At 63.9% G+C, this 55,233-nt stretch carries 56 protein-coding genes and 1 tRNA gene; 27 read left to right on the top strand and 30 right to left on the bottom strand.

Annotated features, from left to right (window positions below; genetic code table 11):
- Window positions 1–367 precede the first annotated feature (367 nt).
- From AC0L28_RS31960 to AC0L28_RS31950, 3 genes are all read right to left on the bottom strand, one after another.
- The gene (locus AC0L28_RS31960; protein WP_473482367.1) at window positions 368–985 is read right to left on the bottom strand and encodes a transglutaminase-like cysteine peptidase; all 618 of its coding nucleotides are present in this window, start codon (window positions 983–985) and stop codon (window positions 368–370) included.
- Between the two features lie 161 nt (window positions 986–1,146).
- Window positions 1,147–2,424 (bottom strand): polyhydroxyalkanoate depolymerase, encoded by a 1,278-nt coding sequence (locus AC0L28_RS31955; RefSeq protein ID WP_027153617.1) that lies wholly within the window; start codon window positions 2,422–2,424, stop codon window positions 1,147–1,149.
- 300 nt (window positions 2,425–2,724) lie between these two features.
- Window positions 2,725–3,084, bottom strand: a complete 360-nt coding sequence (locus AC0L28_RS31950; RefSeq protein WP_023802673.1) for a septal ring lytic transglycosylase RlpA family protein — start codon at window positions 3,082–3,084, stop codon at window positions 2,725–2,727.
- A 305-nt stretch (window positions 3,085–3,389) separates the two neighbouring features.
- Here AC0L28_RS31950 and AC0L28_RS31945 point away from each other — a divergent pair, with 305 nt between their 5' ends.
- The 10 genes from AC0L28_RS31945 to AC0L28_RS31900 all read left to right on the top strand — a co-directional run bounded on the left by AC0L28_RS31945 (window position 3,390) and on the right by AC0L28_RS31900 (window position 14,562).
- Window positions 3,390–3,575: a hypothetical protein gene (locus AC0L28_RS31945; RefSeq protein ID WP_023802672.1), complete on the top strand. Its 186-nt coding sequence runs from the start codon at window positions 3,390–3,392 to the stop codon at window positions 3,573–3,575.
- A gap of 453 nt (window positions 3,576–4,028) precedes the next feature.
- Window positions 4,029–4,481, top strand: coding sequence for an RrF2 family transcriptional regulator (locus AC0L28_RS31940; RefSeq protein WP_027153615.1), 453 nt, complete (start codon window positions 4,029–4,031; stop codon window positions 4,479–4,481).
- A gap of 37 nt (window positions 4,482–4,518) precedes the next feature.
- Window positions 4,519–5,868: an FAD/NAD(P)-binding protein gene (locus AC0L28_RS31935; protein ID WP_473482365.1), complete on the top strand. Its 1,350-nt coding sequence runs from the start codon at window positions 4,519–4,521 to the stop codon at window positions 5,866–5,868.
- 190 nt (window positions 5,869–6,058) lie between these two features.
- Window positions 6,059–7,486 (top strand): pyridoxal-phosphate dependent enzyme, encoded by a 1,428-nt coding sequence (locus tag AC0L28_RS31930; RefSeq protein WP_287292374.1) that lies wholly within the window; start codon window positions 6,059–6,061, stop codon window positions 7,484–7,486.
- A complete protein-coding gene (locus tag AC0L28_RS31925) occupies window positions 7,483–8,664 on the top strand; it encodes a cystathionine gamma-synthase (RefSeq protein WP_473482363.1) in 1,182 nt (393 codons plus the stop codon). The genes AC0L28_RS31930 and AC0L28_RS31925 overlap by 4 nt, the downstream gene beginning before the upstream one ends.
- Before the next feature lie 129 nt (window positions 8,665–8,793).
- A complete protein-coding gene (locus AC0L28_RS31920; RefSeq protein ID WP_023802667.1) occupies window positions 8,794–8,982 on the top strand; it encodes a DUF1059 domain-containing protein in 189 nt (62 codons plus the stop codon).
- A 197-nt stretch (window positions 8,983–9,179) separates the two neighbouring features.
- On the top strand, window positions 9,180–10,157 hold the full coding sequence (locus tag AC0L28_RS31915) for a GlxA family transcriptional regulator (RefSeq protein WP_027153611.1): 978 nt from the start codon (window positions 9,180–9,182) through the stop codon (window positions 10,155–10,157).
- A gap of 303 nt (window positions 10,158–10,460) precedes the next feature.
- A complete protein-coding gene (locus tag AC0L28_RS31910; protein ID WP_473482360.1) occupies window positions 10,461–11,765 on the top strand; it encodes a M24 family metallopeptidase in 1,305 nt (434 codons plus the stop codon).
- A gap of 85 nt (window positions 11,766–11,850) precedes the next feature.
- Window positions 11,851–12,531, top strand: a complete 681-nt coding sequence (locus AC0L28_RS31905) for an isochorismatase family protein (protein ID WP_473482358.1) — start codon at window positions 11,851–11,853, stop codon at window positions 12,529–12,531.
- A 390-nt stretch (window positions 12,532–12,921) separates the two neighbouring features.
- Window positions 12,922–14,562, top strand: coding sequence for an ABC transporter substrate-binding protein (locus AC0L28_RS31900; protein ID WP_473482355.1), 1,641 nt, complete (start codon window positions 12,922–12,924; stop codon window positions 14,560–14,562).
- A gap of 284 nt (window positions 14,563–14,846) precedes the next feature.
- Here the strand turns inward: AC0L28_RS31900 and AC0L28_RS31895 are convergent, their stop codons facing one another.
- Both AC0L28_RS31895 and AC0L28_RS31890 read right to left on the bottom strand, forming a co-directional pair.
- On the bottom strand, window positions 14,847–16,343 hold the full coding sequence (locus AC0L28_RS31895) for a pyridoxal phosphate-dependent decarboxylase family protein (protein ID WP_473482353.1): 1,497 nt from the start codon (window positions 16,341–16,343) through the stop codon (window positions 14,847–14,849).
- A 22-nt stretch (window positions 16,344–16,365) separates the two neighbouring features.
- Window positions 16,366–17,454, bottom strand: a complete 1,089-nt coding sequence (locus tag AC0L28_RS31890) for a PLP-dependent cysteine synthase family protein (RefSeq protein ID WP_419695286.1) — start codon at window positions 17,452–17,454, stop codon at window positions 16,366–16,368.
- A gap of 244 nt (window positions 17,455–17,698) precedes the next feature.
- Between AC0L28_RS31890 and AC0L28_RS31885 the strand changes: the two genes are divergently transcribed.
- Window positions 17,699–19,741, top strand: a complete 2,043-nt coding sequence (locus AC0L28_RS31885; RefSeq protein ID WP_473482351.1) for a BTAD domain-containing putative transcriptional regulator — start codon at window positions 17,699–17,701, stop codon at window positions 19,739–19,741.
- Between the two features lie 178 nt (window positions 19,742–19,919).
- Here the strand turns inward: AC0L28_RS31885 and AC0L28_RS31880 are convergent, their stop codons facing one another.
- The 13 genes from AC0L28_RS31880 to AC0L28_RS31820 form a co-directional block, all read right to left on the bottom strand.
- Window positions 19,920–20,159 carry a hypothetical protein gene (locus tag AC0L28_RS31880; protein ID WP_023803696.1) on the bottom strand — a complete coding sequence of 80 codons (240 nt, stop codon included), beginning with the start codon at window positions 20,157–20,159 and terminating at the stop codon, window positions 19,920–19,922.
- A 241-nt stretch (window positions 20,160–20,400) separates the two neighbouring features.
- Window positions 20,401–20,811, bottom strand: coding sequence for a hypothetical protein (locus AC0L28_RS31875; RefSeq protein WP_473482350.1), 411 nt, complete (start codon window positions 20,809–20,811; stop codon window positions 20,401–20,403).
- A complete protein-coding gene (locus AC0L28_RS31870) occupies window positions 20,804–21,496 on the bottom strand; it encodes a L,D-transpeptidase (RefSeq protein WP_287065731.1) in 693 nt (230 codons plus the stop codon). The genes AC0L28_RS31875 and AC0L28_RS31870 overlap by 8 nt, the downstream gene beginning before the upstream one ends.
- A complete protein-coding gene (locus AC0L28_RS31865) occupies window positions 21,493–22,425 on the bottom strand; it encodes an ABC transporter substrate-binding protein (protein ID WP_287221593.1) in 933 nt (310 codons plus the stop codon). Before AC0L28_RS31865 ends, AC0L28_RS31870 begins: the two co-directional genes overlap by 4 nt.
- 405 nt (window positions 22,426–22,830) lie before the next feature.
- Window positions 22,831–22,915 (bottom strand) — tRNA-Leu (locus AC0L28_RS31860).
- Between the two features lie 68 nt (window positions 22,916–22,983).
- The gene (locus AC0L28_RS31855; RefSeq protein ID WP_023803692.1) at window positions 22,984–23,604 is read right to left on the bottom strand and encodes a 2,3-bisphosphoglycerate-dependent phosphoglycerate mutase; all 621 of its coding nucleotides are present in this window, start codon (window positions 23,602–23,604) and stop codon (window positions 22,984–22,986) included.
- Window positions 23,605–23,637: 33 nt separating this feature from the next.
- Entirely contained in the window at window positions 23,638–24,480 is an 843-nt protein-coding gene (dapB, locus tag AC0L28_RS31850) for a 4-hydroxy-tetrahydrodipicolinate reductase (RefSeq protein ID WP_473482348.1), read from the bottom strand.
- Window positions 24,477–26,330: an ABC transporter ATP-binding protein gene (locus AC0L28_RS31845; RefSeq protein ID WP_473482346.1), complete on the bottom strand. Its 1,854-nt coding sequence runs from the start codon at window positions 26,328–26,330 to the stop codon at window positions 24,477–24,479. Before AC0L28_RS31845 ends, dapB begins: the two co-directional genes overlap by 4 nt.
- A 114-nt stretch (window positions 26,331–26,444) precedes the next feature.
- On the bottom strand, window positions 26,445–27,461 hold the full coding sequence (locus AC0L28_RS31840; protein ID WP_287225135.1) for a glucokinase: 1,017 nt from the start codon (window positions 27,459–27,461) through the stop codon (window positions 26,445–26,447).
- Window positions 27,462–27,799: 338 nt separating this feature from the next.
- A complete protein-coding gene (mepA, locus tag AC0L28_RS31835) occupies window positions 27,800–28,984 on the bottom strand; it encodes a penicillin-insensitive murein endopeptidase (protein WP_473482344.1) in 1,185 nt (394 codons plus the stop codon).
- Between the two features lie 59 nt (window positions 28,985–29,043).
- A complete protein-coding gene (locus tag AC0L28_RS31830) occupies window positions 29,044–29,946 on the bottom strand; it encodes an SDR family oxidoreductase (RefSeq protein WP_473482342.1) in 903 nt (300 codons plus the stop codon).
- Window positions 29,943–31,103 (bottom strand): tRNA epoxyqueuosine(34) reductase QueG, encoded by a 1,161-nt coding sequence (queG, locus tag AC0L28_RS31825; RefSeq protein WP_473482340.1) that lies wholly within the window; start codon window positions 31,101–31,103, stop codon window positions 29,943–29,945. The genes AC0L28_RS31830 and queG overlap by 4 nt, the downstream gene beginning before the upstream one ends.
- Window positions 31,084–31,776, bottom strand: a complete 693-nt coding sequence (locus AC0L28_RS31820) for a glutathione S-transferase family protein (protein ID WP_128169289.1) — start codon at window positions 31,774–31,776, stop codon at window positions 31,084–31,086. The genes queG and AC0L28_RS31820 overlap by 20 nt, the downstream gene beginning before the upstream one ends.
- A 181-nt stretch (window positions 31,777–31,957) precedes the next feature.
- Between AC0L28_RS31820 and AC0L28_RS31815 the strand changes: the two genes are divergently transcribed.
- Window positions 31,958–32,764 (top strand): undecaprenyl-diphosphate phosphatase, encoded by an 807-nt coding sequence (locus AC0L28_RS31815; RefSeq protein ID WP_023803684.1) that lies wholly within the window; start codon window positions 31,958–31,960, stop codon window positions 32,762–32,764.
- A 241-nt stretch (window positions 32,765–33,005) separates the two neighbouring features.
- On the opposite strand, the gene AC0L28_RS31810 is transcribed toward AC0L28_RS31815, so the two are convergent.
- The gene (locus AC0L28_RS31810; protein ID WP_473482337.1) at window positions 33,006–33,383 is read right to left on the bottom strand and encodes a YraN family protein; all 378 of its coding nucleotides are present in this window, start codon (window positions 33,381–33,383) and stop codon (window positions 33,006–33,008) included.
- A complete protein-coding gene (gene rsmI / locus AC0L28_RS31805; protein WP_473482336.1) occupies window positions 33,376–34,287 on the bottom strand; it encodes a 16S rRNA (cytidine(1402)-2'-O)-methyltransferase in 912 nt (303 codons plus the stop codon). Before rsmI ends, AC0L28_RS31810 begins: the two co-directional genes overlap by 8 nt.
- A gap of 166 nt (window positions 34,288–34,453) precedes the next feature.
- Between rsmI and AC0L28_RS31800 the strand changes: the two genes are divergently transcribed.
- The 3 genes from AC0L28_RS31800 (at window position 34,454) to AC0L28_RS31790 (ending at window position 35,965) form a co-directional block, all read left to right on the top strand.
- Window positions 34,454–34,651 (top strand): hypothetical protein, encoded by a 198-nt coding sequence (locus AC0L28_RS31800; RefSeq protein WP_473482335.1) that lies wholly within the window; start codon window positions 34,454–34,456, stop codon window positions 34,649–34,651.
- 7 nt (window positions 34,652–34,658) lie between these two features.
- Complete coding sequence (locus tag AC0L28_RS31795; protein WP_473482334.1) at window positions 34,659–34,847, top strand: hypothetical protein; 189 nt, start codon at window positions 34,659–34,661, stop codon at window positions 34,845–34,847.
- A 212-nt stretch (window positions 34,848–35,059) separates the two neighbouring features.
- Window positions 35,060–35,965 (top strand): FHA domain-containing protein, encoded by a 906-nt coding sequence (locus tag AC0L28_RS31790; protein WP_473482332.1) that lies wholly within the window; start codon window positions 35,060–35,062, stop codon window positions 35,963–35,965.
- A 113-nt stretch (window positions 35,966–36,078) separates the two neighbouring features.
- Here the strand turns inward: AC0L28_RS31790 and AC0L28_RS31785 are convergent, their stop codons facing one another.
- The 5 genes from AC0L28_RS31785 to rph form a co-directional block, all read right to left on the bottom strand.
- Window positions 36,079–37,485, bottom strand: coding sequence for a caspase family protein (locus AC0L28_RS31785; RefSeq protein WP_473482330.1), 1,407 nt, complete (start codon window positions 37,483–37,485; stop codon window positions 36,079–36,081).
- A 193-nt stretch (window positions 37,486–37,678) separates the two neighbouring features.
- Window positions 37,679–38,842, bottom strand: a complete 1,164-nt coding sequence (gene hemW / locus AC0L28_RS31780; protein ID WP_287055311.1) for a radical SAM family heme chaperone HemW — start codon at window positions 38,840–38,842, stop codon at window positions 37,679–37,681.
- On the bottom strand, window positions 38,839–39,501 hold the full coding sequence (gene rdgB, locus AC0L28_RS31775; protein WP_473482328.1) for an RdgB/HAM1 family non-canonical purine NTP pyrophosphatase: 663 nt from the start codon (window positions 39,499–39,501) through the stop codon (window positions 38,839–38,841). The genes hemW and rdgB overlap by 4 nt, the downstream gene beginning before the upstream one ends.
- Window positions 39,501–39,911 (bottom strand): VOC family protein, encoded by a 411-nt coding sequence (locus AC0L28_RS31770; RefSeq protein ID WP_236370925.1) that lies wholly within the window; start codon window positions 39,909–39,911, stop codon window positions 39,501–39,503. Before AC0L28_RS31770 ends, rdgB begins: the two co-directional genes overlap by 1 nt.
- Before the next feature lie 7 nt (window positions 39,912–39,918).
- Complete coding sequence (gene rph, locus AC0L28_RS31765) at window positions 39,919–40,635, bottom strand: ribonuclease PH (RefSeq protein WP_023803674.1); 717 nt, start codon at window positions 40,633–40,635, stop codon at window positions 39,919–39,921.
- Between the two features lie 135 nt (window positions 40,636–40,770).
- On the opposite strand from rph, the gene hrcA reads away from it, so the two are divergent.
- From hrcA to cysK, 3 genes are all read left to right on the top strand, one after another.
- On the top strand, window positions 40,771–41,886 hold the full coding sequence (hrcA, locus tag AC0L28_RS31760; protein ID WP_027155899.1) for a heat-inducible transcriptional repressor HrcA: 1,116 nt from the start codon (window positions 40,771–40,773) through the stop codon (window positions 41,884–41,886).
- A gap of 81 nt (window positions 41,887–41,967) precedes the next feature.
- Window positions 41,968–42,165 (top strand): hypothetical protein, encoded by a 198-nt coding sequence (locus AC0L28_RS31755; protein ID WP_023803672.1) that lies wholly within the window; start codon window positions 41,968–41,970, stop codon window positions 42,163–42,165.
- A 304-nt stretch (window positions 42,166–42,469) separates the two neighbouring features.
- Window positions 42,470–43,450 carry a cysteine synthase A gene (cysK, locus tag AC0L28_RS31750; RefSeq protein WP_023803671.1) on the top strand — a complete coding sequence of 327 codons (981 nt, stop codon included), beginning with the start codon at window positions 42,470–42,472 and terminating at the stop codon, window positions 43,448–43,450.
- A 343-nt stretch (window positions 43,451–43,793) separates the two neighbouring features.
- On the opposite strand, the gene AC0L28_RS31745 is transcribed toward cysK, so the two are convergent.
- Window positions 43,794–45,044, bottom strand: a complete 1,251-nt coding sequence (locus AC0L28_RS31745; RefSeq protein ID WP_128169298.1) for an RNA polymerase sigma factor — start codon at window positions 45,042–45,044, stop codon at window positions 43,794–43,796.
- Complete coding sequence (locus tag AC0L28_RS31740) at window positions 45,044–45,397, bottom strand: YciI family protein (protein WP_027155901.1); 354 nt, start codon at window positions 45,395–45,397, stop codon at window positions 45,044–45,046. The genes AC0L28_RS31745 and AC0L28_RS31740 overlap by 1 nt, the downstream gene beginning before the upstream one ends.
- A 243-nt stretch (window positions 45,398–45,640) precedes the next feature.
- Here AC0L28_RS31740 and AC0L28_RS31735 point away from each other — a divergent pair, with 243 nt between their 5' ends.
- From AC0L28_RS31735 to AC0L28_RS31725, 3 genes are all read left to right on the top strand, one after another.
- Window positions 45,641–46,600 carry a TAXI family TRAP transporter solute-binding subunit gene (locus AC0L28_RS31735; RefSeq protein ID WP_128169299.1) on the top strand — a complete coding sequence of 320 codons (960 nt, stop codon included), beginning with the start codon at window positions 45,641–45,643 and terminating at the stop codon, window positions 46,598–46,600.
- 162 nt (window positions 46,601–46,762) lie between these two features.
- Window positions 46,763–48,865 (top strand): TRAP transporter permease, encoded by a 2,103-nt coding sequence (locus AC0L28_RS31730; RefSeq protein WP_473482323.1) that lies wholly within the window; start codon window positions 46,763–46,765, stop codon window positions 48,863–48,865.
- Complete coding sequence (locus tag AC0L28_RS31725; RefSeq protein WP_031255764.1) at window positions 48,862–49,224, top strand: DUF1850 domain-containing protein; 363 nt, start codon at window positions 48,862–48,864, stop codon at window positions 49,222–49,224. Before AC0L28_RS31730 ends, AC0L28_RS31725 begins: the two co-directional genes overlap by 4 nt.
- A gap of 113 nt (window positions 49,225–49,337) precedes the next feature.
- On the opposite strand, the gene AC0L28_RS31720 is transcribed toward AC0L28_RS31725, so the two are convergent.
- Complete coding sequence (locus AC0L28_RS31720; protein WP_128173936.1) at window positions 49,338–50,333, bottom strand: nucleoside recognition domain-containing protein; 996 nt, start codon at window positions 50,331–50,333, stop codon at window positions 49,338–49,340.
- A 119-nt stretch (window positions 50,334–50,452) separates the two neighbouring features.
- Between AC0L28_RS31720 and AC0L28_RS31715 the strand changes: the two genes are divergently transcribed.
- Window positions 50,453–50,905, top strand: coding sequence for an Lrp/AsnC family transcriptional regulator (locus AC0L28_RS31715; RefSeq protein ID WP_287237775.1), 453 nt, complete (start codon window positions 50,453–50,455; stop codon window positions 50,903–50,905).
- Window positions 50,906–51,199: 294 nt separating this feature from the next.
- Here the strand turns inward: AC0L28_RS31715 and AC0L28_RS31710 are convergent, their stop codons facing one another.
- On the bottom strand, window positions 51,200–51,346 hold the full coding sequence (locus AC0L28_RS31710; protein ID WP_023801394.1) for a hypothetical protein: 147 nt from the start codon (window positions 51,344–51,346) through the stop codon (window positions 51,200–51,202).
- A 420-nt stretch (window positions 51,347–51,766) separates the two neighbouring features.
- On the opposite strand from AC0L28_RS31710, the gene AC0L28_RS31705 reads away from it, so the two are divergent.
- Together AC0L28_RS31705 and ligD are read left to right on the top strand one after the other, a co-directional pair.
- Window positions 51,767–52,273 carry a YciE/YciF ferroxidase family protein gene (locus AC0L28_RS31705; RefSeq protein WP_023801395.1) on the top strand — a complete coding sequence of 169 codons (507 nt, stop codon included), beginning with the start codon at window positions 51,767–51,769 and terminating at the stop codon, window positions 52,271–52,273.
- Window positions 52,274–52,395: 122 nt separating this feature from the next.
- The gene (gene ligD, locus AC0L28_RS31700) at window positions 52,396–53,355 is read left to right on the top strand and encodes a non-homologous end-joining DNA ligase (RefSeq protein WP_473482320.1); all 960 of its coding nucleotides are present in this window, start codon (window positions 52,396–52,398) and stop codon (window positions 53,353–53,355) included.
- Window positions 53,356–53,358: 3 nt separating this feature from the next.
- On the opposite strand, the gene AC0L28_RS31695 is transcribed toward ligD, so the two are convergent.
- Window positions 53,359–54,033: an ArsR/SmtB family transcription factor gene (locus tag AC0L28_RS31695; RefSeq protein ID WP_023801396.1), complete on the bottom strand. Its 675-nt coding sequence runs from the start codon at window positions 54,031–54,033 to the stop codon at window positions 53,359–53,361.
- A 68-nt stretch (window positions 54,034–54,101) separates the two neighbouring features.
- Between AC0L28_RS31695 and AC0L28_RS31690 the strand changes: the two genes are divergently transcribed.
- From AC0L28_RS31690 to AC0L28_RS31680, 3 genes are all read left to right on the top strand, one after another.
- Complete coding sequence (locus tag AC0L28_RS31690) at window positions 54,102–54,329, top strand: DUF1127 domain-containing protein (protein WP_023801397.1); 228 nt, start codon at window positions 54,102–54,104, stop codon at window positions 54,327–54,329.
- 97 nt (window positions 54,330–54,426) lie between these two features.
- Window positions 54,427–54,759, top strand: a complete 333-nt coding sequence (locus AC0L28_RS31685) for an NIPSNAP family protein (RefSeq protein ID WP_473482318.1) — start codon at window positions 54,427–54,429, stop codon at window positions 54,757–54,759.
- Window positions 54,756–55,100 (top strand): antibiotic biosynthesis monooxygenase family protein, encoded by a 345-nt coding sequence (locus AC0L28_RS31680; RefSeq protein ID WP_023801399.1) that lies wholly within the window; start codon window positions 54,756–54,758, stop codon window positions 55,098–55,100. The genes AC0L28_RS31685 and AC0L28_RS31680 overlap by 4 nt, the downstream gene beginning before the upstream one ends.
- Window positions 55,101–55,233: the final 133 nt, after the last annotated feature.

Genomic DNA, 55,233 nt, shown 5'->3' with positions numbered 1-55,233 from the left:
TAGAACCTGTCCCATAGCGCATCCTTTGATTCGGACGGCAATGATGCGCCATTAAAGTCCGGGATCAAACACCTAGGGCCTCCGCTACGTCGCTTCGCTCCTGCGCTCCGCCCTAGGATGACGAAGTGAGGATCGGTTCAGCCAATCTCGAAGGTTTGCGATTGCCATTGGCCGCGATCCCGCTACCCGGCACGCAGCTGCAAATTTCCGACATCCGCGATTGGCCTTAAACCACCTGCGTTCGTCATCCTAGGGCGGAGCAGGAGCGAAGCGACGTAGCGGAGACCCTAGGATCCATGCCGTAACGATGGAGCGTCGCAAGGGTGCGGAACTCTATTCATCTGCTCACCCTCACGGGTTAGATATTTTACTGGACCGCGCCGACCAGGACCTGCTGGCCATCACGGATCGACACCCAGCGACCGGTATTGTCGATCGCCTGCCGCTTGAGGAAGCGGTAGCCGGTCCGGTCCCACGAGCGGACCTTTCCGTCCAGATTGTCGAGGACGTAGTCGCCCTTGCTCGTGCGCACGGTCAGCACGGCATGGCCCTCGCCATCCGGCTTGCGCACGACGGTCATCAGAAGATTGGCGTAGGACACGCCCAAGCGGTTCAATTCGCGGCGTTTTTCCAGGACATAGTCCTCACAGTCGCCAACGCCCCTGACGGGGTAGGCCCAGACCTCGTCCTTGCCGTAAATATCGATGTCGCTTATCGGCTTGACGGCGTTGTTGACGCTGGCGTTGACGCTGAGAATCTTGCGCCAGAGCGCGCCGGTCATGGTGGCGGGGGCGAGATTGCCCGGGTGGATCGAGCATTCGGCCGGACTGGTCTTGCAGAAATCGTAATGGCCGATCGGCTGCGATGTTGGGCCGCCGGTTGCCATTGGTCCGGCTGCCGAAGCCGCTGTAGACCAGCCTGTCGCAAGTGCCAGCCCTAACAGGGCGCACACGCGCAGCCCTCTCGCCATTGGTGAGGAAATCATTGTCCCCCTCGTCCCTTGTTGTTAATGAAACGTTAAGGGCGATCTACAGTCCCTGTCAATTATACCAACGGCCAGTTTTGCGATATGGTTACCCGCGCGGCCGAAAGCGCGGCTATTGTGCAACAGGTCGACTTGAACGGCGGCTGCCATCCAGGACATCTTTACTTTTTGGCGGTCCGAACCAGCTTCGGCCTCACCGCAACGCGGGTCTGGCGGCCATAGCTGGTGATGAAGTCGACAATGCGCGGCACGATTTCGGAGCGGAAGCGCGAGCCGTTGAAGACGCCGTAATGGCCGACCGCCGGCTGCATGTAGTGAGCGTGCCTGTCCGCGGGGATGTTGATGCAGAGGTCGTGCGCGGCCTGGGTCTGGCCGAGGCCGGAAATGTCGTCGTTCTCGCCCTCGACCGTGAACAGCGCGACATTGCGGATATCGGCGGGATCGATGGCGATGCCGCGATGCATCATTTCGCCCTTGGGCAGAGCATGGCGGACGAACACGGTGTCTACCGTCTGCAGGTAGAACTCCGCTGTCAGATCCATCACCGCCATATACTCGTCGTAGAAGTCGCGGTGCTTCTCGGCACTGTCGCCGTCATGCTTCACCAGATGCATGAAGAAGTCCTTGTGGGCGATGATGTGGCGGTCGAGGTTCATGCTCATGAAACCCGAAAGCTGCAGGAAGCCGGGATAGACCTCGCGGCCGAAGCCCGGCACCGGCCATGGCGCCTGCATGGTGACGTTGTCGCGAAACCAGTCGGTGCCCTTTTCCTCAGCCAGAAGGTTGACCGCGGTCGGATTGCGGCGGGTGTCGATCGGCCCACCCATCAGCGTCATCGTCGAGGGAACGAACGGGTCACCCCGCGTTTCCATCAGCGCCACCGCCGCCAGCACCGGGACTGAAGGCTGGCACACCGCCATGACATGGGTGTCCGGGCCCAGCGCATGCAGCATGTCGACGATGTAGTCGATATAGTCGTCGAGGTCGAAGCTGCCCTCGCTGAGCGGCACCATGCGGGCGTCGACCCAATCGGTGATGTGAACGTCGGCATGCGGCAGCATCGCCTCGACCGTGCCGCGCAGCAGCGTCGCGTAGTGGCCGGACATCGGCGCCACGATCAGCAGCTTCGGATCAGGCCGGCGGCCGGCGGGAACCGCCCGCTCGAAACGGAGCAGATTGCAGAACGGCCGCGACCACACCGTCTTTTCGGTGACAGCGACGCTTTTCCAGTCGACGACGGTCCTGGTCAGGCCGAACTGCGGCTTGCTGTAGCGGCGCGTCGTGCGCTCGAACAATTCGGCCGTCGCCGCGACTGAGCGGCCCCAGGACGTGTGCGCAAACGGATTGAGCGGATTGGTGTAGAACATCCGCACCGCATCGGCATAGACGCGGGCCGGCTGAACGGCGGCGTGGTTCAATTCGTAGAGCTGGTAGAACATCGAGAACTCCGCTGCTGCGACCGAAGGGACGACAGCAGTGCCGAGCCTTGAATCTCTCGCGCAAAGGTTAACAACAAACTGCTGCGATGCAATACGTCAATTGAATTGATTTATGCTTATACTTTTGTCTAAGGCGTTGAAAAACGGTTTTGAACGGCGGCAGCCGGCTTATTGTGCAGCTGCGAAAGATGCCGGAGAGAGCATGGGCAATCGCTTCAGGTTTGCGCTGCCCCTCATCCGCCTGCCGGCACCTTCTCCCCGTATAGTGACGGGGAGAAGGGGCCGCAAAGCCGCGTGGCATTACACGCGGTCGGTGCACACAGCAGCATGGCCCGAGCTGATGAAGCCGAGCCGCCCTGCGGCGCCCTTCGACAGGTCGATCACCCGACCCTTGATAAACGGGCCGCGGTCGTTGATGCGCACGACGACGCTGCGGCCGTTTTTGCGGTTGGTGACCTTCAGCCTGGTGCCAAAAGGCAACGTGCGGTGCGCGGCGGTCAGCGCCGACGGGTTCATCCGCTCGCCGGAAGCGGTCTTCGAGGTCAGCGCGTACCAGGAGGCGCGGCCGCATTGCGCGGCGGCAGGGGAGGTGGATGCGCCGACCATCAGGCCAGCCGCTATCGCCGCCGCGACAAGCGCGGTCCGGTTGGGTTTCTTCATCTGTGGCAAGGGGCTCCGTTTGACAGACCCGGCCGTTACGGATGGAATGTGGCACCAAATGCGGCAGTCGTCTGGCGGTTCCATGACAACAGTACACGTTTGGAGTCGGCGGGAAACAGTCTGTCATGGAATGTCGGGATTGCGCCGATGTATGTCTGGTGGTCTTCGCACCAGCACCGGGGTGTTTCCGGCAAGACCCGGCTTTATCATGCAAGTAGATGTGACAGCGATCGGGTCGCTTCCTTTCGCCTTGCCATCGCGGCCATGGCGGAATTGACGATCGACTTGGGAAGGGGATCCCGATGATGAGATTGATCAAAAATCTGCTGGCGCTGATTGTGCTCGCCATCGGTGCGCTGTGGTCGCTGCAGGGCATCGGCCTCGTCGGCGGCAGCTTCATGACCGGCCAGTCGCAATGGCTTTATATCGGCATCGTCACTGCGCTGGTTGGCCTAGGCGGCCTGGTGTGGGCGAACCGTTCGCTCCCCTGACACTCGAACCACCCTGGCGGCGTCTCGGACCGGCGAATGCGCGGCCCGCCGCAAACACGCATTTTCTGTTTTGCGCACAGCTTCGGCAAATGAATGCTGCGAATGGCCGACGATTTGAAAACCGGTTCCTGTATCGCGGCTAAGTATAGTAGTCTTATCGACATTGCAGGAATTGGGAGAACGGAGCGATGTCCATATCGCGGCGATCACCCGCATGAGGGTCGAGGGCTGGCTGTCGCCATTGGCGTGCCTCCCGGCTTCAGGAGGAAAAACGTCCGGCAAGTCGTCGCAGCGGCTTGAAAATCAAGCAAAATCAATGGTGCCCGTCTTGTATATCATGTCACTAGAATTTATGTGTCTTGAAAGCCTGGACGCGGACGCGGTGGGGAAGCACGCCAGGCGTTTCGCAACCGGTGGCCTTGCGCCATTGCATGACAGAGAAACGTTCGGTCCATGCTCACAAAGAAGGGCAAGTACGGCCTCAAGGCGCTCGTCCATCTGGCGCGGCTGCCGGTTGGTCAGCTCGCCTTCGTTGCCGATATCGCCACCGGAAACAACATTCCGAAGAAATTTCTCGACGCCATCCTCGGCGAACTGCGCAATGCCGGTTTCGTCCAGAGTCGCAAGGGCAAGGAGGGCGGTTACCGCCTGGCGCGGCCGGCGGATGAAATCAAGATCGGCCACGTCGTGCGCGTGCTCGACGGACCGCTTGCCCCAATTCCCTGCGCCAGCCGCACCCGGTATTCGCGCTGTGAAGACTGCAACGAGGCGACATGCCAAGTCCGACATCTGATGCTGGAGGTCCGGCAAGCGATCGCCGAGGTGCTGGATCAGCGCAGCCTCGCCGAGATGCGCGATATCGCCGGCGACGACGACCTTTCGGCTGCGTTGAAAATCCAGGCCTGAGCCGGAACCGACGGCTCCTCAGGCACTTGGTGCGCGCATGACCGGCCGCGCAAATTCGATTGTCCCAAGTTCGATCATTATCGTCGGCGGCGGCGCCAGCGGCGTCGTCCTTGCCGCGCATCTGTTGAAGTCGCCCAATCCCGATCTGCGTGTCACGCTGATCGAAAAGCGCCCGCATTTCGGCCAGGGCATCGCCTATTCCACGCTGCTGTCGGCGCATGTGCTGAATGTCAGCGCGGCCGGCATGAGCGCCCATGCCGATGACCCCGGCAATTTCTGGCGCTGGCTGCTTGAGCGCGGCCTGGCAACCCCAGAGCAGGCGCCGGTCTACGCGCCGCGCAGCGTCTACGCCCGCTACCTGAAGGAACTGCTGGACGAGCTCGAGGCCCGCGAGACGGGGCGTCTTCGCCTGATCCGCGAGGAGAGCCTGTCGATCTCGCCGACCGGGTCCGGGGTCGAGGTGGCGCTGGCCAACGGTACCAGCGTCGTCGCCCACCTTGCCGTGCTGGCGACCGGACATGACGAGGAGCCAGGTGCCGGCCACGGCCATGCGATCAGGATGGGATCGGAGGCCGACACCGTGCTCGACGGGGAAGCCCGGGTCCTGGTGCTGGGCACGGGGTTGAGCATGGTCGATGCCTTCCTGTCGCTCGAACAACGCGGCCATCGCGGCGAGATCATCGCGGTGTCGCGGCGCGGCCTGCTGCCTTCGCCGCATCGCAAGGGCAATCCGATCAAGCTCGACGTCGCCGACATTCCGCTCGGCACCCAGCTCTCCTATTTCGTCGGCTGGTTTCGCGACCTGATCCGGGAAAACCAGAAGGCCGGCATCGACTGGCGCGACGTCGTCGACGGTCTCAGGCCGTTCAACCAGAAGATCTGGCAGAACTGGCCGTCTTCGGCCAAGCGCCGCTTTGTCGAGCACACCAAGGCGTGGTGGGACATCCACCGCCATCGCATGGCGCCGGAAGTCTATGCCCGTGTCACCGAGGCGGTGCAGTCGGGCCGCATCCGGCTTGTCGCCGGGCGCGTCGTCGGCATCACGGCGGGCGACGAATTCAGCGTGCAGGTCCAGTCGCGCCACACGCAAAACATCGAGACGTTCGACGTCGCCCGCATCTACGATTGCACCGGCATCGCCAGGGACATCTCGACAACGTCGAACAGCGTGGTGCGGTCGCTGGTCGACCGCGGGCTGGCCCGGCCGGATCCGCTGCGGCTTGGCCTCGACGTATCGGACAATTGCGAGGTCATCGCCAGCGACGGCACCGTCTCGGCCAAGATCCTGGCGGTCGGGCCGCTGACGCGCGGCACCTTCTTCGAGATCGACGCCATACCGGATATTCGCGTGCAATGTGCAAGGCTGGGGAAGCGGTTGCTTGGGTGAGGTCGGCGCTCTACGGGTGCTGTCCCGCGACCTTATCGTGATTGGCGTGACGGAGCGGCCCCACCGGAATCCCATTCCCCGTCTGGCCAACGGATTGGCACGATCTATCTTCTTTCAGACTACAAACGGCTGGAAAAGAAGATAGGCTGACAGCCTGCCCAAGGCGGTCGCTTGACCATGGAGCATCAGCATGAGCGTGCACAAGATCGCCCTCCCGGACAGGGCAATGTCCCGCCTGCGTCCGCCCTATGCATCGGTTCTCGACCTGATCGGGCAAACGCCGGTTGTCGAGCTGACCAAATTCGACATCGGCAAGTGCCGGCTGTTCATCAAGCTCGAAAGCCAGAACCCCGGCGGCTCGATCAAGGACCGCATTGCGCTGTCGATGATCGCCGACGCCGAAAAACAGGGCAGGCTGAAGCGCGGCGGCACCATTGTCGAGGCGACCGCCGGCAACACCGGCCTTGGCCTCGCCCAGGTCGGCATCCCCAAGGGCTATCGCATTATCCTGGTCGTGCCCGACAAGATGTCACGCGAAAAGATCCAGCATTTGCGGGCGCTCGGCGCGGAAGTGCGCATGACCCGTTCCGATGTCGGCAAGGGCCACGCCGAATACTATCAGGACATGGCCGAAAAGATCGCCGCCGAGCTGCCCGGCGCCTTCTATGCCAACCAGTTCGCCAATCCGGCCAACCCGGACGCCCATGAAACCACGACCGGTCCGGAGATCTATTCGCAGCTCGACGGTGACGTCGATGCAGTGGTCGTCGGCGTCGGCTCGGGCGGCACGCTGACCGGGCTTGGCCGCTATTTCGCAAAAATCTCGCCGAAAACCGAGATGATTCTCGCCGATCCGGTCGGTTCGGTGCTGGCGCCCCTGATCAAGACCGGCAAGATGCAAGAGGCCGGCAGCTGGACGGTGGAGGGCATCGGCGAGGATTTCGTCCCGCCCAATGCCGATCTGTCGCTGGTCAAGAAGGCCTACTCGATCACCGACAAGCAGAGCATGCTGGCGGTGCGCGACCTGCTTTCCAAGGAGGGCATTCTCGCCGGCTCGTCGTCCGGCACGCTGCTTTCGACAGCGCTGCGCTATTGCCGCGAGCAGACCGTGCCGAAGCGGGTCGTCACCTTCGTCTGCGACAGCGGCAACAAATATCTGTCGAAAGTGTTCGACGATTTCTGGCTGATCGAGCAGGGCCTCGCCGAGCACGAGCAGCATGGCGATTTGCGCGACCTGGTGATGCGCACGCACCGCACCGGCGACATCGTGTCTGTCGGCCCGGACGAAAGCCTGCTCAACGCCTATGGCCGCATGCGCCGTTCGGACGTCTCGCAACTGCCGGTGCTGGACGACGGCAAGCTCGTCGGCATCGTCGACGAAAGCGATATCCTCGCCCACGTCGAAGGCCCTTATGACAGCCGCTGGGACCGTTTCAAGGCCCCGGTGCGCACGGCGATGACCGCCAATCTGCACACGCTGCAGGCCAGCCAGACGCTGGACGCGCTGCTGCCGGTGTTCGACCGCAACGAGGTCGCCATCGTCTTCGACGGCGACGAATTCATCGGCCTGATTACCCGCATCGACCTGATCAACCATCTGAGGCGCCGCGCAAGATGACCATCAAAGCCACCGTATCGGGCAGCAACCGCCTGGCCTTCTCGACGCGCACCATCCATGGCGGCCAGAGCCACGACCCGACGACCGGCGCGGTGATGGTGCCGATCTATGCGACCTCGACCTACGGCCAGCAGAGCCCGGGCGTGCACAAGGGTTTTGAATATGCCCGCAGCCAGAACCCGACCCGCTTTGCCTTCGAGCGCGCGGTGGCCGATCTCGAAAGCGGCGCAGCCGCCTTCGCTTTCGCCTCGGGGCTGGCGGCGATCGCCACGATCTTCGAACTGCTCGATTCCGGAGCCCATGTCGTTGCCACCGATGATATCTATGGTGGCACGTTCCGGCTGCTGGAGCGGGTGCGCAAGCGCTCGGCCAATTTGCAGGTCGACTTCGTCGACTTCACCGATCTGGCCGCGGTCGAAGCGGCGATCCGCCCGGAAACCAAGCTGCTCTGGGTCGAGACGCCGACAAATCCGCTGCTGCGCGTCGTCGATCTCGAAGCGGTCGCAGCCCTGGCCAGGCGCAAAGGCGTGCTCTCGGTCGCCGACAACACCTTTTGCAGCCCCTACCTGCAGCGGCCGCTGGAGCTCGGCATCGACATATCGGTGCATTCGACGACGAAATACCTCAACGGCCATTCCGACATGGTCGGCGGCGTCGCCGTGGTCGGCGACAACAAGGATCTCGCCGACCGGCTGAAATTCCTGCAGAACGCCATCGGCGCCATTTCCGGACCGTTCGACAGTTTTCTGGCGCTGCGCGGCCTCAAGACGCTGGCGCTGAGGATGGAGCGCCATTCGTCGAACGGCCAGAAGATCGCGCACTGGCTGGAGCGCCGTCCCGACATCCGCCGCGTTATCTATCCCGGTCTCCCCAGCCATCCGCAGCACGCCATCGCCAGAAAGCAGATGCACGCCTTCGGCGGCATGATCACGGTCGAGCTCGACCGCGACCTCGCCGGCACCAAACGCTTCCTCGAGCACACGCAACTGTTCACGCTGGCCGAAAGCCTCGGCGGCGTCGAAAGCCTGATCGAGCACCCGGCACTGATGACGCACGGCTCGATCCCGGCGCAAAAACGCGCGGAAATCGGGATTTCCGATTCGCTGGTGCGGCTGTCGGCGGGTATCGAGGATGGCGACGATCTGATCGCGGATCTGGATCAGGCGCTGGCGAGTTGAAGGGGGGTCCGTGCCCTGTTGGATAGTGGCGTCAGTTTGAAATTTCCCGGCTGACTGGCGCATCCAACTGTGAATTGACAAAGGCGACGTACCCTCGCTTTGCTATCGGGGCAACCTGGAGGGAAAGTCATGGCTTACTCGTATCGTTGCAGGGATTATCCGGGAAACGAGGCCTGTCCAGCGATGTTCACGGCAGAGACCGAGGCGGAAGTGATGAAGCACGTCGAGCTTCACGGCGCTATCGCTCACGGGGAAGACCCGAAGCAATGGTCGCCGGAAGACCGTAAACAGGTCAAGAAGCTAATTTTAGCGACCTAAACTCGCTTCTTATACGGGCCGCGCAGTGCGACCGTCACTATCTCCAATGCTACGGCAAGCATTTAGGAGTTCGGCCGATAGGCGACAACGCCTAGGCGCGATGGAATTTTCAAACTGACCCAACCGCCCGTTGACCTGAGTGGCATCCGGCGGAATTGTGGCCTTCCCTGCAATTGCCCACAGGCACGGTTGAAGTCATGACTACTCGAGAGCGAGACCAGCCGACGGCAAACGACGCCCCGCTCACCTTCGCGGTGCTGGTCTTCCCCGGCTTTCCGATGATGGCGTTCAGTTCGGTCATCGAGCCGTTGCGCGCGGCCAACGTGCTGGCCAAGAAAGAATGCTACCGCTGGATCATCGTCGGCGCCGCTGAAGGCCCGGTCGCGGCCTCGAACGGGGTCGTCATCCAGCCCGGCTTTTTCGCCGGCGATGCGCCGAAGGTCGACCGCATCGTCGTCTGCTCGGGCGGCGATGCCGATCATCTCGTGGCCGAAGACGCGGTGAGCTGGATCCGCAGGAGCCTGCGCGGCGGCGCCCATATCGGCGCGGTGGCGGACGCCGCCTTCTTTTTGGCCCGCGCCGGCCTGCTCGACGGCCATGCCTGCACCTTGCACTGGACCAGCCAGGCGGCGTTCACCGAGGCGTTTCCGGACATCGAGCTCAGGCGCGATCTCTACGTGATCGACCGCAAGCGCTTCACCTCGGCCGGCGGCGTCGGCAGCCTCGACATGATGCTGGAGATCATCACATCAGACTATGGCGCCGAACTCGCGGCCGGCGTCGCCGAATGGTTCGTGCACAGCCCGCTGCGCTCCAGCGTCGACCGCAAGCTGATGCCGCTGCGGTTACGCACCGGCGTCCAGAACGAACTGGTGCTGTCGGCCATCGCCATCATGGAGGATGCGGTGGAGGAGCGGCTCGGCATGGCGGCGCTGGCGGAAAAGCTCGGCGTCTCCTCCGACAAGCTCGAACGCAACTTCCGCTCCGAGCTCGCCATCTCGCCCAACGGCTATTACCGCCGCCTGCGGCTGAAGCGCGCCGCCGACCTCCTGGCGCATTCGACGCTGATGGTGCGCGACGTGGCGCTGGCCTGCGGTTTTGCTTCGATGTCGAGCTTTGCGCGGGCGTTTCGGGAGGAGCATGGGCATGCGCCGAAGGTGGCGCGGAGGCATTAGGCGTCCGCGCGCTGACGCGGCGCAACGACGGCGGGACAGCGCCCCGCTCTGGCCTGCCGGCCATCTCCCCCACTTGGGGGGAGATCGGCTGTCATCGCTGATTTCGCCAATCGCCAACGTTACAGGAATGAGCGGAACGCCGAAGCTGCCAATCTCCCCCCAAGTGGGGGAGATGTCCGGCAGGACAGAGCGCCGTAGAGCATCACGGAACGGCTTCAAGCGGTATCCGGCACAACATCTGCGGGATTCCGCACAGCCTCTTCGCGGTGCACCGCTATGTTCGGGGCTTCCAGGAGGCACCCCATGAGCATCGTCGTGTTCGACCCCGACAGCACTGAGGACGTCGACTTCAAGGACCGCATGCGCCACCCGGCGGCGGCGGATCCGGCCGGCGGCATGTGGCTGTCCGACACCGAGCCGTCCTTCATCGATGCGGACGCGTTGCGCAAGGGCCGGCTGGCCAAGCTGCGCGCCTGGATGCGCGAGTCCGGTTATGGCGGCGTCGTGCTGTTCGACCCCTACAACCAGCGCTACGCCACCGGCTCGCGCAACATGTTCGGTTATTTCCTGCGCAATTCGACCCGCTACTTCTTCATCCCGACCGAAGGGCCGATCGTGCTGTTCGAATATCCGCAGAGCTATCATGTCTCGATGGTGCTCGACACGATCGATGAGGCGCGGCCGTCCAGGCTGGTGTGGTCTTCGGTGTCGGGCCGCGACGACGAGACCGCCGGCCCGTTCGCCGACGAAATCACGGAGCTGCTCAAGGCGCATGGCGGCGGCTCGATGAAGCTCGGCCTCGACCGCTGCGGCCATCTGCAGGCGCTGGCGCTGGAAAAGCGCGGCTGCGAGGTCCGGGATTGCCAGGGCGAAATTCTTGCCGTGCGGGCGGTCAAGACGCCCGAAGAGGTAAAATGCCTGCAAGTGTCGATGGCCGGCGCCGAGGCGGCCGTCTATGCGGTGCGCGAGGCGATCAAGCCCGGCGTTTCCGAAAACGACCTGTTCGCCATCATGTATCACGAGGTGATCCGGCAGGGCGGCGAGTTCATCGAAACCCGGCTCTTGACCTCGGGCCAGCGCACCAATCCGTGGTTCAACGAAGCCAGCGGCCGCAAGATCAGGCCCGGCGAGCTCTTGGCGCTGGATACCGATACGATCGGCTGCTACGGCTACTATTCGGACTTCTCGCGCACCTTCCGCTGCGGGCCGGGCAAGCCGACGGATTATCAGAAATCGCTCTACCGCATGGCCCACGACCAGGTTCAGCACAACATCTCGATCGTCAGGCCGGGCATGGCGTTTCGCGAAATTGCCGAAAAGGCCTGGAAGATCCCGGACCGCTTCGTCGACCAGCGCTACACGTCTGTCATGCACGGCGTCGGCATGCATGGCGAGACGCCGTTCATCGCGCACGCCATGGACTACGAGACTTATGGCCGCGACGGGTTTGTCGCGCCCGGCATGGTGGTCAGCGTCGAGAGCTATATCGGCGAGAAAGGCGGACGCGAGGGCGTCAAGCTCGAGGACGAGATCCTGGTCACCGAAACCGGCACCGAGCTTCTGTCGCGCTTTCCCTATGAGGACGACTTTCTGGAGAAAGAAGTTTGATCCCAGCATCCACCACCAATCGAGGTGCGGTATCGCAAATCGTCGGGACTAACCGCAGCGCTCATGCTTTCGTTCAGGTGTCCGCATGAAGGGCCCGGTCTCGATCAGACGCGGCACGGTGGCCGCGGTGTTCGTCGACCTCCAGGAGGAGCACCGGCAGGACAAGCGCTATCTGGTCGAGGGTTTTGCCGACATCCTCGCCAACGTCCAGCGCCTGCAGGCGGCGGCACGGGCCAACGATGTGCTGCTCTACCATTCGGCCTATATCGTCGATCTCACCAGGGAGGCGCGGCGGTTCCATCCGGTCGATGCCAATGGCAGGTCGGCCTTCTCCGACAAGGACGATCCGCTGACGGCGATCTGTCCGGAAGTGGCGCCGGTCGACGGCGAGATGATGCTGGTCAAGACCGAGGCCAGCGCCTTCGGTTCGGGCCCTGCCGCGGGCCGGCTCAGGGCCAAAGGCATCGAGTGGCTGGTCGTTGCCGGCGTGTGGACCGAGGCCTGCATCGACGCCACCGTCAGGGATGCGGTATCATCGGGCTTTCGCGTGCTGCTGGTCAAGGATGCCTGCGGCAGCGGCAGCACGGCGATGCACCAGACCGCCATCCTCAACCTTGCCAACCGGCTCTATGGCGGCGCCGTCACCACAACCGACGGCGCCTGCCGATTGATGGCAGGCGAGACGGTCGATGCGTGGCAGGTCGTGGGCTCGGTGCCTTTGCGCTTCACCTATGAAAACGCCGCCCGGCTCTACGACGAACTCTGAACCAGGAAGGCTGGCGATCCTTGGCGCCCCCCTCTGTCCTGCCCTCCCTGCCAAAACTTGGCATCTCCCCCACGAGGGGGGAGATTGGCAGTTTCGGCGCTGCGCTCCTGCTGCGATATTGGAAATTGGCGAAAGCCGGGACGACAGCCGATCTCCCCCCAAGTGGGGGAGATGCCCGGTAGGGCAGAGGGGGGCGCTGTCCCGCCGGCGTCTCGAAAGGTTCTGCGCCGCAGTAGCGCAAGCTTCTGCGGAACAGCGCACAACGCCTGCGGAAAGGCGAACACTTCCCCGCTGAATCCCGCACTATCATCGCCTATGGCCAAGGGCGCCCGGCGACCGCATCCGCCCCCGCGAAGCGGTCGGCCGGGCGCCGACAGGGAGGATTCGACGATGAAGTTGATGCTGACCGAAAGAGCGCTGCATCCGCAGGCCGAGCCCGTCGCCGACGGTTTTAAAAAAGGCGGCATGAACCGGCGCGAATATCTCGCCACCATGGCAGCACTTGGCGTCAGCGTCGCCGGCGCGCTGGCGCTTGTCGGTCTCGCGCCTTCCCCGGCCAGGGCGCAGGAGCCGAAGCGCGGCGGCGTCTTGCGCGTCGCCATGAACGTCAAGGGCTGGAAGGACCCGCGCACCTTCGACGGCGTCGAAATGTCCAATGTCGCCCGCCACTGCAACGAATATTTGGTGCGCTGGAACCGCGATTTCACCTTCGAGCCGTGGCTGCTCGAGAGTTGGGAGACCAGCGACGACGCCCGCGTGCTGACGCTGCACGTCCGCAAGGGCATCACCTGGTCGAACGGCGACACTTTCAACGCCGACGATGTCGTCCACAATCTGACGCGCTGGTGCGACGCCGGCGTCGCCGGCAATTCGGTCGCCGAGCGGATGGGGGCGCTGGTCGACGCCGCCACCAAGAAGCCGATCGACGGCGGCATCGAGCGTGTCGACGACTTTACCGTCCGGCTCAATCTGCCGAAGCCCGACATTTCGCTGATTGCCGGCATGACCGACTATCCGGCGCTGATCATGCACCGCAGCTACGACGGCGACGGCGATCCGCTGAAGGCCTTGGCGATCACCACTGGACCTTGCGAACTGGTGGCATGGGACGCCGAGGTCGGCGCCGAGGTCCGCCGCAAGGACAAGCCGTGGTGGAAGGGCGATTTCTGGCTCGACGGCATCCAATGGGTCGACTACGGCTCCGATCCCAATGCGATGTTTTCGGCCTTCGAATCGGGCGAGATCGACACCAACCACGAAACCGCCGCCGATACCGTCTCGCAGACCGACGCCATGGGTCTGAGCAATTCCGAGCTTGCCACCGGCTCGACCATCGTCGCGCGCTTCAACGTCGGCAATCCGCCCTATGACGACATCAGGGTGCGGCGCGCCGCCCAGCTCTCCGTCGACAATGCCGCAATCCTGAAGATCGGCATGGACGACCGCGGCATGCCGGCCGAGAACCATCATGTCGGCCCGATGCATGCCGAATACGCCGATATCGGCCCGGCCGTCCGCAATGTCGACGAAGCCAAGACGCTGCTTGCCGAGGCCGGCAAGTCCGATCACGAATACGAGCTCATCTCCGTCGATGTCGACTGGCAGAAGAACACCGGCGACGCCATCGCCGCGCAGATGCGCGACGCCGGGCTGAAGGTCAAACGGACCGTGCTGCCGGCGGCGACGTTCTGGAATGACTGGAGCAAATATCCTTTCTCCTGCACCGAGTGGCTCGGCCGGCCGCTGGGCGTCCAGGTGCTGGCGCTGGCCTACAGATCGGGCGCTGCCTGGAACGAGACCGCCTACGCCAATCCGGAGTTCGACGCCTTGCTCGACAAGGCGCTGGCCACACCCGACGCCAGCGCGCGCAAGGAGATCATGGCCAAGATCGAGCGGAATCTGCGCGATTCCGGCATCATCATCCAGCCCTACTGGCGCTCGGTCTACCGGACGTTCCGCAAGGGCGTGCACGGCTGCGAGCAGCATCAGTCTCTGGAGCAGCATTTCGAGAAGGTCTGGCTCGAGGCGTGATCCTCGTTGCGGGGCACAGGGGCAATCGTTTCAGGTTTGCGCTGCCCCTCATCGCCCTGCCGGGCACTTCTCCCCGTATAGTGACGGGGAGAAGGGGCTGGCCTCAATGCCGGTGCCCTTCCTGTAACGCTGGTGATTGAACGAAACCATTAATGAAAGCGCCCCTCTCCCCGTTCTACGGGGAGAGGATGCCGGCAGGCAGGTGAGGGGCAGCGCCGACATCAACAGTCGATCACCCCACACGCTTGGGCGCTGTGATTTGTCTGAGGTGATTGCCAGGATCCTTAGCCGGCGACGCAAGGCCTTGAAATCTCCTGCCCAAGCCGCACCGTTTCCCGCACCAACAAATCCAGGTCGTCGCGCCGGGTGCGGTGGTTGTTGATCGCTGCCCTTAGGCAATGCTGGCCGTGCACCGTCGTATCCGAAAGGGCGGCGATGCCGTCTTCCTGCAGCCGCAGCATGATCTCGGTGTTGAGCGCCTTCTGCCGCTCTCCCGTCAGCCCGTCGCCACGGTAGCGGAAACAGACGATGTTGATGCTCAGTGGCGCGACCAGTTCCAGCAGCGGTTCGGCGGCGATCAGCGTGCCGAGATAATGTCCTTGTGCGATGTTCTGGTCGATCAGGCGGCCGAATTTCTCGATGCCGTGCTGCTTCAGCGCCATCCACACCTTCAGCGCCCTGAAACCGCGTGACGTCTGCAGGCCAAAATCATGCAGCCACTGCCCCGAGGCGAGGCCGCGCGGCGTCGATTCGAGATATTCCGGCGTCACCGCAAACGTGCTGCGATGCGCCGAGGCGTCCCTGATCAGTGCGCAGCCGACCTCGAATGGAGCGTGCAGCCATTTGTGCGGATCGAGCGCGATCGAGTGGGCGTGCTCGATGCCGGCAACGCGATGGGAATTTTCCGGCGCGATGGCGATCAGCGCGCCGATGCAGCCGTCGACATGGAACCAGAGATCTTCCTGCGCCGCCAGCCTTGCCAGCGCCTGCAGATCGTCGATCGCGCCGGTGTTGACGGTGCCGGCCGTGCCGATCACGCAAGCCGGCCGAAAACCCGCCTGGCGGTCCTCAGTGATCGCCGCCCGCAACGCGTCGATGTCGATCCGCAATCCGGCATCGGTCGGGATGCGGCGCAGCGCGCGGTTGCCGAGGCCGAGCGCCTCCATCGCCTTGCTATGGCAGGAGTGAAGCTGGTCCGAGCCATAGAAACGCAGCGGCTTGTCGATGGCGGCAACGCCATGCTCGCGCACGTCGATGCCAGCCCTGGCGTTGCGGGCCACGGTCAGGCCAATGATGTTGGCCATCGAGCCGCCGCTGACCAGCGTGCCGCTGGCTGATTGCGGAAAGCCCATCATCTGCTTGCACCAGTCGACGACCTGGCTGTCCATCAGCGCGGCGGCATGGTTGCCGCCGCCGAGGTTGGAGCCCTGCACCGCCGCCAGGAAATCGCCGAGCGCCCCGGTGAAATTGCTCGACCCCATGTACCAGGACCAGAAGCGCGGATGGATGTTGCCCATCGGGTAGGCCATCACGTTGCGGGCGACCTCGCCATAGACCTGGGCCAGCGGTTGAGGCGATTGCGGCAGCGGCGCCGCGAAAAATTCTCTCACCTCCGCCGGCATGTCCTGCCACACCGGGCGTTCCCTGACATCGCGCAGATAGTCGACGGCGTCGTCGATGATCCGGTGCGACAGCGCCTGCACATCGGCCCAGTCGACCGGATCGAGCGTTTCTTCGGCAACCATACCGGCAGTGCCGGCGGCTTTCAGCATGGCATCCATCCGCGTTGCTCCCGATGCGCAATTATTCGGCCGGGAACTGGCAGCCCGGCGTTGAGCGCGACAGCGCGATCTCCTCGGCGTCCATCTCGGCTTCGATGCCGTCGAACAGCGGCGTCGTCATGTAGCGTTCGCCGGTGTCGGGAAGCATGCACAGGATCACCGAGCCGGGTGCGGCTTTTTCGGCGATCTGGCGCGCCACGGCAAAGGTCGCTCCGCCGGAGATGCCGGTGAAAATCCCTTCCTTCTGGGCCAGCGCCTTGGCCCATTTGATGCCCTCGGGCCCAGCAATCGGCACCACCTCGTCATAGAGGCTGGCGTCGACCGCCTCCTGCAGGACGTTGGGAATGAAATCCGGCGTCCAGCCCTGGATCGGGTGCGGCTCGAAGGCCGGATGGCTGGCGGCGGGTGCGCCGTCGGCGCCGCGCTGCTGCGCCTTGCCGCTGCCGATCAGCTGGGCATTGGCGGGTTCGGCCAGCACGATCCGGGTTTCGGGACGCTCGCGGCGCAGCACGCGCCCGACACCGACGACGGTGCCGCCGGTTCCGTAGCCGGTGACGAAGCAGTCGAGCCGCGATCCGGCGAAGTCGTTGATGATCTCGCGCGCCGTCGTCGCCTCGTGAATGGCGGCATTGGCCTTGGTCTCGAACTGGCGGGCCAGGAACCAGCCATTCGCCTCGGCAAGCTCGACCGCCTTGTTGTACATGCCAAAACCCTTCTGGGCGCGCGGCGTCAGCACCACCTTGGCGCCCAGCATGCGCATCAGCTTGCGGCGCTCGACGGAGAAACTGTCGGCCATCGTCACCACCAGCGGATAGCCCTTCTGCGCGCAGACCATGGCCAGCCCGATGCCGGTGTTGCCGCTGGTCGCCTCGACGACGGTCTGGCCCGGTTTCAGGGCGCCGCTGCGCTCGCCCTCTTCGATGATACTGAGCGCCAGCCGGTCCTTCACCGATGCCGCCGGATTGAAGAACTCGGCCTTCACATAGATCGTCACATGATCGGGGCCGAGATTGTTGATCCTGATCACCGGTGTGTCGCCGACCGTGTCGACAATGCTGTCGAACAGGCGGCCGCGCCCGGCCGTGGTCCTGATTTTCCGTTGCTGCAACATGTCTGCTCTCCCCTTATTGTTGTCGTCACGAGGTGTCGTCGTCACGAGCCGGTTACAAACCGGCGGCTTGGGCGGCGAGGTTTCGAGACCTTGCCGCAGTACGGTTCCGGTGCCGCCAACGCGGCCCGGAACGGTGGCAATGCCGGCAACCGGCGCGGAAAATTCGTTGCCGGATGCACTCTATCGCTTTCGATGGTAAAACAGAGGACAACTGGCCAGCGTGGGAGCAAGCGTGGAAACGCACGTGGAATCCGCTCGATCGAGCCTGGACGGCGCAGCGGCCGGGCTGTCCGTGCGGCTGCTCGGGCCGCTGACGGTCACCCGCGACGGCGCCACCGTGCAACTGCCGGCATCGCGCAAGCTGCGCGCGCTTTTCGCCTATCTGGCGCTCGCGCCGCATGCCGTCGGCCGCAGCCGTCTGTGCGAACTTTTGTGGGATGTGCCGAACGATCCGCGCGGCGAGCTTCGCTGGTGCCTCAGCAAGCTCAGGGGCATTTGTGACGAACCGGATCGCCACAGGATCGAAACATCAGGCGACACGGTCGCGCTCGATCTGAAGGGCGTTTCCGTCGACGCCGTCGATGTCGCCTCGGCCGCCGCCAGCGGCATCGAGACGCTCGATCTTGAGCGGCTGCAGGCCCTGTCCAGACAATTCGTCGGCGATTTCCTCGACGGGCTGGAGATCGACCGCAGCCCGCATTTCAACAGCTGGCTTATCGCGCAACGCCGCCGCTTCAGTTCGTGGCACGCCGCCATTCTGGAACAGCTGGTCAGCAAGCTGCCGGCGGATGCCGACGGAATGTCCGCGCATCTGGAGACATGGCTGGAACTCAATCCGCTCGACGAGCGCGCGCACGTGGCTCTTCTGACAAGCCTGGCGCGACGCGGGCAGATCGCCGCCTGCGAGGACCATCTTGCCTCGGCGGCGCAGCTGTTTGCTTCGGAGGATCTGGATTTCGGACGCGTTCGTGAGGCATGGCGGTCGATCCGCAGCGAACGACCTGCCGCGACGCTCCGGGCGCAGCCGGCGCTGTTGCCGGCAGCCGCGCAAGCGTCAATTGTGCTTCCCCATGCCGATACTGCTACGTCGAAGGCGTCGCTCGCGGTGATGCCGTTTGTCGAGGAAGCCGGGATCGGCGGCCCTCGCGGCGGCCCCTCTCGCGGTGGATTGGCCGACGGCCTGACCCACGACATCATCACCCGTTTGGCCAAGCTCAGGGATTTCTTCGTCATCGCCCGCGGCTCGGTCTTTGCGCTGGCCGAAAAGAACATCGCGCCGGAAGATGCCGGCCGGCGACTCAACGTCGACTACGTCGCCACCGGGACGGTGCGCAGCCAGGCTGGCCGTGTCGCGGTCAGCGTCGAACTTGTCGAGGTGCGCACGGCCAGGATCGTCTGGGCCGAGACCTTCGAACGCAGGCCCGACGACATCTTTGCCGTCCTCGACGACATCGGCGACAGCATCGTCTCGTCGATCTCGGCCGAGATCGAGATGGTCGAGCGCAACCGCGCCATGCTGAAAGCCCCCAGCTCGCTGAATGCCTGGGAGGCTTACCATCGCGGCCTCTGGCACATGTATCGCTTCACCCGCACGGAAAACGAGCAGGCCCGGCATTTCTTCGACATGGCCCTGAAGCTCGATCCGACCTTCGCCCGCGCCTATGCCGGCCTGTCCTTCACCCATTGGCAGAACGCCTTTCAGCGCTGGGGAGACCGCGACCAGGAAAGCGCGCTCGCCTTCGAGACCGCCGGCCAAAGTCTTCTGGTCGACGATCACAATCCGGCCGCGCACTGGGCCATGGGCCGGGCGCTGTGGTTGCGCGGCGAGCAGGACGGCTCGCTCATCGAGCTGGAACGGGCCGTCGATCTCAGCCCCAACTTTGCGCTCGGCCACTACGCGCTTTCGTTTGTCCACTCGCAGTCGGGTGATCCGAACGCGGCGATCGGTTCATCCGATCACTCGCGCCATCTAAGTCCGTTCGATCCGCTGCTGTTCGGCATGCTCGGCGCCAGGGCGATGGCGCATGTCCGCCTCGGGCAGTTCGACGAGGCCGCCGAATGGGCGCTGAAGGCCGCCGCCCGTCCCAACGCGCATGCCATCATCCTGGCGATCGCGGCGCACTGCCTTGCGCTGGCGGGGCGGCTTGACGAGGCCCGCACTTTCGCGGCCGCCATCCGCAAGACGCTGCCGAACTACTGTGCCGACGATTTCATCGGCACCTTCCGCTTCGAGCCGGACGCCGCAGCCCTGTTCCGGCAAGGCGCCAGGCGCATCGGCTTGGGGTGATCACGCGGGCTGGACGGTGGAGAGCTTTCCTTCTCCCCTTGTGGGAGAAGGTGGATTGGCGCGCAGCGCCAAGACGGTTGAGGGGTGTTGGCCGGAGTGCTGTCGGTGCCAAGCTGGAACACCCCTCATCCGGCCGCTTCGCGGCCACCTTCTCCCACAGGGGGAGAAGGGGGAGCAATTATATGCCGAGCATCGACTTGGCTTGGTTGAGCGCAGCCTCCGACCCTGCATGATCGCCGGCGGCGTGCAATTTCTCGCCTTGGGCGCGCAGTTCCTTGACTTTGTTCATGTCGGCCTCGGCCAGCGTCGCGGTCGGCAACGCCGCGTCGATCGCGGCCATGATGGTCGGGCATGAATTTGCAAAGGCTGCCGCAGGAACGACCGCCAGGAAAACCGCGAGCGAAATTGATCGTAACATGGACGTTTCTCCCTTGCCGGAACGCGCAATTTCGCCGACCGGCGCAGGAATGGTACAGCGAATGCCCGAACCTGCCAATCGCGACGATGCCGCTGGGTTGAGACACGCTGCCGTCGGCCGGGCTTTTTCTCCTAGTGTCTGAACCTCGCCGCGGCTGGTCGCCACCAATCGTCACGTCCGAAGCCGACGCCACGTTCGCGGCAATCGTCAGATCGCCGCAAAATCCTTCGACCAGAGCGGATCAGGTGGGCTGAACGGATTTGACATTGCCTTCGGTATCGACAAGGCAGCTTGTCTTCTTGCCACTGGCATCGAGTTCGACTCGATAGGTTGTCGAATCGATCTTGCTCGACGAAACCGGAAGTATTTTGCTGCTGTCGGCACCGCTCGCCTTGGCGGCTGCGTCGGCGCAAAGCAGCTGAAGGTCGGCCGGGGCCGTCTCGACCTGGGTCCTGGACATCTGGTCCTGAGGCGGCGGCGGCGGCGGCGTGCTGACGCAAGCGCTCAAGGCCCCCGCCAGGAACCCAATTGCTGTTGCCCGGATCGAAGTTCTCACTGCAGGTTTTGCCGACATTGCTTGTCCCTCTCCGAATGCCGCTTCACACACCCCGGCTTCACACACCCCGGCTTCAAACACCCCGGCTTCAAACACCCTTGTAAAGTGCCGCCCCCTGCATGAGAACGATGACCTTGGCCCCAACCTTGACGCGCGATGCCAGGTCGGTGATGTCGTCGTTCCGCATCCGGATGCAGCCTGATGACACGTCGAGCCCGATCGTCCACGGCTCCGGCGTGCCGTGTATCCGGTAGATCGTGTCCTGGTCGCGCTCATACAGATAGAGCGCCCTGGCGCCGAGCGGGTTGTCGGGCCCTCCCGGCATGCCTCCCGCATGTTTGACAGCATTCGGATCGCGAGCGACCATTTCGGCCGGCGGCGTCCAGGTCGGCCATTCCGCCATGCGGCCGACGCGCACGATTCCGGCCCATCCAAAGCCTTCCCGGCCGACGCCAATACCGTAGCGCATGGCGCGCTGACCCGGCTGCACAAGGTAGAGAAAATGCTGGTTGCCGTCGATGATGATCGTACCGGGCGCTTCCGCGGTGCGGAACTTGACCATCTGCGGGCGAAACGCCTCTGGCACTTGATTATGCGCGGCATAGTATTTGCGCGCCTTGGCGCGGTCATAGTCCACCCATTTGCGGGTTTTCGGATCGAAAACCTGGGTTCCGGCAGCCAGCGCCGCCACCGCGACAAGACCGAGCGCTACCGCGACAATTGCCGTCAGGCAGCGCCGCTGGAGAGCGGTGCGTCCCGCGATCGTCAGCTTTCCGGTCATGGATTTGCCCACCCTTGCACCCGAGCGCCCTGCGCGGCGACCCATTGTTTGGCGTACTCGTAAGGATCCTGGCGCTCCACCTGGAGCGCATAACTCATCTTGGTGGCGTCCTCGGGCTTGAGGGCGACCCGTTCCAGGAACGCGACCACCTCAGGATATTTCTTGCGCAGCGAGGTGGCGTAAGCGATGTGGAAATGTGCCGTATCCCATGACACCGGCGCGCTGGACTTCGAGACCCAGAGCGGGTCCTCGGAAGGCAGCACGATCTTCCACTTTGCCGGGTCAAAAGGCGGCTCGGCAAGCCGGACAATTTCGTGCAGTTCAAACACGTGATGCGGCGCATAGCAGGCAAACACCATCGGATGAGCCGTGGCAACCGCGGCATCGACAGCCGCCATTCCGACATCCTCCGGCGTCTCCAGCAATGTCATTGTCTCGGCGTAGCCATAGCTGTTGGCGCGGACACGCTCGATCGCCGTCGAGGACCAACCCTCGGCGCCAATCCAGAGTTCTCCGCGTCCGTCCCGATCCGTGTCCAACGCGGCGGTTTTGCGCGGGTCGGTGAGATCCGAAATGTCGCGGATGCCAAATTTGTCGGCAGTTTCGCGGGTGGCGCATATGCCCTGCCATGCCGGCACACCGATGGGACTGATGGCTACCGTGCCGGCGCCGTCGACATACTTCTTCACCAGATTGTCCAGGTTGGGCAGCCAGATTTCGGGATGAATATCCACCTCGCCCGAATCGAGGCCGGCAAAGGCAATGAGCGTCCCCATCTCGCGCACATCGGCATCGAGCCCGAAATGTTGCTTCAGGCTGACCTTGAGAATGTTTGCCGTCGCCTGGCCCGACGGCCAGTTCGGCATTGCAATGACGAGATCAGCCGCGTGGACCGGAACCGCCAGCATCGTCAATGCCGCCAGCGACATTCTCCGCAGGCACCGCCGAAATCGGTTGTGCATTTCTTTCCCCTCGTTTCGGTGCCGAAAAGAACCGGGACGGGAACAATCTGTCACGGCAAGCACCGGGTTGTGACACCAGCCCCATCTTCTGACGGCAGCTGCTGAAGGTGCAGCAGTGCATTCGCCAAGGAGAGCGCCGTCACATGCCGCCCCTGCACGCTACTCGATGACATTCCGTATGGGAAGATGCTCACAACCGCGGCCGCAGCGCGCCAACCTTGGAGATATCCGCAGGCATGCGCCTTACGAACCAGGGGGCGTATCAGGACGCCTTGTTGGGTGAGGTCATTCGCAAGGCGACTGCACCTTTGTGTGGCAGCTGATGACCCGGAAACCTAAGGTTTCCAGGGAATCAAGAGCTTACAAAGGGATTGGTGCCCAGAAGAGGACTCGAACCTCCACTCCTTGCGGAACACGGACCTGAACCGTGCGCGTCTACCAATTCCGCCATCTGGGCTGGTGCGGGCTCTTTAGGCGGGCAAACGGTGAGTGTCAACGCGCTTTTTTGAAAGCTGCCCCGCCGGCTCAGCCGGCCAGCACTTCCTTGGATGCCACCGTCGAATCGGCGTTGAGCTTGTAGATGACCGGCACGCCGGTGCCGAGCTCCAGCCTGACGATCTCCTCGCCCGACTTGCCGTCCAGCGCCATGATCAGCGCGCGCAGCGAATTGCCGTGCGCCGCGACCAGGACTGTGCCGCCGCGCAGCACATGCGGCTGCAGGTCGTGCAGATAATAGGGCCAGACGCGCGCGCCGGTGTCCTTCAGGCTTTCGCCGCCGGGCGGCGGCACGTCGTAGGAGCGGCGCCAGACATGCACCTGCTCCTCGCCCCATTTCTGGCGCGCGTCGTCCTTGTTGAGGCCGGAGAGATCGCCATAGTCGCGCTCGTTCAGCGCCTGGTCGCGGATGGTCTCGAGATCGCTCTGGCCGACGGCGTCGAGAATATGCTGGCAGGTCTTCTGCGCCCGGATCAGCGACGAGGTGAAGGCGATGTCGAATTTCATGCCGCGCGCCTTCAGCTTGGCGCCCGCCTCCCTGGCCTCGGCGTGGCCCAATTCGGTCAGGTCGACGTCGCGCCAGCCGGTGAAAAGGTTCTTCAGGTTCCATTCGCTCTGGCCATGGCGCACGAGCACGAGAGTTCCCGACATTTTTGCTCCTTAGGTTTGGTGAATGAGATCGTCTCAGGCGAGTCGGAGCACGTCGCGCATCGAATACAGTCCCGGCTTCCTGCCGCGCGCCCACAGTGCGGCCTTGACCGCGCCGCGGGCGAAGATCGCCCGGTCCTCGGCGTGATGGGCGAGCGTGATGCGCTCGCCGGTGCCGGCCAGCAGAACACTGTGGTCGCCGACCACCGAACCGCCGCGCAGCGTGGCGAAGCCGATCGAGCCGGTCTTGCGCACGCCCGTATGGCCGTCGCGCGACCGCACGCTGTTCCCGTCAAGGTCGATGCCGCGCCCGGCGGCGGCGGCTTCACCGAGCAGCAGCGCCGTTCCCGACGGCGCATCGACCTTGTGCCGGTGATGCATTTCCAGGATCTCGATATCGAAATCGTCGGCATCGAGCGCGCGCGCCGCCTGCTCCACCAGCACCGCCAGCAGATTGACGCCGAGGCTCATATTGCCTGACTTGACGATCGTCGCATGGCGCGCCGCCGCCGCTATCTTTGCATTGTCGTCCGCCGAGCAGCCGGTGGTGCCGATTACATGGGCGATGCGCGCCTGCGCCGCATAGCCGGCGAATTCGACGGTCGCCGCCGGGCTGGTGAAATCGAGGACGCCGTCGGCCCTGGCGAAGGCCGGCAGCGGATCGTCGCCGATCACCACGCAGATAGTGCCGATGCCGGCCAGCTCGCCGGCATCCTTGCCGAGATGCGGCGAGCCGGCCCGCTCGATCGCGCCGGCGACGCGGGCGCCCGGAATGGTGTGGATTGCGCGGATCAGCGCCTGGCCCATGCGACCGGCCGCGCCGACCACCACCAGGCCCATTTCACTGACGGGGGGGTCGTTTGTGGGCGTACCGCTCATAAATTTCTCCCAATCGCCTTTTTCGCGCGCCGCAGCGGAGTTTGGATTGGCTTGCCGTCGTCGACAAGCCCCAGCCCCTTGTTGCCCTGCACCCGATGGAACCGGGCATAGACGCTGTGCGGGTCGGCCATCAGCGAGGCATGCGTGCCTTGCTCGACCAGCCGGCCCTGGTCCAGCACGATGATATGGTCGGCATTGACCACGGTCGACAGCCGGTGCGCAATGACGATGGTCGTGCGCCCCGCCATGATCTGGGTCAGCGCCTGCTGGACGCGCGCTTCCGCTTCGTTGTCGAGCGCCGAGGTCGCCTCGTCGAGCAGCAGGATCGGCGCCTGCCGCACGATGGCGCGAGCGATCGACAGGCGTTGGCGCTGGCCACCCGACAGCGTCAGGCCGCCTTCGCCGACAGGGGTGTCATAGCCCTGCGGCTGCTGGCGGATGAAGCCATCGGCCTCGGCCTGTTGCGCGGCCAGCTCGATCTCGGCGTCGCTGGCGCTCAGCCGCCCGTAGCGAATGTTGTCACGAATGCTGCCTTCGAACAGATAGGGCTGCTGCGAGACATAGGCGATGGAGCGGCGCAGCGACTGCTTGGTGACTTGCGAAATGTCCTGGCCGTCGACCTCGATGCTGCCCGCCTCGACATCGTAAAAACGCTGCAGCAGCGCCACCAGCGTCGATTTGCCGGCGCCCGAGGCGCCGACGATGGCCGTCATCTTGCCGGCGGCGGCAACGAAGCTGAGATCCTGCAGCACCGGGGCGTCGGCGACATAGCCGAACGACACATTGTTGAAGCGCACCTCGCCACGGGTGATCTTCACTTCGGCCGCGCCGGGCGCGTCGCCCTGCTGCGGCTCGAGGTCGAGCAACTCGTAGATCATGCGCGCATTGACCAGCGCCCGTTCCATGCCGACCTGCATGCGCGCCAGCCGCCGGGCCGGGTCGTAGGCAAGCAGCAGCGCGGTGATGAAGGAAAACACCGCGCCGGGCGGCTGGCCGCCGACGGCTGCCCGGTAGCCGGAATAGGCGATGACGCCGGCGACGGCGAAGCCGGCCAGCATGTCGGAGATCGGCGATAACCGTTCCGAGACGCGGGCGATGCGGTTTGCCCGCTGCTCGGCGCTGGCGACAAGATCGCTGATGCGGCGCGACAGCTCGTTCTCCAGCGTGAACGCTTTGACGATGGCGATGCCTTGCGTTGCTTCCTGCATGGCGCCGATCAGCCGCGCGTTTATCTGCACGGCTTCGCGGGTGGCGCGCCTTATCCTGCGGGTCAGATAGACGACGGTGTAGATCAGCGGCGGCCCGATCAGCAGCGACATCAGCGACAGCATCGGATCCTGCCAGATCATGACGCCGATCAGCGCGATCAGCGATACGGCGTCGCGTGCCAACGATGTCAGCGTCATCGACAGCAGGTCACGGATGCCGTTGACGTTCTCGTTGATCTGGGCGGCCAGCCGTCCCGAGCGCGTGTCGTTGAAGAAATCGATGCCGAGCTTCATCAGATGGGCGAAGATGCGGCGCTGGTAGCGCGCCACCAGATTGTTGCCGATCCTGGCCAGCGTCACCGCCTGGCCGTAGGTGGCCAGCCCGCGCAGCATGAAGGCGCCCAGGATCAACAAGCAGATCAGCGCGATGAGATCGCCGCGCTGCTGGTAGAATATCTGGTCGACGACATCCTTCATGATCCAGGCGGTGAAGGCGGTCGTGGCCGCAACCATCACCAGGCACAGAACGGCCAGAGCATAATACCAGCGATAGTCGCGGCCGTTCTCGGCGAGAATGCGGCGGATCACCGCCACGACCTCGCCGGGCCGGGCTTTGGCTTGGTGGTTTAGCGACTGGTTCAAGTCGGGATCGTTCCGTGATGTCGGTCCGGCTCCGCGGCCGGGTTAATTCGGCAATCCTCTTAGCGCCCCGGTGCCGGCTTGCCTATGGCCGAGGCCGGCAAAAACTCTGTGGGGTCACGCCCGCCAGCGTCGCCCCGCCGTCTGGACGCCGAACAGAGATGGGTTTCTGGCAAAGGCGGCAAGGCCGGAAAGCGCTGCCAGCGGATGGGTGATCACATAGACCGGCATGGTGCGCATCAACTCGCTGTGCGGCGCCTTGTCCTCGAAGGCGGCGCGGAAATTGCCGGTTTTCAGCGCCGGCAGGATTTTCTGCGCGATGCCGCCGGTCAGGAAGACGCCGCCGCGGCTCATGAACACCAGCGCAAGGTCGCCGGCGGTGCGCCCCAGGCAGGTGACGAACAGCGACAGCGCTTCCTCGGCCACCGGATCTGACTTCGCCAGCGCCGCGGCGGTGACCTCGGCCGGCGTGGTCAACGGCGCCGGCTTGCCGTCCGCCTTGGCCACCGCCCGGTAGGCATTGACCAGGCCGCGCCCGGACAGGATCTGTTCGCCGGAGATTCTGCCCTCGAGCTTCTCGATATGCGCAAACACCTGGAAATCGCGCGGCGAGCGCGGCCCGATATCCATGTGCCCGCCCTCGCCGGGCACCGGGATCCAGTGGTTCAGCGCGTGCACCAGGCCGGCGACGCCAAGCCCGGTCCCGGGGCCGAGCACCACGCGCCCGGCATTCGGCTCCGGCGCATCGCCGCCGATCTTTTCCATATGCTCTTCGCCGAGCGCCACGACGGCCAGCGCCTGCGCCTCGAAATCATTGAGCACCACGACGTCGCCGAGGCCGAGGCTGGCAAACATTTTTTTCGGCTTGACGATCCACGGGCAGTTGGTGAGCGGGATCTCGTCGCTGTCGACCGGGCCGGCCACCGCCAGCACGGCGGAGTTGGGCCGCATCGACGAGCGGTCGAGCACCGCCGCCTGGATCGCCGCGTCGATCGTGTTGAAATTGGCGGTCTGGACGATCTGCGGTTCGGTTGATTCCGAATCCGCGTCGAGCACGATCGAAAAGCGCGCATTGGTGCCGCCAATGTCGCCGATCAGGACCGGAAACTGCAGCACGGTGTCGTCGTCTGGCATGCTCTCGTCCGTCCCGGTTCCCAGTGGCGTTCCGTTCTTTCGTTGACTACCGCATGACCCGGGAAAGGGAAAGTCGCTTCAGGGTCAGTTCCGGAGCAATCACTTCCGGTCCGAATTTCGTACTAACCTCATTCAGCGTTGGCGCTGCCCCTCACCTGCCTGCCGGCACCCTCTCCCCGTATAGGGACGGGGAGAGGGACGCTCTTGTCACCGGTTTCGCCAATCACCAGCGTCGCAGGCAGGGCGCGAAGGCAGCGGCCAGCCCCGTCGCTATACGGGGAGAAATGCCCGGCAGGGCAATGAGGGGCGGCGCCGACCCCAACAGTTGGTTGTTGGCCTCAATACCCCGGCCGGGGTCGCGGCAGCGGAATGCCGATCTCGGGCGTTTCGGCGTAGGCGTTGGCCGTGGCCGGGAGGGCTGCCGCGCCGCTTGCCGATGCCCGCGCCGGCGACGGAGCCTTGGTGAGAACGGGTGCAGCCGCGACCGGCACCCCGTCGCCATGATAGTCGCCATAATAGGTGACCGCCTCCGCCGAAGCCGGATTTGGCCCGTCGAGCACGGCCTGGCATGCTGCGGGCAGGCTGGCCATCGTCATCAGGTCGCGCGCTTTCGGCCTGTCCGGGTTCTTGTTGGGGCGCCACGGCTCCTCGGTGAACCACCATGCCAGCGACTGGTCGCAGCCGTCGCCTGGCGCGGTGTTTTCCTGCGCCTTGCATTTGGGCGAGCCGGGCTGGCAGCCGATGCGGATGTGGAAGTGATAGTCGTGGCCCCAGAACGGCCTTACCTTGCGCAGCCATCCACGGTCGCCTTTCACCGTGTCGCAGAGCTTCTTCTTGATGCCGGGATTGACCAGGATGCGCTCGACTTCCGCATAGCTTGCCGCGCGCTTCAGCAGCCGCGTATGCGCCGGCGCCCAGAGCGCATCTTTAACCAAATGGGTCTTTTCGTCGACAAGCAAGGTGGCGCTCATGTTTTCGCGCTGCTCGAGCGAAAGCTTGCGGTCGGGCATTGGCGTCAGCCAGATGTCGGCGTCGAGGCCGATCTGGTGCGAGGCATGGCCGGTCAGCATCGGACCGCCGCGCGGCTGCGAAATGTCGCCCACCAAAAGGCCGGGCCAGCCATCGGCCGCGGCGTCGCGCGACAGTCTCTCGATCAGCGCGATCATCGTCGGATGGCCCCAGCGGCGGTTGCGCGAAGGCCGCATCACCTCCCATTTCGGGCCGTTCAGGGGTATGGCGACGCCGCCGGCAAAGCAGCCCTTGGAATAAAAACCGATCGACTGCGGCAAAGCCACGGCCGGCAGTTTTTTGGCGCCGAACAGGTTTTTCGCCAGTTCCTCGGCCGCCGCAGGTCGCGCTGCAAGCCCCGCCAAGGCGAGGACGGCGAGTGCTGCTAATGCATGTCGCCCAAAAGTGCGCAGCGGTTTTGGGACAACGACATGCGTAAACAGAAATCTAAAGCGCGTTGCGACGAGCTTCAGCAGCAGCGATTTGCCGGGCAATGGTCGCTTCAACATCGTCATGAAAGCAGAACCCCTCTGCAAATTGGTCGAATCATATCACGCCCGGCGCGCGATTTCGATCACGACCGCTTCATCGGGCTGCGCGCCTCGCCATCGCGCCAGTTGCCCAAAACCCACATATGGTCGAAGGCCGACCGGTAGTCGGGAAAGCGGAAGCGATAGCCGGCCGCCTTGATCGCCGTGTTGGCGACACGCTTGTTCTCGCCATAGAAGGACCGCGCCATGGGCGAAAGTTGGGCGGTCTCGAACGGAATTTCCGGCGGCGGTGTGACGCCCATCAGCCCTGCGGCATAGGTGACGACGTCCTGCGGCGGCGCAGGCAGGTCGTCGGTGACGTTGAAGATGCCGCCGCTGATGTCCTCGAGCAGATGCCAGAGCGCCCCGGCAATGTCGTCGCAATGGATGCGGTTGAACACCTGGCCGGGCTTGATCAGCCGCCGCGCGGTGCCGTTTTCCAGATTGACCAGGGCATTGCGGCCCGGCCCGTAAATGCCGGAAAGCCGCAGGATCGCCACCGGCCGGGCGATGTCTCGACCCAGCTTCAGCCAGTCCTGCTCGGCGGCGACACGCAGCATCGAGCGCTTCGACAGCGGCCTGCATTCGGCGGTCTCGTCGACCCAGCCGCCGCCATGGTCGCCGTAGACGCCGACGGTGGAGAGATAGGCGATCCATTCGAGCGCCGGCATCTTCGCGATTGCCTGGCGCGCCGCATTCAGCACCGGGTCGCCGGCCTCTTCCGGCGCCACCGAGACGACGAGGTGGGTTGTTTTCTCGAGCGCGTCGCTGATTTCAAGCGTCAGCGCGCCATCGAAAAGCAGCGGCTGGATTCCGGCTTGCCGCAGCGCTTCGAATTTCTCCGCTGCGCGTGTCGTGCCAAGGATCGTGCCGGCATCCTTGCTGGCGCGGGCAAATGCCTTGCCCGAATAGCCGGCGCCGAAAATGAGGATCTGCTTCTCGCTCATGCATGCGCCTCGATCTGGTTTGCCAGCGCCAGGCGCCATTCGCGTCGCACGGCCTCGTCGCCTTCTGCTTTCACCGCAGCGGTGGCCGATTTGGCGAAATCCGAAGCCGGCACAAGCCGTGACAGCGCCCATACCGCTGCGCCGCGCACCAGCGGCGAGGCGTCACCGAGCAGCGCACGCACGGCGTTTCCGAGCGAGGGTTCGCCGGAATTGCCGGCGGCGATCAGCACGTTGCGGACAAAGCGGTCGCGACCGATGCGCTTGACCGGCGAACCGCTAAAGAACGACCGGAAGGAAGCGTCGTCGAGCGCCAACAGATCGGCGAGCGGCGGCTCGCGCAAGTCCGCGCGGGCGACGAGCTTTGCCTCGGACGCTGCCCGGGCAAACTTGTTCCATGGGCAGGCGGCCAGGCAATCGTCGCAGCCATAGATGCGGTTGCCGATTTTTTCGCGGAACTCGTGCGGGATCGGCCCCTTGTTCTCGATGGTGAGGTAAGAGATGCAGCGGCGCGCATCGAGCCGGTAGGGAGCCGGAAAGGCGTCGGTCGGGCAGGCGTCGAGACAGGCGCGGCAAGAGCCGCAATGGTCGTCTTCGGGCGTATCGGATGCAAGCTCGGCGGTGGTGAAGATGGTGCCAAGGAACAGCCAGGAGCCGTGCTCGCGGCTGACCAGATTGGTGTGCTTGCCTTGCCAGCCGAGGCCGGCGGCTTCTGCCAGCGGCTTTTCCATCACCGGGGCGGTGTCGACGAACACTTTTACGTCGCTCCCAGAGTGCCCCACGATCTTGCCGGCGATCTCTTTCAGCCGGCCCTTCATCACATCGTGATAATCGCGGTTCTGCGCATAGACGGAGATCGCGCCCCGCTGGCGCTTGCCCAGCACCGCGCGCGGGTCGTGGTCCGGCCCGTAGTTCATGGCCAGCACGATGATCGAGCGAACTTCGGGCCAAAGCGCCATCGGCTCGCCGCGGCGTTCGAGCGTCTCGGCGATCCAACCCATCGAGCCGTGGAAGCCGTCGGCGACGAATGCGGCAAGCCGGGCCGGCGCCTGCGGGATGGCATCGGGCGTGGTGAGGGCAACGGCATCGAAACCGGCGCGCCGCGCCTCGCGGTCGATCAGCGCGCGCAAGTTTTGCGCTCTAGAAATCGAGGTCCGCATAATGTGACACCGGTGACAGGCCGCGCACCCGGTCGGACAAAAGCGGCCGGAACGATGGCCGTGATTTCACCCGTGCATACCATTCGCGCGCGGCAGCGTGTTCGCGCCAGTCGATCTCGCCGAGATAGTCGAGCACGGACAGCGCAGCCGCAGCCGCGAGGTCGGCATAGGTGACCTTGCTGCCGGCCAGCCAATGGCGGGTGCCGGCCAGCCAGTTGGTGTATTTCATGTGCTGGCGGATGTTGGCGCGCGCGGCGCGGATCGCCGCCGAATCGGGCGAGCCGCCGCCCGCCGTTTCCGGCATGATCGGCTTCAGCACGCGCTCGCGCACCAGGTGCCGCGTCACCTCGCTATCGGCCTTGCTGAGATACCAGTCGGTCAGCCGGCGGATTTCCGCGCGCTCCATCGGGTCCTCGGCGAACAGCCGCTTGTCGCGCTTGAGCACGCCGCGCGTCTCGTCGAGATATTCGCCGATGACCATGGCGCCGACGATCGGCACGTCGCCCTCGGCAAGCAGGATCGGCAGCGTGCCGGCCGGGTTCAGCGCCAGGAACTCCTTGCGCCGCATCCACGGCTTTTCCTCGATCAGCGCCAGTTCCTCGCCATACTCGCCGAAAGCGAGGCGAACGAAGCGGCAGGTGGCGAACATCGGGTGGTGGAAAAGCGTCAGCATGGTCCCGCGATAATAGAGCGCACTGGCAAATCGCCGGCTGCGCCGGTAAGTCTTGGCCGCCCCGATTCAGGGGGCCGCCCCGATTCAAAGGGCCGTCAGGGTGCTGCGACCTATAGGAGGAGTTCCGCGCCATGACAAGCAAGCCGTTCTTCAAAGCTCTCACTCGAACGCCGAGGTTTCCATGGAAAGCCAGACCATTGTCGAAGCGCTGCTGCTCGGCATGATCGAGGGCATGACCGAGTTCATTCCGGTCTCGTCGACCGGCCATATCCTGCTTGCCGGTCATTTTCTCGGCTTCCATTCGACCGGCAAGGCCTTCGAGATCCTGATCCAGCTCGGCGCCATACTGGCGATCCTCAGCGTCTATTTCCATCGCCTGTGGCAGATGCTGGTCGACCTGCCGCGTGATCGGGTGACGCGGCATTTCGTTCTCGGCATCCTCGTCGCCTTTCTGCCGGCGGCCGTCATCGGCGCGCTGGCGCATGGCTTCATCAAGACGGTGCTGTTTGAATCGCCGAGGCTGATCTGCGTCATGCTGATCATCGGCGGCCTGGTCCTGCTGTGGGTGGATCGCTTCAAGCCGAAGCCGCTCTATCACGACGTCGAGCGGTTTCCGCTCCGGCTCTATCTGCAGATCGGACTGTTCCAATGCCTTTCGCTGATCCCCGGCACGTCGCGTTCCGGTTCGACGATCGTCGGCGCGCTGCTTCTGGGCGTCGACAAACGCGCGGCGGCGGAATTCTCCTTCTTTCTCGCCATGCCGACGATGGTCGGCGCCTTCGCCTTCGACCTGTTCAAGAACCGCAATGTGCTGACCAGCGCCGATCTGCCCATCATCGCCGCCGGTTTCATCGCCGCCTTCGTCGCGGCGCTTATCGTCGTGCGCTTCCTGCTCAACTACGTCTCGCGCCACGGCTATTCGCTGTTCGGCTGGTGGCGGCTGGTTATCGGCACCGTCGGCCTGGCGGCGCTGTTCGTCCGGGGGTGAGTGCAGAGACTGCCCCCACACTACTCCGTCGAGTTCCTTCGCGCCCCCTCTGTCCTGCCGGACATCTCCCCCACGAGGGGGAGATCGGCAGTTTTCGCGACAGCGCCTCTTTTTCAACGTTCGAAGTTGGCGAAGATGGCGCAACTTCCGATCTCCCCCCTCGTGGGGGAGATGGCCGGCAGGCCAGAGGGGGGCGCTGTCCCGCTGACGTCTCACAAGATTCGGATGGCGACGACCTTCCTCAACTCCGCCCGTAAAAAACGTTCTCGACATGCACCGGCCAGCGCCACGGCAGCACCGCGACCATGTCGAAGCGCACCGACAATCTGCCATAGTCGGACTGGCGCGACAGCCAGAGATCGGCGGCGCTTTCGATGCGGCGCTCCGATTCGTAGGCGATAGCTTCCATCGCTTCCACCAGCGTGCGGCGCGCCTTCACCTCGACGATCAGCACCAGGTCGCCGCGCCGCGCGATCAGGTCGATCTCGCCGAACCGCGTGCGGTGGCGGCGGGCCAGGATCCGATAGCCCTTCACCATCAACGCCGCAGCCGCCAGCCATTCGCTGCGGTGGCCGCGCCGATAGGCCCGCTGGCGGCTGGCGACCGGGCGTTCAGCCATCGCCCTCTTTCCCACTATCCTTGAGTTCGAGCAGCCGCCGGTAAAGCGCCTGCTTCTGGCCACCGGTCATCTTGGCGGCTTCCGCCGCCGCCTTGGAGGCCGGCATCTCGGCGGCAAGCGAAAGCAGAAGCCGGTCGATGTCGGCCGGTTCGTCGGCCGTTGCGTCCGACGGGCCGACGCAGATGACGATCTCGCCCTTCGGCGTGTCGGCCGCCGCGTAATGATCGGCGAGCGACTGCAAGCTGCCGGTCCGTATCTCCTCGAAGGTCTTGGTCAACTCGCGACCGATCGCGGCCTTGCGGGCGCCACCCAGCGCCTCGACCATGGCACCGAGCGTCTCGGCCAGCCGGCGCGGCGATTCGAAGAAGATCAGCGTCGCCGGCACGGTTTTAAGCGCTTCCAGCCGCGTCAGCCGCTGGCCGGTCTTCACCGGCAGGAAGCCGGCGAACAGGAAGGCGTCGGGGGGCAGGCCGGAGGCCGTCAGCGCCGCGAGCGGCGCCGACGGGCCGGGGATCGGCACGACGCGAATGCCCTGGTCGAGCGCTTCGCCTACCAGTCGGTAGCCCGGATCGGAGATCAGCGGTGTGCCGGCGTCCGAGACCAGCGCCACGCTCTGCCCTGCCAGCAAGGCTGCGATCAGCTTTGGGCCGGCCTCGCCGGCATTGTGCTCATGATACGCAGTGGTGCGGCGGCGGATGCCGTAGCGGTCGAGCAGCACGCGACTGACACGCGTGTCCTCGCAGGCGACGATGTCGGCGGCGGCGAGCGTTTCAAGCGCGCGTAATGTGATGTCGGCGAGATTGCCGATCGGCGTCGCCACCAGGTAGAGCGCCGGCTCGAGCGGCCGGGCCGGTATCTCGGTCTGGCCGATCACGTAGCTGCGTTTTGCCGACTCGCCGGTCACCGGTGTCCCCCGTCAGGCTCTGACCTTGAATGCATTCGGCCCTGTTTGGCACGGCTCACGCCGGGTTGCAAAACCCATGCCGAAGTGACGCGGCTGTCATGCCTTTGCCACACTGCGGAACGAAACCGTGCCCGGCGGATTTATGCCTGATCTCGGGAGGAGCAGGATGGACAGCCTCAAGATACAGGACGTTTTCGAACCCTACTATGCAGGCCGCAAGCGCTTTGCCGTGCGAAAGGACAAGGGCCTGCCTGCCAAAGCCGGCGCCGGCTCGGCTAAAAAGCCACGAAAGCGTCGTCCGTCAAAGGCAACCAAGCTCGAGATCGAGCCCTCGACCGTCACCGGCAGCACGATGGAGCACTGACCAGACGATGCCCAATCGCTTCGACATTTTCATCACCCGCCTTGAAACCAAAAGCTCCCGCAATGGAGCGCCCCCACATCCGACAAGCGATCGATACCGCGCCCGCTGCGCCAAGGGCGAGGCAAAGCCGGCTCGCGACGGCGAGGCGGACGCCGAGAAAGACCACGCCAAGCGCCTCCCCAAGCACGACGCCTGACTACCGCGACCTTCGCGATTGGCCGAGACACTTCTCTCTAAAGCGTGGGGGAAACGCTCGGCCACATCATTCAACCCGGATTGTTCGACACGCGCGCTTCCAGCAGACGCTGGGTCCACGAACTCATCGTCCTCTGGAATGTCGCCAGCCTCTGTTCGTAACGTGCTAATCTTGAACCTGCGTGCGCGCGCTTGAGCGTACGGGAGAGGATCATGTCGGCAACTTTAACCGCACTGGGCAGCAGAGAGGCCTACAGGCTGGGAGATTTCAACCTGGTTGGTCGTGGCGAACATTCCACCATACGCTTGGAAGACGGGGAAGTTTCGCGCCAGCATGCAACGATCCGGCGCGACGGCGCGAACTACTGGGTTGTTGATGTCGGCAGTGCCAATGGCAGTTATGTGAATGACGTGGCGCTCACAACCGCGCGTGTGCTGCACACCGGCGATCGCGTCCAGTTCGGCAGATCGATTTTTCTTTTCGACCAGGGCACGACTGCCCCCGATCCAGATTCGCAAGTGGCGAACACAAAAACTCAATGGGGCAACCCGGCAGCCCCCAAGAGCCGGCCGGCCACGCTGTTCGTTGCTGATTTGAAGGAGTTTACCGGAATTAGCGCCAGGCTGTCCCCGGAACAGGTGGCGGCCCTCCTGGCCGAGTGGTATATGGACTGCAATATGATCTTGAAGCACTACGGTGCCTCGATCGACAAATTCATCGGTGATTGTGTATTTGCTTATTGGCACGAGACGGCAGCGGACGTCTGTGTCGCTGCGGTTCAGGCTGCCCAGGCGCTCCGCGCTGCGGAAGACGCGGCTACGTCGCCAACCCGAGTACTGGTCAGGGAACAACAAGACATCGTACTCGACTGCCGCATTGGCCTTCATGTGGGTGAAGTTGCTATCGGCGCTATGGGCAAAGGCATCAACACCGCGCTGGGCGATGCCGTGAATTTGGCCTTTCGTATTGAGGGATTGACGCGAAAACTGGACAAGCCGCTGTTGGTCAGCGCCCAGTTCGTCGAGCACTGGCCTGAAGGTAGACAATATTTCAAGTCCTGCGGCTATCACGAGGTCAAAGGGCGCGCCGAGATGATCGAGGTATTCAGCCTAGAATAGGCGCGCCAGCAGGAGCATAGCTTTCTGCTGGCGCTTGCCGCCGGTTCTCGCCGGCTTCAACAGGGCTCGTGGCCGCTGAGGGACGCCAGATCGGCAAGTTCTGCCGAGGCACGTCACTCGCAGATTGTAATTCGATCGCGACAGAAGCCGCTGCCCCGGCGAGCCCCGGCGGCCCGCGCTCGGACCCTGCACTCATCGTGGGTTTCTGCCCTGCAAACGCGAGCTGGCCTGCTCGCGCTCGGAGCAGCGGCGGCACGCTTCTGTTCCGTTGTCGGTCGTGGCAGGGTATTCGGGCCATTTGCATGGCCGGGTTCTTGTATCGAATTCGGCCGGGCAACCACCGGACACACGCGCGCTGTGCTTCTTTCCAATATCTTCAAAGCAATTGTTGTCGGTTTCGCCATGTCGATCTCAGCGCCGGAGTGGCGAGCGAAACGGCGCAACGCCTCCCGGGTCCTTCCACCCCAGATGCCGTCTGGCTTTCCCGGATTACACCCAACGCGGCCAAGCTCGCGCTGTATCCGCTTCGCCAGCTCGTTCGGGGCATCTTCCTGGCTGGCGTCCGATTGATGATCTGCATTCTCCAACTGTTGAATTTGGAGTCTGGCGAGAGGCACAAACAGGCCGTCCGGGTACAGTTGAAGATAATCCTTTAACGCTCCGCTGCTTTTGGAGCCGCGGATTGAGGTCCACAACTCGATTTCCGTCAGGCTCGCATCTCGGCTGCTGTTGTTGGCTGGCGAGACTGCCGTTGGGCCACGAGGAGGGGCAATGAAAATTTCCCTGCCAGGCAGCGATCCATACGTGAATGGTTCCTGCTTGCCGCCTGTCGCGGCCAGAACAGTGTCGCGAACCTTGCGGAACACGAATTGGATGTCTACCCCGGGTTCACCCAAATGCGCCAACAGCCCTGCAGTGTAGGGACTGTTCCGTCCCGCTCCATCGAAAGCGGTTGTACCTTCCTTCGCAGCGTGCCCGACCAGGGTTCCGGCTGCCGGTTCAATCGCAGCCAGGCCTTTGCCGATGGAACGCGTTGCGTTTGATCGTCGCATGGCCGCGATAAAAGGGTTGTCCCGGCAAGCATCAAGTAGAACCACCCGCACGCCGGAGACACGGGACAACGCGTTCATCACCAGATCCAGCGGGATTGCCTCAAACTCCACGTCGGAATCAGCGCTCAGGCTGACATCTGTAGGAACGAGAAAATTTCTATTCTCAACCTCAACCCCATGTCCCGCGAAGAAGATTATTGCGAAATCAGCACCTTCCACCTCGCGACCGAACTCCTGCAGAGCTTTCCTGAACGCGGTATGCTCCAAGTCTATCTTGCGAGATACTTTGAACCCTACCTTTGAGAGCAAGGCAGCCATGTCAGCAGCGTCATTGTTCGGATTGGGAAGTCTAGCGACCCGTTGATAGCTCGAATTGCCGATCACCAGCGCAACACGTTTTTCAGCCCACGCCACCTCCAGCCCGCCGATCAGAGCAATGACAGCAAGCGCGATGTTGAAGAGGCGCATTTTAGCCCCGTGCTCTGCTTCAGCCGCATATTAGCGGCGCCCGACCGAAGCTTGACCAGTCAGGCCTACGCTTGCAAGTAATTATCGGCTGCGGATGGCAGTGGGATGGCCATTCGGCCAAGCAAGCCGAATTTCCAGCATCCTTGCGAGAGCCGACAAATTGTCTGGGACAGGCCAGCTCCTGGCCCAAGCTTTACCGCGCCAGATCCGCCACCACAGCGTCTAGCACGATCATGCCGGCCGGCGTGGCGCGCAGGCGGGCATTGCCGATCGGCGCCACCAGCCCCTCGCCCTGCAGCATGGACAGCCGCGCCGTCGACAGGCCGCGGCCGGAAAACGCTTCATAGCGAGAGAGGTCGATGCCCTCGGCCAGCCTCAGCCCCATCAACAGGAACTCGTCGGCCTCTTCCGAGCGCGTCAGGATCTCGCCGCCGGTGACGCCATGGCCCTTGGCCTCGACCAGATTGGCCCAGGTTTCCGGCATTCTTTCGGCGATCGTCACCACGCGACGGCCGTTTTCGACGAAGCGGCCATGCGCGCCGGGACCGACGCCGACATATTCGCCATAGCGCCAATAGGTGAGATTGTGCCGGCTTTCGGCGCCTGATCTGGCGTGGTTCGAAATCTCATAGGCCGGCAGCCCATGCGCAGCGGTGATCTCCTGCGTCAGCGCATAGAGATCGGCGGCATGGTCATTGTCGGGAATAGCGAATTTCCTGGCCGCATGCAGCGCGTGGAACGGCGTGCCTTCCTCGATGGTCAACTGGTAGAGCGACAAATGGTCGGCGGCATGGCCGATCGCCTGCTCGAGCTCCGCCTGCCACGCTTCCGCTGTCTGGCCGGGCCGTGCGTAGATCAGATCGAACGACAGCCGCGGGAAAATCTCACGCGCCAGGCCAATCGCGTGCAGCGCTTCATCGACATTGTGCAGCCGGCCGAGAAAGCGCAGATCCTTGTCGTTCAGCGCCTGCACGCCGAGCGACACCCGGTTGACGCCTGCCGCCCGATAGCCGCGAAAGCGCTCGGCCTCGACCGAAGACGGGTTGGCTTCCAGCGTCACCTCGATGCCGGCAGGCACCGTCCAGTTCTTCGCCACCGCGTCCAGCACCGTCGCCACGGTTTGCGGCTTCATCAGCGATGGCGTGCCGCCGCCGAGAAAAATGCTGGTCACCTCGCGCGGTCCGGTGCGGTTGCGCATCGTCGCAAGCTCGGTCTCGAAGGCGCGCGCGAAACGCTCCTGGTCGACCGGCTGGTGGCGGACATGGCTGTTGAAGTCGCAATAGGGGCACTTGGCCGCGCAGAACGGCCAGTGCACGTAGACGCCGAAACCGGGGCTGCGGTCGAGCAGCATGGTCATTTCACCGCCGATCGCGCCAAATCCAGTCTGGCCTGCGCGAATTTCTGGAAGGCGCGAGCGCGATGCGACAATGCCGTCGGCTGGCCGGGCTTCCAGCCATGTTTCTCCTCTGCGGTCATTTCGCCGAAGGTCTTTTCGAAACCGTCCGGCACGAACACCGGGTCGTAGCCGAAGCCGAGTTCGCCACGCGGCGGCCATACCAGCGTGCCCTCGACCTCGCCACGGAAATATTCGGCCGCGCCGTCGGGAAAGGCCAGGCAGATGACGGCGACGAAGCTGCCCTTGCGCTGCGCAGGCGCAACCGCGCCGATTTCCTGCAACGCCACTTCGGCTCGCTGCATCGCCATGCCGAAGTCGCGGCTCCCGTCGGGCGCCTCGGCCCAGTTGGCGGTGTAGACGCCGGGCGCTCCGCCCAGCGCATCGACACACAGGCCGGAATCGTCCGACAATGCCGGCAGGCCTGTCGCCTTGGCGGCGGCAAAGGCCTTGATATAGGCGTTCTCCTCGAAGGTGGTGCCGGTCTCGTCCGGCTCCGGCAGGCCATATTCCTTGGCCGACTTCGCTTCTATGCCGAACGGCGCCATCAGATCGGCGAATTCGCGCAATTTGCCGGCATTGTGGCTGGCGACAACGATCTCATGTCCATCAAGCGAATGCATCAGATGCCCCAGATTCTTGGTTCGGCGAATTCGATCGAATTGCCGGAGGGGTCGCGAATATAGATCGAGCGGCCACCCTGCGGCCATTCGAACTCGCTCTCGATGGCGATTTTCTTGCGCTCAAGATGCGCTCTCCAGCGCACGATCTCGTCCGCGCTCGCCGCAAAGCAGAGATGGCCGTCGCCGACCGTGCCGTGCGGCGGCACTTTCAGCCTGGCATCGGGCGCCGGCGGCACCTTGGTCGCCTCGGCGTTGAAGATGAGCAGCACGCCGTCCCCGCAACGGAAGAAAAGATGCCTGCCGTCGACCTTGCCCAGCAGATCGAGCCCGAGCACATCGGTGTAGAATTTTTCCGCGGCATCGAGGTCGGTGACGTACAGCGCTGATTCGAGGATGGCAGAGGGTGTCATGACAGGGTTAAGCTACAGCCATCTGCTGCAGGCTGACCAGTCGCGCAATGCCTTTCTTGGCCAATTCCATCAGCGCCGCAAATTGCTCTTCCGAGAAAGGCTCGCCCTCGGCCGTGCCTTGTATCTCGACAATGCCGCCCTTGCCGGTCATGACGAAATTGGCGTCGGTGCCGGCCGATGAATCCTCGAGATAGTCGAGGTCGATGACCGGCTGGCCGTCGTGGATGCCGCAGGAGATAGCCGCGACATGGTCCTTCAGCACCTTGGCGACGCTGGCCATCTGCCGGGCTTCCATCCAGCGCAGGCAGTCGTAAAGCGCCACCCAGCCGCCGGTGATCGAGGCGGTGCGCGTGCCGCCATCGGCCTGGATCACGTCGCAGTCGACGGTGATCTGCTGCTCGCCCAGCGCCTGCAGATCGACCACTGCGCGCAGCGAACGGCCGATCAGCCTCTGGATTTCCAGCGTGCGGCCGCCTTGCTTGCCAGCCGAAGCCTCGCGGCGCATGCGCTCGCCGGTCGAGCGCGGCAGCATGCCGTATTCCGCCGTCACCCAGCCCTTGCCGGAATTGCGCATCCAGCCCGGCACCTTTTCCTCGAGGCTGGCGGTGCACAGCACGTGGGTGTCGCCGAACTTCACCAGGCACGAGCCTTCCGCGTGCTTGGAGACGCCGCGCTCAAAGGAGATGGCGCGCATTTCGTCGAACTGGCGTTTGGAAGGGCGCATTCAGGCTTCTTTCTTGTCGTTTTAGGAGTCGTGGCCGGCTTGTAGCCGCACGCGACGAGAGGCGCAAAGGAAAATGGACCAGTTGCGCGGGCGAGGCCGATGTCTATATCCTTGGGCCGGAGGTATTTGGCTCGAATGACCAAGGCAGTCGATCCCGGTTCCCAGTCGGCGGCAGCGCTCCAATCCCCCGCGCTTCAATCGCCCGCCCTTCAATCGCTCGACATGCGCTCGCGCGACATCTTTCGGCGCATTGTCGATTCCTATCTGAAGGACGGCGAGCCGGTCGGCTCGCGCAGCCTGTCGCGTATCCTGCCGTCTTCGCTGTCGCCGGCCACCATCCGCAATGTGATGAGCGATCTCGAGCATCTCGGCCTGATCTACGCGCCGCATATCTCGGCCGGCCGATTGCCGACCCAGGCCGGCCTGCGCTTCTTCGTCGATGCCTTCATGGAGCTTGGTGATCTCTCCGACGAGGAGCGCCGCACCATCGAGGCGCAGGTACGCGCCTCCGGCTCTGGTGCGACGCTGGAGCACATGCTCACCGAGGCGAGCCAGATGCTGTCCGGCATGTCGCGCGGCGCCGGCCTCGTGCTTGCCGCCAAGAACGAGGTGGCGCTCAAGCATATCGAATTCATCCAGCTCGAGCCGAACAAGGCGCTGGCGGTGCTGGTGTCGCAGAACGGCGACGTCGAAAACCGCGTCGTCGACCTGCCCGCCGGCATCACCGTCTCGCAACTGCACGAAGCCTCGAATTTCCTCAACGCCCATATCCGCGGTCGCACGCTGGCCGAGGCGCGGGTCGAGATCGCCCGCATCAAGGAAGAAACCAGGGCCGCCCTCGACACGCTGTCGCAGGATTTGGTCGAGAAGGGCCTTGCTGTCTGGGCAGGCGCCGAGAGCGGCTTGCCGGCGCGTCTCATCGTGCGCGGTCGCGCCAATCTGCTGGAAAATGTCACCGCCCAGGCCGACATCGAGCTGCTGCGGCATTTGTTCGAGGATCTGGAGACGCAGGACGGGCTGATCCAGCTTCTCGACCTCGCCGAGGAAGGCTCCGGCGTGCGCATCTTCATCGGCTCGGAGAACAAGCTGTTTTCGCTGTCGGGCTCGTCGCTGGTCGTGGCGCCCTATCGCGACAAGGACGCCCGCGTCATCGGCGCGCTCGGCGTCATCGGCCCGACCCGGCTGAACTACGCACGCATCGTGCCGATGGTCGACTATACCGCGCAGCTTATTTCCCGCATGCTGCGATAATGCATGTCGCCCAAAAAACCGAAGCGCGTCGCACGGATCCTTCCAACGCGACACGCTTAAGGGAACCTCAAGGAGAAAAAAATGGCGCTGGAATCATTCAAGGCTCAGATCAGCCTGTTGCTCGAGCAGATGATCAACCAGCCCGAGGATCAGCATGAAGTGCAGGAGCAGTTGCGCGAAAAGCTGGGGGAGATGCGCGCCATGGGCCTGCCGCTGCCGGCCGATCTCGTCGCGCTGGAAAAGCGCCTCGACGACGATTTCTACGCCGCCGGGAACTGAGCCCGAAAGGTGCAAGGACGGCTAGCCGACCGGCGAGCATGAGGATCTCGTGACCGGCTTCGTCGTCTCCGGCGACGCGGTCTGGGCCGACCGGCAAGTGATGCGGTGCCCCGAGGGCGGCGGCGGTTGCATCTGGCCGTCACCTGCGGGCGAGGATGTATTCAGCATGCGACCCCGTCGGATATTTTCAAACGGCAGACTAGCTTGCGCGGCCGAAGGCTTTATCCTGCCTGGTCGAGACTTAGTTGCCTGACTCACTTGATTGCCTGACCCTTGCCCATCTGACCTCTTGGGAGCGAAACCAATGAACAAGCCCGCCACCACCGTGCCTGTGCCCGGCCGCGGCCGCATCTACAATTCGATCACCGAGACGATCGGCGACACGCCGCTGGTGCGGCTCGACAAGTTCGCCGGGGAAAAGGGCGTCGTCGCCAATCTGCTGGCCAAGCTCGAATTCTTCAACCCGATCGGCTCGGTCAAGGATCGCATCGGCGTCTCGATGATCGAGGCGCTGGAGGCATCGGGCAGGATTGCGCCCGGCAGGACCACGCTGATCGAGCCAACCTCGGGCAACACCGGCATCGCGCTCGCCTTCGCCGCCGCCGCCAAGGGCTACAAGCTGATCCTGACCATGCCGGAAACCATGTCGGTCGAACGCCGCAAGATGCTGGCGCTGCTCGGCGCCGAACTGGTGCTGACCGAAGGGCCGAAAGGCATGAAAGGCGCCATCGCCAAGGCCGACGAACTGGCCGCGACGCTGCCCGACGCCATCATTCCGCAGCAGTTCGAGAATCCCGCCAATCCGGAAATTCACCGCCGCACCACTGCCGAGGAAATCTGGAACGACACTCATGGCGAAGTCGACATCTTCGTCGCCGGCATCGGCACCGGCGGCACCATCACCGGCGTCGGCCAGGTGCTGAAGCAGCGCAAGCCCTCCGTGCATGTCGTCGCCGTCGAGCCGGAAGCCTCGCCGGTGCTGTCGGGCGGCCAGCCCGGCCCGCACAAGATCCAGGGCATCGGCGCCGGCTTCGCGCCGAAGATCCTCGACACGACCATTTATGACGAGATCGTCAAGGTCTCCAACGAGGATTCGGTCGCCAATGCGCGGCTCGTCGCCCGCCTCGAAGGCGTGCCGGTCGGCATCTCGTCGGGCGCTGCCCTGCAGGCGGCGATCGTCGTCGGCTCGCGGCCGGAGAATGAGGGCAAGAACCTAGTGGTCGTTATTCCGTCCTTCGCCGAACGCTATCTGTCGACGATCCTGTTCGAAGGGCTGGGGGCTTAGGGCATATTGGTATTTGTGCCGGCCTGCGGTTGCGGTTTCCCGCGCCTCCGTAGCGCCCCGCCAATTGTCGAAGCCGCCGCCGCCCCTCACCTGCCTGCCGGCATCCGCACCCCGTAAATGGGGCGAGGGGGGCGCTCTCATTGACGGGTTCGCCAATCGCCAGCGTTGCAGAAAAAAGTGCCGACACCGCGACCAGCCTCTTTCTCCCCGTTTACGGGGAGAAATGCCCGGTCCACCCTCCGCAGCTGCTGCGGAGGACGGGCAGGGCAATGAGGGGCGGCACCAGCGGTCGGCCTTAGATCCCAAACATCGGATCATGTCTGACCCCGGCCTTTCCCGGACCTCATTCTTCGGCTGCGAGCCCAGCCCGTCGTGCCTGCAGGAACCGGCGCACGGCCGGGTCGCGTTCGAGGCCGATCGCCCTGTTATAGGCCTCGGTAGCCTCCCGAGTTTTGCCGAGCCTGGCCAGAAGGCCCGCGCGGGCGGCCCAATAAGGCTGATAATCATGTAACCGTTTGTCGTCGCCAAGCTCATCAAGTGCACTCAATCCCGCCGCGGCGCCGTCGGCCTCGGCAAGGGTCACCGCGCGGTTGATCGAGACCACCGGCGAGCCGGCAATCACAGACAGCGCATCATAGAGCTGCTTGATCGCGGCCCAGTCGGTCCGGCCGGTCAGCCGCCTTGTCGTATGGGCGGATTGCACGGCTGCCTCGAGCTGATAGCGGCCGACGACGCGCTTGGCCGCGGCGTGCTTCAGCAATGTCTCCGCTTCGTCAATCAACGCGCCGTCCCACAGCCCAAGCTCCTGCTCGGCCAATGGCACATAGTCCCCGGCGGCGTTGCGCCGCGCCGCACGCCGCGCCTCGGCAAACAGCATCAGCGCCAGCAGGCCAAGCGCTTCCGGCTCATCCGGCATCAGCGAGGCTACCAGCCGGCCGAGCCAGATGCCTTCGGTCGCGAGATTGCGGCGGCGGGTTTCGGTGCCGGCCGGGTCGGACCAGCCTTCGGCGAACGCGGCGTAGATCGCTTCCAGCACCGCATCCAGCCGCTCGCCAAGCTCTGCCCGCTCCGGCACGCGGAACGGAATGCCGGTCTCGCGGATGCGGCTTTTGGCGCGCACCAGGCGCTGGCCCATCGTTGCCGGCGATACCAGGAAGGCCGAGGCGATCGTCGCTGCGTCGAAGCCCAGAATGGCCTGCAGGATCAGCGGCGCGCGCACGCCAGCCTCGATCGCCGGATGGGCACAGGCAAACATCAGTCGCAGCCGCTCATCGGGCAGGTCTTCATCGATCATGCGGGCCTCGATCTCCTCGGCGATCAGCCTGAGATGGTCGCGGCTCGCCTCGCTGGTCAGCCGCCGCCGGATCGCGTCGACGCGGCGTCTGCACGCCACCGCCAGCAGCCAGGCTTCTGGCTTCTGCGGCACGCCGGTCTGCGGCCAGCGCTCCAGCGCCGCCACAAAGGCGTCGGCCAGCACGTCCTCGGCGCCGGCCACGTCGCGCGTGCGGGCGGCGAGGAAGGCGATGAGCTTGCCGTAGCTTTGCCGGGCGGCCGCTTCCGCCGCCGCCCGGGCGACCTCCAGGTCATTCGTCATCACATGGTTTGTTCCCAGATCGGCCGCACCTCGACTGTGCCGGTGCTGGCAGCTGGGCATCGCGCCGCCCAGGCAATAGCCGCGTCGGCGTCCTCCGCCTCGATCATGTAGAAACCGGCGAGCTGCTCCTTGGTATCGGCATAGGGACCGTCGAGCACGTTGGTCTTGCCGTTGGCCATCCGTACCGAGGTCGCGGCTTGGGTCGGCTTCAGCCGGTCACCGGCCAACCAGGAGCCGGACTTCTTCAACGCCTCGGTATAGGCGCCATAGGCTGCGCTGATCTCGTACGTCTTCTCCGTCGGCGCGGCCGCCATCGCGGCTTCGTTCACGTAGATCAAAAGCATGTATCGCATGGTCTTCTCCATTTTCGAAGGCCGCATCCGTTGCGAGCCGAACGTATGTCGCGCGGCCTCGCGCGATTTCGACAGGCTCTGCGAAAATCTTTCGGCTCCGATCGCACATCGCGCAAGCGGCTATGCGTTGCGGCATCACTCAGCCGTTCGTCTAATGGATATTATTGCGGGTTGGCATTTCCCGCCCGCTGTCTAAACTCGCCTCGGGTCGCGCGGTGGCAGATATTTCAGGGAGGAGATCACATGCACAATTTCAGGACGAAATTTATTGCTGCCGGCGCGCTGGCGCTGTCGCTGGGTCTTGGCGCGGTGTCGGCCATGGCGCAGGAATTCATCAACGTGCTGACCGGCGGCACCTCGGGCGTCTATTATCCGCTCGGCGTCGCACTGTCGGAAATCTACGGCAAGGGCATTGAGGGCGCCCGCACCCAGGTGCAGGCGACGAAGGCCTCGGTCGAGAACCTCAACCTGTTGCAGCAGGGCAAGGGCGAGATCGCCTTCGCGCTCGGCGATGCCGTCAAACTGGCGGCCGAGGGCAACACCGAGGCCGGTTTCCCGGGCAAGCTCGACAAGCTGCGCGGTGTCGCCGCCATCTATCCCAACTATATCCAGATCGTTGCCAGCAAGGAATCCGGCATCAAGACGCTTGCCGACCTCAAGGGCAAGAGCCTGTCGGTCGGCGCGCCGGCCTCCGGCACCGAGCTCAACGCCCGCGCCATCTTCGCCGCCGCCGGGCTGAAATACGAGGATCTCGGACGGGTCGAGTATCTGCCCTTCGCCGAATCGGTCGAGCTAATCAAGAACCGCCAGCTCGACGCCACGCTGCAATCGGCCGGCCTCGGCGTCGCCTCGATCCGCGACCTCGCCACTTCGGTGCCGATCAACGTCGTCGCCGTACCGGCGCAGGACGTCGCCAAGATCGGCTCGCCCTATCTTTCGGTGACCATTCCCAAGGGCACCTATGAAGGCCAGACCGAGGACGTCGCGACCGCCGCCGTCGGCAATTTCCTCATCACCCACGCCGACGTCTCCGACGAGACCGGCTATCAGATGACCAAGCTGCTGTTCGAAAATCTCGACCAGCTCACTGCTGCCCACGCCGCCGCCAAGGCGATCGACATGGCCAAGGCGCTCGACGGCATGCCGGTGCCGCTGCATCCCGGTGCCGAGCGGTATTACAAGGAAAAGGGATTGGTGAAATAGGGGTGCTCCCTCCCCCTTGAGGGGAGGCTGCCGAGCGAAGCGAGGCGGGTGGGGTCGGTTCAGGCCGCGCACTGCCGCAACGACCCCACCCGTCCATCCGCCTTCGGCGGCTGTCCACCCTCCCCTCAAGGGGGAGGGATTGCGCCCGCCAGGAACCCGCCAATGACCGACGCCCATCCCGAAACGCCGACCGTTCTTTCCCCCACCGCCGAAGCCCCGCTCGAAGGGCTGCCGCCGGGTTTCGGCGACGGCTTCGCCGGCAAGGCCGCCTTTCTCATCGCCATCGCCTTCTCCGTCTTCCAGATCTACATCGCCGCCTATGGCAGCCTGCCGAGCCAGGTGGTGCGCGCCATGCATGTCGGCTTCTTGCTGCTGCTCGGCTTTGGCCTGATCGCCAATCTGCGCGCCACAAGCACACCGGCGAAAGCAGCATTCTGGACGCTCGGCCTGCTCGGCTTTGGCACCGGCCTCTACAATTGGGTGTTCTATGCCGATCTCATCCGGCGCTCTGGCTTCCTCAACACACCGGACCTGATCGTCGGCACGGTGCTGGTTGTGCTGGTCTTCGAGGCCGCGCGGCGGCTGATGGGGCTGCCGCTTTCCCTGATCGCCTTGATCTTTTTCGCCTACGCTTCCTTCGGCAATCACCTGCCGCCGCCCTTCATCCATCGCGGCTATGATTTCGCCCAGCTTATCGACACCTTCGCCTTTGGCACCGAAGGCATATACGGCACGCCGGTCTACGTCTCGGCCGCCTATATCTTCATCTTCGTCGTCTTCGCCGCCTTTCTCGAGCGCGCCGGCATGATCGCGCTGTTCAACGACTTCGCGCTTGGCCTGGTCGGCACATGGCGCGGCGGACCGGCCCAGGTCTGCGTTCTGTCCTCGGCGCTGATGGGCACCATTTCCGGCTCCGGCGTCGCCAATGTGGTGGCCAGCGGCCAGTTCACCATCCCGCTGATGAAGCGCTTCGGCTTCCGTTCGGCTTTCGCCGGTGCGGTCGAGGCGACCTCGTCGATGGGCGGCCAGATCATGCCGCCGGTGATGGGCGCGGTCGCCTTCATCATGGCCGAGACGCTGAACATCCCCTATGCCGAGGTGGTCAAGGCAGCGATCATCCCGGCGCTGCTCTATTTCGGTGCCTGCTTCTGGCAGGTGTACCTGGAAGCCGGCAAGGCCGGCCTGCAGGGCATGGCCAAGGCGGACCTGCCCAATCCGTGGCACGCGGTGAGAAGACATTGGCCGCTGGTGCTGCCGCTGGCCGCGCTCATTTATCTGCTGTTTGCCGGCTATACGCCGATCTTCGCCGGCACCATGGGGCTGGCGCTGACCATCGTGCTCATCCTCGGCACGCCGCTGGCGGCTTTGATCGGGCCGCTTGCCTTCCGCATCGTCTTTTGGCTGGCGCTGGGGCTTGCCGCCGCCTCCTTCATGAGGTTCGGCGTCAACATCCTCAGTTTTGTCATCGCCGGGCTCGTCATCGCCTGCGTCACCTTCAGGGGCGGACGCGAGACGCTGCAGATATGCATAGATTCGCTAGCCGAGGGAGCAAAGAACGCGCTGCCGGTCGGCATCGCCTGCGCCATCGTCGGCGTCGTCATCGGCACCTTGACGCTCACCGGCATCGCCTCCACCTTCATCGGCTGGATCATCTCCATCGGCGAGAACAATCTGTTCCTGTCGCTGGTGCTGACCATGCTCACCTGCCTGGTGCTCGGCATGGGCATACCGACGATCCCCAACTACATCATCACCTCGTCGCTGGCCGGGCCGGCACTGCTGTCACTCGGCGTGCCGCTGGTGGTCAGCCACATGTTCGTCTTCTATTTCGGCATTATGGCCGACCTCACTCCGCCGGTGGCGCTGGCCGCCTTCGCCGCCGCGCCGATGGCCAAGGAGAGCGGCCTCAAGATCGGCATCCAGGCCACCAAACTTGCCGTCGCCGGCTTCGTCGTGCCGTTCATGGCGGTCTACACCCCGGCGCTGATGCTGCAGGACCCCGGTCCGATCGCCGCCCAGTTCGGTTATCCCGTCGAGGTCGCCTATATCGTCGCCAAGGCCTGCATGGGCATTGCCCTGTGGGGCGCAGCCGCCGTCGGGTTCCTGGCCCGGCGCATGGCCTGGTGGGAACGTCTCGTCGCCTTCGCCGCCGGCGTGCTGCTGGTTGCCGCACTGCCTGTCACCGACGAAGCCGGGTGGGCACTCTCTGTCGCCTGGATCGGCTGGCACTGCTGGCGGGCGCGGCAGGCCACCGGCACCGCATGAGCCTCTGTATCCTCGCAGCCGGCAAGACGGTGACGCTCACTGTCGCCGCCTTCACGCTCGCCTGGACGCATTCGGTGGAAAAGACGCATTGGCAGGAGGACTGGAAGGTGACGCCTTCCGGCTTGGAGATCGCCGAGGCACGGATCAAGGGCTCGGGCGCCGGCATGGAACCGCCGGAAGGCTCGGTGCTGCGGGACGGTTGGTGGGTCTATAAACCCAAGATGGCGCCGCAGCGGCGCCTTGTGCTCGCGGCCTCCGGCGCGACCGGTGAAGGCTGGACGCTGTGCACGGTTCAGGGCTGCCGCGAACTGGGCAAGGCGGCAGGCGACACGACGGTGCTGGAGCTGTGCGAAGGTTAGTACCAGCCGCGGTAGCGGACGGTCGGCAAGCGGGTGCGGGACCTCGTCCTCCAGGGCGTTGTCGGATGTCGAGTTCCGGGCACAGCGACCTAAGCGGACCAAACGCTCCATCGTTAGCCGCCAAAACCGGATTCCGACTGAGCGAGCCGACTTTCTTCCTTGCGGAAGAATGCTTTGAAAAACAGAATGTCGGAAGCCGACCTGATTGCCCGGGCGATCAACGCGGTTGCGAGCACGGCAAAGATCAGGCGAACGAAAAACACACTGGTGAAGTCTGCACCCAGAGCGATGACAACCAGCGTGTCCTCTATGAGACTGTGGGCAAAGCCCATGAACACGCAAGCGAGGAAGATCTGGCGCGGGTCTACGCTGGTCGTGCGCGCCTCGCGGATCAGCAGTCCCGCGCCATAGGAAATTCCAAGAAACAGACCGACCGCAGTGAACGGCACCGCTTGTGACTGGATGCCGGCAAGGCGAAACAGCGGTGAAAGCCCGTTGTTCAGCCAACCCAGGATGCCCGACATCTTGAGTAGCTCGATCAGCCAGCTTAGTGCGAGGAGGATGACGAGCATGGTTGCCAGGGTTTTGAGCATGCCTGGAAAAAAACTGCTCCAATCAGTGCCTTCGACCATTGGTATCCACGCCGGCTTCAGCGGCTCGGATAGCCATCCGGTTGCTGCGAATATCTGGTGCAGGAGCATGGCAAGGATCAGTCCGCCGCCAATGCGAAGTGCTGCAGTGACCACGAAGCTTGGCCCAACCTTCTGAATGATGCGTTGTTCAATCGGAATGGCATGCGCAAATAGCAAAAGGGTTGAAAGAACGGTCATGTCGGCAGTGCTCAACGTCGAAACCGGGGCCAGAGTGAACACGGTCACCACCGCGCCCCAAATTCCCACCAGCAATCCCGTTAGCCAGGCAAGAGCGAGCTCGGGCGGCAGTCCAACCAGCGTCATGAGAGGCGCGAAGAACGGAGAGATCGCCCGGATGACACCAAGATCCTGCAGGATCTGTGTGGCTATCGTGACCGGAACGATAATCCGAACCAATTCCCAATAGATTTCAAGCGTTTCCAGCGTCTTTCGATAGAGGGCGGTCTGCACTGCCATGGCGATTGTCTCCGTGATTGACGCCAAATGTCTACCGTGAGACGGTTCGCATTTGTGGTCAAAATTTGCGGACTTGTGCAATAAAATTGCAGACCGGTAGACGACGACGGAGGACCGCAATGGACCGGATCGACAGGAAGCTTCTCAAGCTTTTGCAAGAAGACGCTTCGCGAACCAATGCCGACCTGGCGGCGGAGGTCGGGCTTTCACCCTCCAGCTGCTTGCGCCGCATACGGCGGCTCAAGTCAGTCGGTGTCATCGACCGCGTTGTCGCGCTTCTTGATCCGGCCAAGGCCGGCAGGGGGATGAAGGCTATCGTCACGGTCGAACTGGAGCGCCACGGCGAGCAGCACATGCGCCGCTTCCTCGAGCTTGCCGCCATGGAACCAGTGGTGGTCCAGGCCTACAGCGTGAGCGGCTCGACCGACGCTGTCCTTATGCTGCGTCTGATGGATATGGACGAGTTCGACACATTGTGCGAGCGGCTGTTCCGAGATCGGACGAATGTGGCGCGGTATTACACCATGTTTGTGATTCGAACCGCCAAGGAGACGACCGCAATCCCGCTCTAGCTTTTCGGAGGCAACTCGGCGGAAGGGATCTTGCAGCTACTGGGCGGTCACGCGAGTCCCGGCTGCCTGGTGTCAAACGGCACTTAGCTTGCCGGCGGCGAGATATAAGCCCCAGAATCTCGAAGCCCAGAATCTCGAAGCCCCAGATTCTCAAAATTCTGGAAACTCAGACCCTTGGCGTTGTCGCACGCCGCCTGTCGGCGAGCCCAGGACGTTCCGTGCGATAGGTGGTCGCACGATGATCGGCGGCCGGCCTGCAGATCCGGCTATCGTGACGGCTTTCCATGGTCGTCATCAGTGCGCGCTGATGCCGAGCGTGTGGCCGCGGCGTGCGCAAGCGGGGCCTGGGCCGCGCATGTAATAGCGCTCCGGCCGGTAGGTCGGCGCGACGAATTCGCGGATGGCAGCAGCGTAGCCGATGAGGTGCGTCAAGAAGTTCATTTTCCCTGTCCCTGTCCCGATTTCGGATGTCCCTTCCGAATTGCGTGGGATCATAGCGTCGAGGCGTGAATACTCGGTGAACACGATGTTAATCTTTGGTCAAAAAGGCCTTGGTTCGTGGCTGGAATGCGGCTGATTCGGGGTCTTTCCATGCAGTTCGTCGGCATTCCGGCTAGTGTGACTTTTGCATCACATATGTTTCGTTTGGATGTCGCTCCGACGCGCTTGTGTTTCAACTTTGGCCGGTGCCGCGAAATTTCCGTGTTTGCGCAAATTTCCCTGATTACTCGGGAAAGCCAGGAACCCGTCCGATAGAAGCACGTTGACGCTGAGAGCCGGGACCAACTCCGGCCCAGCGGCTTCCGAGCGGAACCGCCGCCGGAACCCCCAACACAGCAAGAACAATGGAAAGGCAAAGCCATGGGTTTCTTTTCGAAAGACATCAAGACGCTGGACGACCTCTTCGTCCACACGCTGCGCGACATCTATTACGCCGAGAAACAGATCGAGAAGTCGCTGCCGAAGATGATCGACAAGGCGACCGACCCGCAGCTGAAAGCCGGCCTTGAAAAGCATCTCGGCCAGACCAAAGGTCATATCGAGCGCGTCGAGAAGGTGTTCGAACTGCATGGTGTGAAGGCCAAGACGGTCAACTGTCCAGCCATCGACGGCATTCTCGAGGAAGCCGATGAAGTCAGCGGCGACATCGACGACAAGGACGTTCTCGACGCCGCCCTGATCGCATCCGCTCAGGCGGTCGAGCACTACGAGATAACCCGCTACGGCACGTTGATCTCCTGGGCCAAGCAGCTTGGCCGCACCGACTGCGCCAATGTCCTGGCCAACAACATCAAGGAAGAGCAGGCGACCGACCGCAAGCTCACCGAGATTGCGGAAGCCAAGGTCAACCTTCAGGCCGCCGAGTAGAAGCTCGATCGAGGCAACGCCGGACAACCGGCTTTGCCTCACTTTCCGTAGCTGGGCTTCGACCGTACAATGGGCCACGCTCGTTCCAGGGATTGCGCGAGGACAAACCGGCGGAGGAAGTCGTGCAGGAAAAGCCGAAAGCACCCGCTGGCAGGGCCGCCAGCAAGGCAAAGCCTGCCAGCGGCAAGGGCGAGACATCCGCCGCTGTCAAATCCACGGAGGCGGCAGACACCGTCATAAAACTTTCTCACCCGGACAAGCTTCTGTGGCCGCAGGAGAAGATATCGAAGCAGGGCCTGCTCGATCATTACGCTTTGGTCTGGCCGCGCATGCTACAATTCGTCGTCAATCGGCCGCTCAGCCTGGTGCGGGCACCGGACGGCGTCAGTGGCCAACGCTTTTTTCAGAAGCATGCCTCCGCGGGCATGCATGACAAGATCGCCAAGATGAAGGATCCGACCGACGGCGAGGAGATCCTGTTCATCCGCGATTTCGACGGTGTCGCTGCCTTGGTCCAGCTCGGCGTGGTCGAGATCCATATCTGGGGCTGCACCATCGACGAACTGGACAAGCCGGACCAGATCATCTTCGATCTCGATCCCGACGAAGGCGTCGACGTGAAAGCGGTGCGCGCGGCGGCGCTCGAAATTCACGGCCGGCTCGATGCACTGTCATTGCCGAATTTCGTCAAGACCTCGGGCGGCAAGGGCTACCATGTCGTCGTGCCGCTGAAACCGTCGGCGGATTGGGATGAGGTGAAGGACTTCGCCCATGATTTCGCCCGTGCCCTCGAGCAGGCCGCCCCTGATCGGTATACAGCGACGCTGTCGAAGAAGGCGCGCACCGGCAAGATCTTCGTCGACTACCTGCGCAACGGCCGCGGCTCGACCACGGTGGCCCCCTATTCGTCGCGCGCCAAGAAGGGCGCCACGGCATCGATGCCGGCGATTTGGGCCGAGGTCGAGGCCGGGTTGGCGCCGAACGCATTTCCGATCGGCGACAAGACGACGCTGAAACAGTTGGCGAAAGCCGATCCCTGGGCGGATTTTTTCAAGCAGGGCAAGCCGCTCAAGCGCGGCTGACAATCAAGCGAGAAACACCCTCTCGAAGGCCTGCTTGCCCATCGGCGAGAAGATTACCGCGCGGCTGTCCTTCTCGCGCCGCGCCCATTTTTCCAGAAGGATCTTATCGAGGATGGCAGCGCCCAGCGTGCCGGCCAGATGCGAGCGCCGCACGCTCCAGTCGAGGCAAGCCCGGCATACCGGTCGTCGCGCCTTGCTCTCGACATCGATGCCGATCGCGGCAAAATGCGAGGCGGCCGACGGCCCGAGCCGGATCTCCTTATCGTCGCGCAGGAGCACTTGTCGAGCGACTAGACGGTCCAGCATCGCCACGGCCTGCTCGCCGGCGAGATGGTCGTAGCAGACCCGCGCCACGCGCATCGCCGCATCGCGCGGACCCGGCCGCACCCGCTGCGGTCCGACCGCGGCGGCGACGCCGGTGATCGCCTCGATCATGCCAGCCACCTGCGGCCCGGCGAGCCCGTAGTAGCGATGCCGCCCCTGGCTCGCCAGCGTCAGCAGCCCGCCTTCCATCAGTTTCGACAGATGCGAGCTGGCGGTCGGCAGCGACACGCCGGCCTCGAGCGCCAGTTCGCTCGCTGTCAGCGCCGTGCCACCCATCAGTGCGGTCAGCATGTTTGCCCGCGCCGGATCGCCGACCAGGCTGGCGATGCGGGCTATATCTGGTCCTTCACGCATAGTTCGTCCTTCATCGAAGCATGGGCGTCAGATAACCACTATCCTGCGCTGAGATCAAGGAGATGACGATGACCGCAAGAACCGCTTCCCACACCGTGCCTGTCAGCCGCTTCGGCCGGCGGCCGTCTCCGTTCATGATCTTGCGCCGGGCGCATCTGCGGCTGCTGGCGCGGTGGTATGACCGCCATCTGCAACGCCTCGACCTCGCCGAGATTGACGAGCATCTTTTGCGCGATCTTGGCCTGACGCCACAAGACGTTCGCCGCGAATGCGCGAAATCATTCTGGCAAGCGTGATCAGCATGGAAAATTGCCTAGCACATAGAACCACAGAAGGTTTCGACACCGCTCGAACTGTCGCCGCAACAAATCAGATTCAGCAAGGAGACAAATGATGACCATCACCTGCTTCATCCGCTACGAGATCGACCCGTTCGGCAAGGCGGCGTTCGAGGAGTATGCCCGCAACTGGGGCCAGGCGATCCCGCGCTGCGGCGCCGATCTGATCGGCTATTTCGCGCCGCATGAGGGCTCGGCCACGACAGCCTATGCCGCCTATAACATCGACAGCCTGGCGGCTTACGAAGCCTACCGTATCAGGCTCGCCGCCGACCCGGCCGGCAAGGCAAATTACGAGTTCGCCCCGCGTGAAAAATTCATCCTGAAAGAGCATCGGACTTTTTTGAAACTCGCATCCGGGCCGCATGCCTCTCTGGTGAAACTGTGATCGCCGTCATCTTCGAGGTCGAGCCGGCAGCGGGCAAGCGCGACGCTTATCTCGGCCTCGCCGCCGACCTGCGCCCGCTGCTCGACGGCATCGACGGTTTTCTGTCGATCGAGCGCTTCCAGAGCCTTGTCGACCCGAGCCGCATCCTGTCGCTGTCGTTCTGGCGTGACGAGGAAGCGGTGAAAGCCTGGCGCAACACGGAGGAACATAGGCAGGCGCAGAGGGCCGGCCGTGGCGGCATCTTTGCCGACTACCGTCTGCGCATCGCCCACGTCGTGCGCGACTATGGCCTGACCGAACGGGCCGAGGCGCCTGAGGACAGCCGGGCGGCGAACGGGTGAGTGGGGCGGCTCTTCCTTCTCCCCTTGTGGGAGAAGGTGTCGCCGAAGGCGACGGATGAGCAACCGTGCTTCAAACGGAAGCCGGATTCCAGGGTTTGTTGGTGCGCACCATAGCGTTGAGGGTTGTGATGAG

This window comes from Mesorhizobium sp. WSM4847 (genome assembly GCF_055811335.1).
This window is presented reverse-complemented; position numbering and strand designations above follow the sequence as displayed.

Excerpts from the sequence above, each read along its gene's own strand:
- AC0L28_RS31905 (WP_473482358.1), top strand. The coding sequence starts at position 11,851 with ATGAAGGGCCCGGTCTCGATCAGACGCGGCACGGTGGCCGCGGTGTTC.
- AC0L28_RS31755 (WP_023803672.1), top strand. The coding sequence starts at position 41,968 with ATGGCGCTGGAATCATTCAAGGCTCAGATCAGCCTGTTGCTCGAGCAG.
- AC0L28_RS31820 (WP_128169289.1), bottom strand. The coding sequence starts at position 31,776 with ATGCTGACGCTTTTCCACCACCCGATGTTCGCCACCTGCCGCTTCGTT.
- AC0L28_RS31695 (WP_023801396.1), bottom strand. The coding sequence starts at position 54,033 with ATGCGTGAAGGACCAGATATAGCCCGCATCGCCAGCCTGGTCGGCGAT.
- AC0L28_RS31790 (WP_473482332.1), top strand. The coding sequence starts at position 35,060 with ATGTCGGCAACTTTAACCGCACTGGGCAGCAGAGAGGCCTACAGGCTG.
- AC0L28_RS31950 (WP_023802673.1), bottom strand. The coding sequence starts at position 3,084 with ATGAAGAAACCCAACCGGACCGCGCTTGTCGCGGCGGCGATAGCGGCT.
- AC0L28_RS31745 (WP_128169298.1), bottom strand. The coding sequence starts at position 45,044 with ATGACGAATGACCTGGAGGTCGCCCGGGCGGCGGCGGAAGCGGCCGCC.
- AC0L28_RS31690 (WP_023801397.1), top strand. The coding sequence starts at position 54,102 with ATGACCGCAAGAACCGCTTCCCACACCGTGCCTGTCAGCCGCTTCGGC.
- AC0L28_RS31855 (WP_023803692.1), bottom strand. The coding sequence starts at position 23,604 with ATGTCGGGAACTCTCGTGCTCGTGCGCCATGGCCAGAGCGAATGGAAC.
- AC0L28_RS31915 (WP_027153611.1), top strand. The coding sequence starts at position 9,180 with ATGACTACTCGAGAGCGAGACCAGCCGACGGCAAACGACGCCCCGCTC.
- AC0L28_RS31925 (WP_473482363.1), top strand. The coding sequence starts at position 7,483 with ATGACCATCAAAGCCACCGTATCGGGCAGCAACCGCCTGGCCTTCTCG.
- AC0L28_RS31960 (WP_473482367.1), bottom strand. The coding sequence starts at position 985 with ATGATTTCCTCACCAATGGCGAGAGGGCTGCGCGTGTGCGCCCTGTTA.
- AC0L28_RS31740 (WP_027155901.1), bottom strand. The coding sequence starts at position 45,397 with ATGCGATACATGCTTTTGATCTACGTGAACGAAGCCGCGATGGCGGCC.
- AC0L28_RS31730 (WP_473482323.1), top strand. The coding sequence starts at position 46,763 with ATGACCGACGCCCATCCCGAAACGCCGACCGTTCTTTCCCCCACCGCC.
- mepA (WP_473482344.1), bottom strand. The coding sequence starts at position 28,984 with ATGACGATGTTGAAGCGACCATTGCCCGGCAAATCGCTGCTGCTGAAG.
- AC0L28_RS31955 (WP_027153617.1), bottom strand. The coding sequence starts at position 2,424 with ATGTTCTACCAGCTCTACGAATTGAACCACGCCGCCGTTCAGCCGGCC.
- AC0L28_RS31705 (WP_023801395.1), top strand. The coding sequence starts at position 51,767 with ATGGGTTTCTTTTCGAAAGACATCAAGACGCTGGACGACCTCTTCGTC.
- AC0L28_RS31795 (WP_473482334.1), top strand. The coding sequence starts at position 34,659 with ATGCCCAATCGCTTCGACATTTTCATCACCCGCCTTGAAACCAAAAGC.
- AC0L28_RS31880 (WP_023803696.1), bottom strand. The coding sequence starts at position 20,159 with ATGTTACGATCAATTTCGCTCGCGGTTTTCCTGGCGGTCGTTCCTGCG.
- rph (WP_023803674.1), bottom strand. The coding sequence starts at position 40,635 with ATGCGCCCTTCCAAACGCCAGTTCGACGAAATGCGCGCCATCTCCTTT.
- AC0L28_RS31840 (WP_287225135.1), bottom strand. The coding sequence starts at position 27,461 with ATGCCAGACGACGACACCGTGCTGCAGTTTCCGGTCCTGATCGGCGAC.
- AC0L28_RS31945 (WP_023802672.1), top strand. The coding sequence starts at position 3,390 with ATGAGATTGATCAAAAATCTGCTGGCGCTGATTGTGCTCGCCATCGGT.
- AC0L28_RS31735 (WP_128169299.1), top strand. The coding sequence starts at position 45,641 with ATGCACAATTTCAGGACGAAATTTATTGCTGCCGGCGCGCTGGCGCTG.
- AC0L28_RS31920 (WP_023802667.1), top strand. The coding sequence starts at position 8,794 with ATGGCTTACTCGTATCGTTGCAGGGATTATCCGGGAAACGAGGCCTGT.
- AC0L28_RS31935 (WP_473482365.1), top strand. The coding sequence starts at position 4,519 with ATGACCGGCCGCGCAAATTCGATTGTCCCAAGTTCGATCATTATCGTC.
- AC0L28_RS31725 (WP_031255764.1), top strand. The coding sequence starts at position 48,862 with ATGAGCCTCTGTATCCTCGCAGCCGGCAAGACGGTGACGCTCACTGTC.
- rdgB (WP_473482328.1), bottom strand. The coding sequence starts at position 39,501 with ATGCATTCGCTTGATGGACATGAGATCGTTGTCGCCAGCCACAATGCC.
- AC0L28_RS31800 (WP_473482335.1), top strand. The coding sequence starts at position 34,454 with ATGGACAGCCTCAAGATACAGGACGTTTTCGAACCCTACTATGCAGGC.
- AC0L28_RS31770 (WP_236370925.1), bottom strand. The coding sequence starts at position 39,911 with ATGACACCCTCTGCCATCCTCGAATCAGCGCTGTACGTCACCGACCTC.
- queG (WP_473482340.1), bottom strand. The coding sequence starts at position 31,103 with ATGCGGACCTCGATTTCTAGAGCGCAAAACTTGCGCGCGCTGATCGAC.
- AC0L28_RS31890 (WP_419695286.1), bottom strand. The coding sequence starts at position 17,454 with ATGTTGCAGCAACGGAAAATCAGGACCACGGCCGGGCGCGGCCGCCTG.
- AC0L28_RS31830 (WP_473482342.1), bottom strand. The coding sequence starts at position 29,946 with ATGAGCGAGAAGCAGATCCTCATTTTCGGCGCCGGCTATTCGGGCAAG.
- AC0L28_RS31815 (WP_023803684.1), top strand. The coding sequence starts at position 31,958 with ATGGAAAGCCAGACCATTGTCGAAGCGCTGCTGCTCGGCATGATCGAG.
- AC0L28_RS31870 (WP_287065731.1), bottom strand. The coding sequence starts at position 21,496 with ATGACCGGAAAGCTGACGATCGCGGGACGCACCGCTCTCCAGCGGCGC.
- AC0L28_RS31865 (WP_287221593.1), bottom strand. The coding sequence starts at position 22,425 with ATGTCGCTGGCGGCATTGACGATGCTGGCGGTTCCGGTCCACGCGGCT.
- AC0L28_RS31710 (WP_023801394.1), bottom strand. The coding sequence starts at position 51,346 with ATGAACTTCTTGACGCACCTCATCGGCTACGCTGCTGCCATCCGCGAA.
- AC0L28_RS31930 (WP_287292374.1), top strand. The coding sequence starts at position 6,059 with ATGAGCGTGCACAAGATCGCCCTCCCGGACAGGGCAATGTCCCGCCTG.
- AC0L28_RS31900 (WP_473482355.1), top strand. The coding sequence starts at position 12,922 with ATGAAGTTGATGCTGACCGAAAGAGCGCTGCATCCGCAGGCCGAGCCC.
- AC0L28_RS31685 (WP_473482318.1), top strand. The coding sequence starts at position 54,427 with ATGACCATCACCTGCTTCATCCGCTACGAGATCGACCCGTTCGGCAAG.
- hrcA (WP_027155899.1), top strand. The coding sequence starts at position 40,771 with ATGACCAAGGCAGTCGATCCCGGTTCCCAGTCGGCGGCAGCGCTCCAA.
- AC0L28_RS31910 (WP_473482360.1), top strand. The coding sequence starts at position 10,461 with ATGAGCATCGTCGTGTTCGACCCCGACAGCACTGAGGACGTCGACTTC.
- AC0L28_RS31940 (WP_027153615.1), top strand. The coding sequence starts at position 4,029 with ATGCTCACAAAGAAGGGCAAGTACGGCCTCAAGGCGCTCGTCCATCTG.
- AC0L28_RS31895 (WP_473482353.1), bottom strand. The coding sequence starts at position 16,343 with ATGGATGCCATGCTGAAAGCCGCCGGCACTGCCGGTATGGTTGCCGAA.
- AC0L28_RS31785 (WP_473482330.1), bottom strand. The coding sequence starts at position 37,485 with ATGCGCCTCTTCAACATCGCGCTTGCTGTCATTGCTCTGATCGGCGGG.
- dapB (WP_473482348.1), bottom strand. The coding sequence starts at position 24,480 with ATGAGCGGTACGCCCACAAACGACCCCCCCGTCAGTGAAATGGGCCTG.
- AC0L28_RS31715 (WP_287237775.1), top strand. The coding sequence starts at position 50,453 with ATGGACCGGATCGACAGGAAGCTTCTCAAGCTTTTGCAAGAAGACGCT.
- cysK (WP_023803671.1), top strand. The coding sequence starts at position 42,470 with ATGAACAAGCCCGCCACCACCGTGCCTGTGCCCGGCCGCGGCCGCATC.
- AC0L28_RS31720 (WP_128173936.1), bottom strand. The coding sequence starts at position 50,333 with ATGGCAGTGCAGACCGCCCTCTATCGAAAGACGCTGGAAACGCTTGAA.
- AC0L28_RS31810 (WP_473482337.1), bottom strand. The coding sequence starts at position 33,383 with ATGGCTGAACGCCCGGTCGCCAGCCGCCAGCGGGCCTATCGGCGCGGC.
- hemW (WP_287055311.1), bottom strand. The coding sequence starts at position 38,842 with ATGACCATGCTGCTCGACCGCAGCCCCGGTTTCGGCGTCTACGTGCAC.